The following is a 56,632-nucleotide window of genomic DNA, read 5'->3' as shown; positions in this document are numbered from 1 at the left end:
CCGGGCTTCCCTGTAGTGCCGGCACGCCCGCGCTGAAGGATTACGTGCCGAAGACCGATGCGCCGGTCGCGGCAAGGCTGCGCGCCGCCGGCGCAATCATCATCGGCAAGACCAGCATGCACGAGCTCGCCTTCGGCATCTCCGGCTACAACACAGCGTTCAAGACCGGCGCCGAGTTCGGCGTACGCAACGCCTATGATCGGGCGCTCATCGCGGGCGGCTCCTCGTCAGGCACGGGTGCCGCGCTCGGGGCGCGGATCGTCGCGGGCGGGCTTGGTACGGACACGGGCGGATCGGTCCGGGTGCCGGCCGCGCTGAACGGATGCGCCTCGCTGCGCCCGACCGTCGGCCGCTATCCGCAAGAGGGCATTGCTCCGATCTCGCACACCCGCGACACCGCAGGGCCGATGGCCGCGACCATCGCCGATGTCGCGCTGCTCGACCGCGTCATCGCGGGTGGCGACGACGTCGTGCCGGCTGACCTGAAGCGGGTGCGGATCGGCATCGTGAGCTCAATGCTGACCAATCTCGATGCCGACACCGAGGCCGCATTCCAGGCGGCCGTCGCGGCAATGAAGGCACAGGGTGTCACGGTGGTCGAGATCGAGGTGCCGCAGCTTGCCGGGCTCAACGGTCAGGTCGGCTTTCCCGTCGCGCTGTACGAAGCCTATGACGACATGGTCGCCTATCTCGCGCACACCGGCACCGGCCTCACCGTTGAGGCGCTGGCTAAGGAGATCGCCAGCCCCGACGTGAAGGGCACCTATGATGGCCTCGTCATCCCGCGCAAACTGCCCGGCCCCGACAACACGCTGCTCGACGCGAGACCGATCTATGACGCGGCGATCAGGACCGCGCGGCCTGCGCTGCAGGCGCTCTACAGCGACACGTTTTCCGGGAACAAGCTCGACGCTATCGCCTTCCCGACCACGCCGCGCGTCGCCATTCCCTCCAATCCCGATTCCAGCAGTCTCGAAAATTTCGGCCTGTTCATCCAGAACACCGATCCCGGCAGCAATGCCGGCATTCCCGGCATCCAACTTCCGATAGCGCTCGGCGCCACGAGCAAATTGCCTGTAGGTCTTGAGCTGGACGGCCCGGCAGGCAGCGATCGCCGGTTGCTTGCGATCGGCATGGCACTGGACAAGGTATTCGGGCGGCTGCCACCTCCGTCCCGCTAGAGGCAAGCACACATCTATCTCCTCACCCTGAGGAGCTTGCGAAGCAAGCGTCTCGAAGGGCGAGGCCACGACCCGGGCCTTTCATCCTTCGAGACGCGCGCTCCGCGCTCCTCAGGATGAGGAATTGGCAGCGTCTCACGAATACGGATTGATCAGCTTCTGCTGCTCGGCGCTGTGGTGCACGAGCATGTCGATGAAGGTTCTGACCTTCGCCGACAGATGATGTTTGTGCGGATAGACAGCATTCATGGACAGCTCGACCGTCCGATATTCCGGCAACAGGCGCACGAGGCGGCCGGCCTCGAGGTCGTCCTGAATGAGAAACCCCGCCATCAGGCAGACGGCAGCGCCCCCCAGCGCGACCTTCCGCAGCGCTTCTCCGCTGTTGGTGATGAAGCTGCCGGAGATACGCACCGAAGCCGACGCTCCCTTGCGATCGAGGAAGCGCCATTCATCGCCAAACGGATAGTTCAGGTGACGACCGCAATTATGCGCAGTGAGCTCGTCGAGCTTCTGCACCCGGCCGTGCTTTTCGATGTATTCGTGGGAACAGCACAGCACGTGACGCCAGGTGGCGAGGCTCCGCACGATCAGGCTCGAATCCGGCGGTGGGGTCATGCGCACGGCAACGTCATACCCTTCCTCGATGAGGTCGACGTCGGCTTCGCCCATGCGCAGATCGATCTTGAGCTCTGGATAGGTCGACAGGAGTTTCGCCACGACGGGCGCGACAAACGGCACCATGTGCGTGGCGACGTGGACGCGCAACGTGCCGCGGGGCACCGACTGCAATTCGCTCGCGATATCGTCGGCCTGTTCGATATCGGCGAGGATCTGGACGCAGCGGTCGTAATAGGCCTTGCCGATCTCGGTGAGGTTGACCCTGCGCGTCGTGCGCTGAAGCAGCCTCACCCCGAGCCGGTCTTCCAGCGCCTGAACGTGATTGCTCACCATGGTGGTGGACATATTGAGCCTGCGGGCTGCTGCGGAGAAGCCGCCGGTCTCGACCACCCGGCTGAAGACTTCGAGGCTCGTCAATCGGTCCATGCCGCCTGATTATCCGCTCTTGATCGATAATCTCAAGGTATTCGCCCCGATTATCTATCAGATCATCTCGCGCGCGCCATTGGTGCGTGCGTTAGCAGCAATCGCTCGACAGGTGCGGCAATCGCTCTGGGGCAGTCGCGCGTCCGGTTGGGTAGATCATACGCACCTCAGGCGAGGTCCCGGACTATCCACCCGTAGTGGATAATCCTTCCAGCATTTCGCCGATTATCGCTCGAACTGGAAAGACCGATAGTCCCTGCCAGCCGATAGGAGACCGTCATGTCCGAGATGCCCCGCACCGAAACCTTTCAGCAAGCAACTGAAATCACTCAGGATTATTCCAAGGCGCCGCCGCGTGTGCCGGTCCGCAACAAGCTCCGGCGGGCGGCCTTGGCGCTCGCGCTCCTCGCGGGCACGGCAGCGATCGCCTATTACGGACACGACTATTGGACCAACGGCCGTTATCTCGAGACGACCGACGACGCCTATGTAAAGGCGGACTCCACGATCGTCGCGCCGAAGGTTTCCGGCTACATCGCGAAGGTCCTGGTCGGCGACAACGAAAAGGTCAAAGCCGGCCAGGTGCTGGCCAGGATCGACGATCGCGACTTCAAGGCGGCGCTCGATCAGGCCCGCGCCGATGTCGCCGCCGCGGAGGCTTCCGTGCGCAACCTCGATGCCCAGCTCGAACTGCAACAGCCGATCATCGAGCAGAGCACGGCTGATGTCGCGGCTGCGGACGCCAATCTGAAATTCGCCCAGGAGGAGCGCGCCCGCTACGACGATCTCATGAAGTCGGGTTCCGGCACGATCCAGCGCGCACAGCAGACCGATGCGGCGCTGCGTGCCAGCAACGCGCAATTGCAGCACGCGAAATCGGGCCTTCTGGCCGCACAGCGCAAGGTCGACGTGCTCACCACCCAGCGCGCCCAGGCCACGGCCCAGCTCGAACACGCCCGCGCCGTCGCGGACCAGGCGCGGCTGAACCTGTCCTATACCGAGATCACCGCGCCGGTCGACGGCACGGTCGGTGCCCGCAGCTTGCGCGTCGGCCAGTTCGTGCAGGCCGGCACGCAATTGATGGCGGTGGTGCCCCTCGATGCGGTCTATGTGGTCGCGAACTTCAAGGAGACGCAGCTCACCCACGTGCGCGCCGGCCAGCCGGTCGAGTTGCGCGTCGACAGCTTCCGCAGCCAGACCCTGCGCGGTCATGTCGACAGCCTGTCGCCGGCCAGCGGACTCGAATTCGCACTGCTGCCGCCCGACAACGCCACCGGAAATTTCACCAAGATCGTGCAGCGCGTGCCGGTGAAGATCGTGCTCGACGACCACAGCCTGACCGGCCTGCTCAGGCCCGGCATGTCGGCGGTGCCGACCGTTGACACCAAGCAGGCGGTGCTGGCCGAGCGCGAGACGGCCAGGCGCCTCGCCGACAACACCTCTCGTCCGAACGGCGGCTGACGTCGAGGGGCATGCGGCAGGATTGTCAAACCCTGCCGGATGATCCTTCCAGAACTCCGCCGATTATCGAAACCATCCGCCTAAAGCATCCTGTCTCCGTACCCGATGAGCACGCTCCAACCGACAGTCGACACCGCCTCCGCTGCAAGCGTTCCCGCCCCTGCTGCGCCCGTCACGCCGGCAATTTCCGCCAAAACCTGGATCGCAGTGATCGGCGCGACGCTCGGCGCCTTCATGGCCGTGCTGAACATCCAGATCGTCAACGCCTCGCTCGCCGACATCCAAGGCGCGATCGGCGCCGGCATCGACGACGGTGGCTGGATCTCGACGTCCTATCTGATCGCGGAGATCGTGGTGATCCCGCTGTCGGGATGGCTCGCCCAGGTGTTCTCGATCCGCATCTATCTCCTCACCAACGCGATCCTGTTCCTGCTGCTCTCCGCGGCGTGCGCGCTGGCGCAGGACCTGCCGCAGATGATCGTGCTGCGCGCCGTGCAGGGTTTCACCGGCGGCGTGCTGATCCCGATGGCCTTCACCCTGATCATCACGCTGCTACCGCGCGGCAAGCAGCCGGTCGGCCTTGCCCTGTTCGCGCTGTCGGCGACGTTCGCGCCCGCGATCGGCCCGACCATCGGCGGCTATCTCACCGAGAATTTCGGCTGGCAGTACATCTTCTACGTCAACCTCGTGCCCGGCGCGATCATGGTCGGCATGCTGTGGTACGCGCTCGAGGCCAAGCCGATGAAGCTATCACTGCTGCGCGAGGGCGATTGGGCTGGCATCATCACCATGGCGATCGGCCTGTCGGCGCTTCAGACCGTGCTGGAAGAGGGCAACAAGGACGATTGGTTCGGCTCGCCCTTCATCGTGAAATTGTCCATCATCGCGGCCGTCGCGCTGGCTGCCTTCCTGATCATCGAGCTCACCGTGAAGAAGCCGCTTCTGAACCTGCGCCTGCTGGTACGCCGCAATTTCGGCTTCGGCATGCTCGCGAACTTCCTGCTCGGTGTCGCGCTCTACGGCTCGGTCTTCATCCTGCCGCAATATCTGGCGCGCATCCAGGGCTACAATGCCGAGCAGATCGGCATGGTGCTGGCCTGGACCGGATTGCCACAACTCCTGCTGATCCCGCTGGTGCCGCGCCTGATGCAGAAGTTCGACGCGCGGATCATCATCGGCATCGGCTTCGTGTTGTTCGCAGGCTCCAACTTCATGAACATCTATATGACCAACGATTACGCTGCCGACCAGCTGTTGTGGCCCAATGTCGTCCGTGCGATCGGCCAGGCGCTCGTGATGGCCCCGTTGTCGGCTGTGGCGACCGCCGGCATCGAAGCGGAGAATGCGGGCTCGGCCTCAGGCCTGTTCAACATGATGCGTAATCTCGGCGGCGCCGTCGGCATCGCGCTGCTTCAGACCTTGCTGACCAAGCGCGAGCAATATCACTCCAATGTGCTGATGCAGTCGGTTTCGGTGTTCGAGCAGGCGACGCGGACGCGGCTGGAGCAGCTCACGCAGTATTTCATCAATCACGGCGTGCTCGACCGCGCCGACGCCGCGCATCGCGCCTATGTCGCGATCGGCCATACCGTGCAGAAGCAGGCTTACATCTTCGCCTTCAGCGACACCTTCTATCTGCTCGGCATGGCACTGATCGTGGCCCTGATCGCCGTATTCTTCCTGAAGAAGCCCGGCCAGACCTCGGCCGGTGGAGCCCACTGACGTCAACCCAGCAAAAGGAGAACGACCATGAAGCCCCGCATGAATTTCTACCAGGCCGCCCCCGACACGATGAAAGCGCTGATGGCGCTGGAAGAGCAGATCCAGTCGACCGGACTCGAAAAATCGCTGATCGAGCTCGTCAAGATCCGGGCGTCGCAAATCAACGGCTGCGCCTTTTGCATCAACATGCACACCGAGGACGCCCGCAAGCGCGGCGAGACCGAACAGCGGATCTATCTGCTCAACGCCTGGCGCGAATCCCCACTCTACACCGACCGCGAGCGTGCCGCGCTGGCCTGGACCGAGTCGGTCACGCTGATCTCAGAGACGCATGCGCCCGACGACGTCTACGAGCAGGTCCGCGCGCAATTCTCCGACGCGGAGACAGTGAATCTGACGATGCTGATCGGGGCCATCAATGCCTGGAACAGAATCGCGATCGCGTTCCGCGCGGTGCATCCGGTGAAGGTGAAGGCGTCAGTGGCGTGAGGAATGGTGTCAGTGGCGGCGTGCTGGACGCAACGCCGCAGCCACACTCTCAACTGTCATGCCCCGCGAAGGCGGGGCATGACAGTATTCCAGAGACAGCGAATTTCGTAACAACCGCCGCGGCGTACTGGATCGCCCGCCTTCGCGGGCGATGACACCTGAGGTGCGCCCTAAACCGCCGTCGCCTTGGCGAATTCCACGTAGATCTCGCGCAGACGCGTCGCCATCGGACCGGGCTTGCCCTCGCCGATTGTCTTGCCGTCGACTGCCACCACCGGCTGCACGAACGACGAGGCCGAGGTGATGAAAGCTTCCTTGGCGGCGAGCGCCTCGGCGACCGTGAAGGACCGCTCCTCGACGCGGAGCTGACGTTCTTCCGCGAGCGCAATGACGGCCTTGCGGGTACAGCCCGGCAAGATCGCGTTGGAGTTCTTGCGGGTGACGATAACGTCGTCCTTGGTGAGGATGAACGCTGACGATGAACCGCCCTCGGTGACGTATCCATCCTGCAGCATCCAGGCTTCGCCTGCGCCGGCTTCCGCCGCGGCCTGCTTCGCCAGCACCTGCGCCAGCAGCGCCACGCTCTTGATGTCACGCCGTTCCCAGCGGATGTCGGGCACCGTGATCACGTTGATGCCGGTCTTTGCCACCGCGGCGTTGATGATGTCCTTTTCCGAGGTGAACATCACGAGGCTCGACTTGACGTCGCCCTTGGGGAACGGGAAGTCGCGGCCCTTGTCGGCGCCGCGCGTGACCTGGAGATAGACGAGGCCGCTCTCGAGCTTGTTGCGCGCGATCAGCTCCTTCTGGAGCTCGGTGATGCGCTCGACCGTCTCCGGCAGCCTCAAGCTGATCTCGCCGACAGAACGCTCCAGCCGCGCCAGATGCGAGGCGTTGTCGACCAACTTGCCATCCAGCACAGCCGAGACCTCGTAGATGCCGTCGGCGAAAAGGAAGCCGCGGTCGAGAACCGAGATCTTGGCTTCCGAGAGCGGGACGAATGAGCCGTTGACGTAGGCGATCGAGTCCAAGGCAGGTCTCCTGGCGGGAAAAGGGGATTTGGCTGTCCGTATACGGGATTTGGTGAGCCCGATAAACCCTCGATCCGTCACTCCGGGGCATTCGCAAAGCGAATGAGCCCGGAATCCATTTCCCCTCGTGTATTGCCGCCCGATGGATTCCGGGCCCGCGCCAAGTGGCGCGTCCCGGAATGACGACTGGTTAGTGGGAGAGAATCTTCGACAGGAACTTCTGCGCGCGGTCGCTGCGCGGCTTGCCGAAGAAATCCTCCTTCGCCGCATCCTCGACGATCTCGCCGCGATCCATGAAGATCACGCGATTGGCGACCTTTCGGGCAAAGCCCATCTCGTGGGTGACGACCATCATGGTCATGCCCTCATGGGCGAGGTCGACCATGACGTCGAGCACCTCGCTCACCATCTCGGGGTCGAGCGCCGAGGTCGGTTCGTCGAACAGCATGACAATGGGGTCCATGGCGAGCGCGCGCGCAATCGCAACGCGCTGCTGCTGGCCACCGGAGAGCTGCGCCGGAAACTTCTGCGCCTGCTCCTTGAGGCCGACGCGATCCAGCAACTGCATGCCCTTCGCCACCGCCTTGTCAGACGACCGGCCCAGCACCTTCTGCTGGGCGAGGCAGAGATTGTCGATGATCTTGAGATGCGGAAACAGCTCGAAATGCTGGAACACCATGCCGACGCGCGAGCGCAGCTTCGGTAAATCGGTCTTGGGGTCGTTGACCTTGGTGCCGTCGACGCTGATGTCGCCCTCCTGGAACGGCTCCAGCGCATTGACGCATTTGATCAGCGTCGACTTGCCCGAACCCGAGGGACCGCAGACCACGACGACCTCACCCTTGGTGACGCTGGTGGTGCAGTCGGTCAGCACCTGGAAGGTCGGGCTGTACCATTTGTTGACGTGGCTGATTTCGATCATGACCGACACGCTCTATCGAATGATGGCGATGCGTGCCTGGAGGCGACGAACGCCGAAGGACGCAACACAGGAAATGGTGAAGTAGACGACGGCGGCGAACAGGTACATCTCGACCAGGCGGCCGTCGCGCTGCGCGACCTTGCTCGCCGCGCCCAGGAAGTCCGGGATCGAGAGCACGTAGACCAGCGAGGTGTCCTGGAACAACACAATGGTCTGCGTCAGCAGCACCGGCAGCATGTTGCGGAACGCCTGCGGCAGTACGACGTAACGCATGGTCTGGGCGTAGGTCAGGCCGAGCGCGTTGGCGGCGGCCGGCTGGCCGCGCGAGATCGACTGGATGCCGGCGCGCATGATCTCGGAGAAGTACGCCGCCTCGAACATGATGAAGGTGATGAGCGAGGAGGCGAACGCACCGACACTGATCGGCCGCGACGCGCCGGTCACCCACTGCCCGATATAGGGCACCAGGAAGTAGAACCAGAAGATGACCAGCACCAGCGGCAGCGAGCGCATGAAGTCGACATAGATGCCGGCGATGCGGCCGAGCACCTTGAAGCCGGACAGTCGCATCAGTGCGATCGCGGTGCCGAAGATCAGGCCGCCGAGGCCGGCCAGCGTCGTCAGGGTCACCGTGAACGTCATGCCCTCGAAGAACAGATAGGGCAGCGCGCGGCGGATGACGTCGAAATCGAGATTACCGAACATGGCGCTATTTCCCCGTGATGTAGCCGGGGATCGCGACGTAGCGCTCGAGGAAGCGCATCGCGGTCACGACGACGGCGTTGACAAGGAGATAGAGCAGAGTCGCTGCGGTGAAGGCCTCGAACACCTGGAACGAGAATTCCTGCATCGAGCGCGCCTGTCCGGTCAGCTCGAGCAGGCCGATGGTGATGGCGACCGCCGTGTTCTTGATGGTGTTGAGGAACTCGGAGGTCAGCGGCGGCAGGATGATGCGGAACGCCATCGGCAGCAGCACATAGCGATAGCCCTGCACGGTGGTCAGGCCGAGCGCAGTTGCGGCCATCTTCTGCCCGCGCGGCAACGAGCCGATGCCGGCCTGCAATTGCACGGCGACACGCGCCGACATGAAGAGGCCGACGCCGATCGCAGCGGTCCAGAACGGTGCGTTCGGCAGTTGCTTCAGCCAGGTGCCGGCCGCCTTCGGCAACAATTCCGGCAGCACGAAGTACCACAGGAACAGCTGCACCAGCAGTGGCATGTTGCGGAAGAACTCGACCCAGCAGAAGCCGAACCAGTAGGCCGCCCTGGAGGGCAGCGTGCGCATGACGCCGATCAGCGAGCCGAAGACCAGCGCGATGATCCATGCAAGAACCGCCGTCTTCAGGGTCAGCGCCAGCCCCGACAGCAGCATGTCGAGATAGGTGCCGGTCCCCATCGGGTTCGGCTCGAAGAAGATTCCCCAGTTCCAGTGGTAGTTCACGTGTCCCCCGCGCGAACGCGCCAATCATAGATGTCGTAAACGTCTATGCAAATGTCCGGCCACTCCCTCCAGAATGGCCGGAATTTGCTTCCTCTCCCCGCAAGCGGGGAGAGGCGTCAACTCAGCTTACTTGTAGTCGTCCGGGTTCGGCGAGTCCGTGGGCTTCGCGAACTCGTTCTTCAGCTCGGCCGAGATCGGCGAATTGAGGTTGAGGCCCTTCGGCGGAATCTTCTGGGTGAACCACTTCTCATAGATCTTCTGGCCTTCGCCGGAGGTGTAGAGCGCAGCGGTCGCCGCATCGACCACCTTCTTGAACGGCGCGTCGTCCTTGCGCAGCATGATGCCGTAGGGCTCGGGCTTTGAGAACGCGTCCTTGGAGATGACGTAGTCGTCCGGCGACTTGGAGCCGGCAACAAGGCTCGCGAGCAGGATGTCGTCCATCACGAAGGCGACCGCGCGATCAGTCTCGACCATCAGGAAGGACTCAGCATGGTCCTTGGCCGGGATGATGTTGGCGCCGAGGCCCTTTGCAACGTTGGCCTCGGTGAGCTGCTTGATATTGGTGGTGCCGGCGGTCGAGACCACCGTCTTGCCCTTGAGGTCGTCGATCGACTTCAGGCCGCTCGACTTCTTGAACACGTAGCGGCTGGCGGTCAGGAAGTGGGTGTTGGTGAAGGCGACCTGCTTCTGGCGCTCGGCATTGTTGGTGGTCGAGCCGCATTCGAGGTCGATGGTGCCGTTGGCCATCAGCGGAATACGCGTCGCCGAAGTGACCGGGTTGAGCTTGACCTCGAGCTTGTCGAGCTTGAGCTCCTTCTTCACGGCGTCGACGATCTTGTAGCAGATGTCCATCGCGAACCCGATGGGCTTCTGGTTGTCGTCCAGATAGGAGAACGGGATCGAGGAGTCGCGGAAGCCCAGCGTGATGGCGCCGGTGTCCTTGATGTTCTTCAGCGTGCCGGTCAGCTCCTGGGCCCCGGCCTGGCTAACGGCAAAGGTCGCGGCAAGCGCGAGACCGATGTGACGGAAATGCTTCACTTTTTTGTTCCCCTTTCAGGATCATGCGGCCGGATGCAAGCACAAATCGGCCCGGATTAGAATGTGACTTTCGGCTGGCTTGCGGCTCAGGTTAATGGCTAAGGGTCAGTGGCTCAGGTCAGTGGCTTGGGCAATTCCCCGAGATCCCAGAACAGCCCGGCCATCACCGTCAAGGCCTCTTCGGTCAATGGCAGCAGGATGTGCTCATTGGGCGCATGCTGGGAGCAACCAGGATAGGAGTGCGGGACCCAGATCGTCGGCAGGCCCAGGATCTCGGAAAATACGTCGTTCGGCAGGGAGCCGCCGAAGTTCGGCAGCACCGCCGGCGCCTTGCCGGTCGTTTCTCGCACCGAATCCGCCGCCCATTTGATCCAAGGGCTGTCGAAATCGGTACGCGAGGCCGCAAAGCTCTGGGCGGCCCGCACCTCGACCATCGGGAAACCCTTCTCGACCAGATGCGAGCGGACGGCCTCGATCAGGCCGTCGATCTTGGTGCCGACGACAAAGCGCAGTTGCAGCACGGCATTGGCGTGACCGGGAATGGCGTTGGCCGGCTTCTCGATATTGCCCGAGGACATCGCCAGCACTTCGAGCGTGTTCCAGGCATAGAGCCGCTCGGCCGCTGACAATCCCTCCTCGCCCCAGTTCTCCGCCAGCGCCGGCTCGTCCTCGGTCGGGACGACCTGCACATCGGCAAGATAGCTGCGGATCTGGTTGGTGAGCCGCGGCGGCTTCAGGGCATCGAGCTGGAGACGGCCATGGCCATCGACCAGCGTCGAGATCGCGTTGACCAGAATGGTCGCGGGATTGGCGAGCACGCCGCCCCAATTGCCGGAATGATGGCCACCGTCGCGCAAATTCACGTCGAGATGGATGCGGATGCCGCCACGGCAGCCGAGGAAGAGTGTCGGGCGATCTGCCGACAGGCGCGGTCCGTCGGAGGCCATGAACAGATCGGCCTTGAGCGCATCGCGATTGAGATCGCAGACCTTGCCGAGATCGGGCGAGCCGATTTCCTCACCCATCTCGACGATGAATTTAGCGTTGAAGCCGAGCTTGCCGCCGCGGGCCTCGCGCACCGCACGGAGCGCCGCCATGTTGATGCTGTGCTGGCCCTTGTTGTCGGCAGTGCCGCGGCCGTAGAGGCGCGTGCCCGCAACCGTCGTGCGCCAGGGATCGCGGCCGTCGCGCCATTCGCCTTCCATGCCGTCGACGACGTCGCCATGGCCGTAAATCAGCACGGTCGGGGCGGATGCGCTCTCGTGATGCTCGGCGAACAGGAACGGCGCCTTGCCGCTGGGGGATTCGACCATACGGCTTTGAAAATCGAGCGCAGCGAAGGCCGGCTGCATCTCCTGTTCCAGATAGGCACGCAACTCGGCGCCGCGCGACGGATTCTGGCTTTCGGTCTTGAAGGCGACGCGGCGGTCGAGTTCGGCGAGGAACGCGCCCGATTTGAAATCCTCACGGGCGCGGGCGATGGCGTCGGCTCTGGTCATGATTTGCTTTTCGGACTTCGAGGAAGGACCCTACCCGAGACAGGACGGCCTTCGAAAGTGGCGGGGACTTGGATTGTTCTTGTAGTTCTCTTGTAGTTCTCTTGGGATTTCGTTCTTGCTCGCTTGAGATTGGCTTGCCAAGGGCAGCAGTGCTGCTGATTTTGGCCTTGCCAAGCGCAAGTTATATGCAAGAACTTCGCCAAGTTGGGGCGCACGTCTATCATTCGAAGAGCGCTCAGTACAGAGCGCCGGGGGACCATCATGGCCAAGCAGATCAGGCTCAACGCCTTTGCGATGAATTGCGTCGCACACCAGTCGCCGGGCCTGTGGACCCATCCGCGCGACCGCACCGCCGAATATAACCGCCTGCCCTACTGGCTCGACCTTGCCAGGACGCTGGAGCGCGGCCGCTTCGACGGCTTGTTCCTGGCCGACGTGCTGGGCGTCTACGACGTCTATGGCAACAGCCCTGACGCAGCCTTGCGCAATGCAGCACAGACGCCGTCGAACGAGCCGCTGCTCCTGCTCTCGGCGATGGCGGCGGTGACGCAAAATCTCGGTTTCGGCGTCACCAGCAATCTGTCCTTCGAGCCGCCCTACCCGTTCGCGCGGCGGATGTCGACGCTCGATCATCTCACCGAGGGGCGGATCGGCTGGAACGTCGTCACCGGCTATCTCGACAGCGCCGCCCGCGGCGCCGGCAAGGACAAGCAGACCGGGCATGACGACCGCTACGACATCGCCGACGAATATATGGATGTCGTCTACAAGCTCTGGGAAGGGAGCTGGGAGGACGATGCCGTGCTGCGCGATCGCAAGCGCGGTATCTTTACCGATCCCGCAAAGGTTCATCGCGTCAATCATGAGGGCGCGAACTACCGCATCAACAATACCATTCACCTCAGCGAACCGTCGCCGCAGCGCACGCCCGTGCTGTACCAGGCCGGCACCTCGCCGCGCGGCCGCCAGTTCGCCGCGCGTCACGCCGAATGCGTGTTCATGTCGGGGCCGTCAGCCAAGGTGATCGCACCGCGCGTCTCCGCGATCCGGCAGGAGGCCGCCGCGCTCGGCCGCAATCCGGCCGAGATCCTGATGTTCTCGATGATGACGATCATCCTCGGCCGGACCGAAGCCGAGGCGAAGGAGAAATACGCCGACTACCGCCGCCATATCAGTCCCGAAGGCGCGCTGGCGTTGATGTCGGGATGGACCGGTGTCGACTTCTCCGGCTACGACCTCGACCAGCAGGTCCGCCACGTCCAGAACGACGCCGGCCGCAGCGCGATGGACAACGTCACCCGCGCCGACCCTGATCGGGTCTGGACCGTCCGCGACGTCATCGAGCATGTCGGCATCGGCGGCGCCGGCCCCGTCGTGGTCGGAACGCCCGAGATGGTCGCGGACAAGATCGAGCAATGGTTCGAGGCAACCGACGTCGACGGCCTCAACGTCGCCTTCGCAATCTCGCCCGGCGATTTCGAGGACATCGCCGACATGCTGGTGCCGGAGCTGACGAAGCGCGGACGGTACAAGCCGGAATACGCAAAAGGCACATTGCGGGAGAAGCTGTTCGGCGATGGCCGCGCGCGGCTCGGCGCGCCGCATCCGGCGGCAGGGTATCGAGTGGGGAAGACTGGGTAGAAACCGCTAGGTACGCTGTCATGCCCCGGCTTGACCGGGGCATCCAGTACGCCGCAGCCTCTCGATTTATCTCTATCTTCTCTGGAATACTGGATCACCCGCCTTCGCGGGTGATGACGACTGAGCGTGCGGCGAGCACCAGTGCGATAGCGACCCCCTACACTTTCCCGTCCACCATCACCTCGATCAGCTTCGTCCCGGGCCGGCCAAACGCCGACGACAGCGTCGCCTTCAGCTCGCGGGGGTCGCTGATCTTGATCGCCTCGCAGCCCAGCGCCCTGGCGATCCCGGCGAAATCGACCGGCGGATCGACGAAATCCATGCCGACATAATTGTCGTCGCCATGGAAGGCGAGCAGGCGCTGCTTGATGATGCGATAGCCGCCATTGTTGGCGATGACGACGTTGAGCGGCAGCTTGTGATGCGCCGCCGTCCATAGCGACTGGATCGAATACATCGCGCTGCCGTCGCCGGAGAAGCACACCACGGGACGATCCGGATTGGCGATGCTGACGCCAACCGATGCCGGCAGGCCCCAGCCGATGCCGCCCGAGGCAAGGCCGTGATAGCCGAAGCGATCGCGGTGCGGACGCAGGTTCGTGATCTGGCGGCTGGAAGTGAGGCCTTCATCGACGAGAATGGCGTTCTCGGGCATGGCCTCCACCATGTGCAGCACCAGATAGTCGGGATCGATCGGCGTGCGCCCCGCGCTCTTGCCGATCTGCTCGACCAACGCGGCGCGGCGCGCGCTCCAGTTCTTCGGCGCGAGTTCGGCGAGACGCTGCCTTGAGCGTTGCGCCAGTGCCGCGCCGCCCATCTCCTTCAGCACGGGAAGCAGTGCGCGCAGCGTTTCCTTGACGTCCGCCTTCAGCGCAATCTCCGCGCCGAAATTCTTGGCGATCTCCCAGTCGACGAGGCCGACCTGCAGAATCGGCAATCCGTCCGGCAGCGGGTCGACTTCGCTATAGACCGACATGCGCACGGGATCGCCACCGAGCGCGACCAGGAGATCGTAGGGCGCGAGCGTATCGCGTGCGACCTTCTGGACGCGCGCCAGCGTGCCGACGAAGCTCGGGCTTTCCGAGAGGAAGTGCGAGCCATAGGCGGTCGAGGATTGATAGGCGGCAGCGCCGAGCAGCTCGGCGAGCTCGGCCGCCTCCTTCAGCGCGTCGCTCTTGACCACCTCGTCCATGGTGACGATGACAGGACGTTCGGCCTTGAGCAGCCGCGCGGCAAAGGCCTTCAGCGCTTCGTCCGACGGTCTGGTGCGCGCGTCGATCCGGGTGGAGCGGCCAAGATCGATACCGGCTTCGCTGTTGAGGATGTCGCCGGGCAGCGAGATGAACACCGGCCCGGTCGGCGGCGTCATCGCGACCTTGGCGGCGCGGCGCACGATGCGCGGCAGATCCTCCAGCCGCGTCACCTCGACCGCCCATTTCATCCAGCGGCTCGGCCATGCGCACCAGTGGACCGTAGAGCACCGGCTCCATCAGGCCGTGGCCCTGCTCCTGCTGGCCCGCGGTCAAAATCATCGGGGTGCCCGTGAACTGGGCGTTGTAGAGCGAGCCCATGGCGTTGCCGAGGCCGGGCGCGACATGGACGTTGCAGGCGACGAGCTTGCCGGAGGCGCGGCTGTAGCCATCGGCGATCGTCACCACCAGGCTCTCCTGCATCGCCATCACATAGGTGAGATCGGGATGATCCTTCAGCGCATGCATGATCGGCAGCTCGGTGGTCCCGGGGTTGCCGAACAGATGCGTGATGCCCTCGTCCTTGAGCAGCGCGAGAAAGGCGGAGCGGCCGGTGATCTTGTTCTTCATGTTTCCTCCAGGAGCGGACATTGCCGCAAGGACGGACGCATGATGGCCGAACTTGGCCGAGGCACGCAAGGAAACGCCGTCATGGCAGACTTGCGTCGGCGCGCGCAAGCTGGGAACATGCTCGGGCGTAAACCTGCACGGGGAGACGCGATGGCCTATGACGAGAACACCGCGGCGCGGGTGCGCAAATTACTGGCCGGTCAGCGATACGTCGCGGAAAAGAAGATGATGGGCGGCCTCTGCTTCATGGTGAACAACACCATGTGCTGTACGGTCAGCGGGCGCGGCGGCATGCTGATCCGCGTCGGCCCGGAAGCGCATGCACGCATGCTGCAAGAGCCGCACACCAGCCCGATGGAAATGCGCGGGCGCATCATGACCGGCTTCGTGCGCGTCGCGCCGGACGGCTATCAGAGCGACGCCGATCTGAAAAAATGGGTCAAGCGCGGGCTCGACTTCGTGGCGGCGAATACTGCGGGACGCAAGGCAGCACCGCGGAAGGCTGTTTCAGCGAAAACCAAGGTCGCCGCCAAGGCTAAAGCACCTCCTCGCGGCCAAGCTCGAAAGGGTCTTCGCCGCTAGCGCGTTTCTTCTTTTTCGAGCGCTGCCACACCACACCGGGAAAGCCCTTCAGCGGCACCAGCGGCTCGCCGGTATAGGCCCATTCCTGGAGCTCCTCGATGGCGATGTGATAGAGCGGCTGGCGGCCGGTGCGTTCGTTGAACAGGGCGCGCGGGATGTTGACCATGTGCGGGCCCCGCGGCCGCTCGTAGGCGATCGGCGTGCCGCAATGCGAGCAGAAGCTGCGCGCAGTCTTCGTTGCCTTGTCCTCGTAGCGCGTGAGCGCAGTCTTGCCGGAGGTGATGCGAAAGCGCTTCTTCCAGCTGCCGACATAGGTCGCATAGGCCGCACCGTGGGCGCGGCGGCTACCGGCGGAATGATCGTGCCAGGCCCAGCGCGCGGGAACGTCGATCTCGAAGGTGACCTTGCCGCAGAGGCATTGGCCAGTGGCGATACCTGCGGCGGCTGCGGCTTTGGCCATGGTAGGTCCCTCCGTCGTCATTGCGAGCCAACGGGGCCGCGCTTCGCGCGGACCCGTTGGCTCGCAATGACGGAAATTGTGTTGACGGTCGCGCGACAAATCAAGCCCCGTAGCCCGGATGAGCGAAGCGACATCCGGGAAGATTCGCGCTCAGGCGAAAGTCCCGGATATCGCTTCGCTCATCCGGGCTACGAAGAGATCCCTACGCCGGCGTCAGTTCGTCATACGCGGGGTAATCCGTATACCCCTTCTCCTCGCCGCCGTAGAACGTCGCACGGTTATACGGCGTGATCGGATAATCGTGCGCGAGGCGTCGCGGCAGATCGGGGTTGGAGATGAAGATGCGGCCAAAGGCGATGATGTCGGCATGGCCGTCGGCGATTGCCGCATTCGCGGTCTCGCCGGTAAAGCCGCCGGCCGTCATCAGCACGCCGCTGTAGAACGGACGGAACAGCACCATCGCCGAGGGCACGTTCTCCCAATGGACGTCGGCGCGGCCGGCGCCGCTGGAGCGCGGCTCGATGAGGTGCAGATAAGCGAGACCGAGCTTGTCGAGCGCCTTCACAACATGGGTGTAGAGCGGCATCGGATCGGGCTCGCCGGAATCGTTGGCGATGCCGTGCGGCGACAGCCGCACGGCGACGCGGTTCGCGCCCCAGACATCGATCGCGGCCTGCGTGACTTCGAGCAGAAGCCGCGCGCGGTTCTCGATCGACCCGCCATATTGATCGGTGCGCTGGTTGCTGCGCGATTGCAGGAACTGCTCGAGCAGATAGCCGTTGGCGCCGTGAATCTCGACGCCGTCGAAGCCGGCGGCGAGCGCGTTCTTCGCGCCCTGCCTGAAGGCCTCGACGATGCCCTTGACCTCGTCCGTCTCCAGCGCGCGCGGAGTCTCGTAGTCGGAAATCTTCCCGTCGGCGGTCATCGCCTTCATGCCTTCGGCCTTGATCGCGATGGCCGAAGCCGAGACCGGAAGCTCACCGCCATGGAAGGACGAATGCGAGACGCGGCCGACATGCCAGAGCTGGAGGAAGATGATGCCGCCCTTGGCATGCACGGCATCCGTCACCTTGCGCCAGCCGGCGATCTGTGCCTCCGAATAGATGCCCGGCGTCGCCGGGTTGCCGCGGCCGTGCGAGAGCACGGGCGAAGCTTCGGCGATCAGTAGGCCGCCTTCCGTTGCGCGCTGGCCGTAATATTCGGCGTTGAGCGGCCGCGGTGAAAAGCTCTCGCGCTCGGCGCGCATGCGCGTCAGCGGTGCCATCGCGACGCGATGCGCGAGCTTATACGGACCGACCTGCAACGGTTTGAACAACGCCGGAAATTTCATGCTGGCCCCAAAGTGGCTATGGAAGGATGCGGATCATATAGCGAGGGGCGGTCACCGTAAAAGGTACCGCCCCCGCAAAAGCAGATATTCCCTCCCGCGGAACGCGCGGGGGAACAGACCTTACGCCGTCTTGATCCAGACGGCCTTCACGTTGAGATACTCCTCGACATGCTGCTTGCCGGACTCGCGGCCGTAACCGCTCATCTTGTAGCCGCCGAAGGGCACGGCCGGGTCCATCGCCTGGTAGCAGTTCACCCACACCGAGCCGGCACGCAGGCTCTTCGCAACCGCATGCGCCTTGCTGACGTCGCGCGTCCAAAGGCCCGAGCCGAGGCCGAACGTGGTGTTGTTGGCGCGCTTGACCAGCTCGTCCATGTCCTTGAACGCGATGGCGGAGATGACGGGGCCAAAAATCTCCTCCTGCGCGATGCGCATATTGTCCTGCACACCCGCGAACACGGTCGGAGAGACGAAGAAGCCCTTCGACAGTGCGCCTTCGGTCACGCGGCCGCCGCCGGCGAGCGCGCGTGCGCCTTCCTTCTGGCCGATGTCGAGATAGCCGGTGACGCGCTCGAGCTGCTGCTCGGAGACGAGCGGGCCGATCTGCACATTGGGATCGAGACCGTTACCGACTTGCAGCTTCTTGCCGAACTCGGCGACGCGGCCGACGAATTCTTCATAGATCGACTGCTCGACGAACAGGCGCGTGCCGGCGCTGCAAATCTGGCCGGAGTTGGCAAACACCGCCATCGCGGCGCCGGGCACGGCGGCATCGAGATCGGCATCCGCGAACACGATGTCCGGCGACTTGCCGCCGAGCTCGAGCGAGACGCGCTTGAGGTTGCCGGCCGAGGCGCGGATGATCGACTGTCCGGTGACATGCGAGCCGGTGAAGGCGACCTTGTCGACGTCATGGTGCGAGGCGAGCGCAGCGCCCGCGGTCTCGCCATAGCCGGGCACGACGTTGACGACCCCGGGCGGAATGCCCGCCTCCATCGCAAGCTCTGCGATGCGCAGCGAGGTCAGCGGCGCCTCTTCGGCGGGCTTGAGCACCACGGTGCAGCCGGTCGCGATCGCGGGGCCGATCTTCCAGATCGTCGCAGTCAGCGGGCCGTTCCAGGGGATGATGGCGCCGACGACGCCGATCGGCTCCTTCAGCGTGTAGGAGAAGATTTCGCCCGGCAGCGAGTTCTCAATGGTCTCGCCGTGGATCGCGGTGGTCTGCCCTGCGTAATAGCGCAGCATGCCGACGGCGCGCAGCCGATAGGCGCGGGTACGGCTGAGCGGCGCGCCCATGTCGAGCGTGTCGAGCTGCGACAATTCGTCGAAATTCCTCTCGACGAGGTCGGCAAGCTTCAGGAGCAGGTTCTGCCGCTCGAACGGCTTGACCTTGCTCCAGGGGCCTTCGAAGGCGCGGCGAGCGGCGGCGACCGCACGGTCGATGTCTTCCTTGTCGCCCTCGGCGACGGTTGCGAGCAGTTCGCCGGTCGCGGGATTGTGGGTCTCGAAGCGCTTGCCGGAGGCGGCATCGACCCACTTCCCGTCGATCAGCATCTGCTTGTAGGACCCATTGGCGAACGGGTGGCGCGTGATCGGAATAGCCTGCGACACAGCCATGGCTGCACTCCCTGTCAGGTGATTGATTGGGTTCGATCTGGGCGGGATCGTTAGGTCAGGGAGAATACAGCGGTGCCGGAAAGGCGTAAAGGCGGCGTGGAACGAAGACCTCCCATGCCGACTTGTGCAGGGTCGCACAAACGCCATGTTATAGCTCGACCGAACTCGACGCCCCTCCCCGGAGAATGAGCCATGTCGCATCCTGTCATCGCCAAGGGCAACGTCGCCGTGATCACCGGGGGCGCATCCGGCATCGGCCTCGCCGCCGCCATCGCCTTCGCACGCGCGGGAATGAAGATGTGCATCGCCGACGTCGACCCGACACGACTGACCGAGGCCGCAACAAAACTGTCATCCGTCACGGCTGCCACAGATGTGATGACCTTCGTCGTCGATGTCAGCCGCGCCGAGAGCGTGAAGGAACTGGAACGCGCCGTGGGCGCGCATTTCGGCGGGACCGATATCCTCATGAACAATGCGGGCATCCAGCCCGGCAGCACGCTGTTTGGCGAGCCCGACAACTGGCAGCGCATCATCGCCGTCAACATGTGGGGCATCGTCAACGGCTCGCGCATCTTCGCGCCCAGCATGATCGCGCGCGGCAAGGCCGGTCTGATCATCAATACCGGCTCGAAGCAGGGCATCACCACGCCGCCCGGCGATCCCGCCTACAATGTCTCGAAGGCCGGCGTGAAGGCTTTCACCGAAGCGCTCCAGCATGAGCTGCGCAACACGGAAGGCTGCCACGTCACGGCGCATCTGCTCATTCCGGGCTTCGTCTTCACGGGACTCACCGCCAAGGGCCGCACCGAGAAGCCGGCGGGAGCCTGGACCCCCGAGCAGACCGTCGACTTCATGATTGCCCGGCTCGAGGCCGGCGATTTCTACATCCTGTGCCCGGACAACGATGTGCCCCGCGCCCTCGACGAAAAGCGCATGCTCTGGGCCGCCGGCGATATCGTGGAGAACCGCCCGCCGCTATCGCGCTGGCACCCGGATTACGCAGATGCGTTCGCGAAGTTCGTGAAGGGCGACTGACTATCAGACCCTCATGGTGAGGAGCGCGGAACGCGCGTCTCGAACCAAGAAGGCCCGGCTGGGCCTCAATCCTTCGAGACGCCCGCTTATAGCGGGCTCCTCAGGATGAGGGGTTAGAGCGCCGATGGCGCGAGGAGAGGTTGGGCCGCGGCTTACAGCGTTTCCTGCTGGTGCCCGCAGTTCTTGCAGGCGAACTTGACGCGGCTCTGGCCTTTTGGCGCCTGCACCCGGTTAGGGGCGCCGCACTTGCCGCAGACCGCCTCGATCCGGGTATCGCCCTGCTTGACGACGATGGTCTTCTTTTCCATCGATTCGCGGATCAGGCGCTCGGCCTCCTCTCGCAGGGATTGTTTGGACAAAGCTCATCTCCGCCATGAATGCGGGCGAGGCTTATCGCACCTGCGTCGAAATCACAATCCGAAACGGCCGCTCAGACCTCGACAATCACATAGCTGTCCTCGACATGCACCGGAAAGGTCTCGGCGACATACGGACCTTTCTGCAGCTCCTCGCCCCGTTCCACCGCGACCGGATATGACCGGATCTTGACCCGTTTCGGGTCGAACCAGGACTGGCCGTTGCGCATGTCGAACTCCCAGCCGTGCCAGGGACAGCGCAGCATCTCGCCGACGCGCGAGCGCTGATAGATGCCCGGCTCGGGCGAGGTCAGCCGCGCCACGCAGGCCGCCTTGTCGAGCGGAGCGCCCTCGTGCGGGCAGCGGTTCAGAAGCGCAAAGAACTCGCCGTTGACGTGGAACACGACGATGTCGCGGCCAGCGACGTCGACGACCTTGTTGCCGCCGGGCGGGATGTCGGAGGTGCGGGCGACGATGTGACGGGCCATGCTGGTTTCAGAACTTGTAGACCGCGCGGGCATTGGTGCTGAAGATCTTCTTCCGCTCGGCCTCGGTCAGTGGCGTCTTGAAGGCGAAGCGCGGATCGTCAAAATCCCAGTGCGGATAGTCCGACGAGAACAGCAGCCGCTCGATGCCGACCCATTCGATCAGCGCGCGCAGATGCCGGGCCTCGTCCGGCTCGTCGATCGGCTGGGTCGTGAACCAGAACTGCTCGCGAACATATTCCGACGGCTTGCGCTTGAGATGCGGCACCTCGCTGCGGAAACGCTCGAAATGCTGGTCCATGCGCCACACCGCCGAGGGGATCCAGCCGAAGCCGCCCTCGATGAAGACGATCTTCAGTTTTGGAAAGCGCTCCGGCACGCCCTCGATGACGAGGCTCGCAAGCTGCGCGGCAATGGTGTGCGCGTTGGATTGGTGCTCCTCGACATAATAGGACGGCCAGCCGCCGCCGGTCGGCGCGTGACCGCCATAGCCGCCGACATGGATGCCGAGCGGCAGATCCAGCGCCTGCGCGCGCTCGTAGATCGGCCAGTAGCGGCGGCGGCCGAGCGGCTCGTTGGCCCGCGGCGAGACGTTGATCTGGATGTATTCACCGATCTTGGCGCAACGCTCGATCTCGGCAATCGCAAAATCGGTCCCGTCCTGCCCGACCAGGATCGAAGCCTTCAGGCGAGGATCGCGGTGCGTCCAGAACGCCAGCTGCCAGTCATTGATTGCACGCTGGATCGCGGCCCCGAATTCGAGATTCTGCTGCGAGAAGATGAAGAGATCGAGCACCTGGAGAATGCCGAACTCGACGTCGAGCGGATCGAGATGCTGCTTGCGCATGAAATCAAGATCGGAGCCGGGCGGCCCGCCGGTCGGCGGCCAGGCATCGCGCCGCGCGATCAGCGGCGAGGACCGCGGATAGGGCGTGGTGAACAGATAGGGCGTGCGCAGATGGCTGCCGTATTCCTTAAGATGCTGCTGCCAGCGTTTTGGCAGGAACTCGTTGAGATCGTCGGTCGAGCGCAGGCTCGGATGGACGTCACAATCGACGATACGCAGCCGCGTCGCGGCAGGCTTTTCGTCGTCACGCAACGGACGGTCGATGACCTCACTCATGCGATCCTCCAGAAACTAGTTTAGAGACAACCGCGGAAACGTCTCCAGCGGATTGTCGACGCACATCTTCGCGATGATGCTCTTCGGCAGGTTCGGCGGGATCGGATCGTCGCCGTCGAACTGCCAGTGCGGGTAGTCGGACGCGAACAGGAACATTTTTTCGGAGCCGATCTGGTCGATGATCTCCTCTACGCTTTTCGCATCGCCAGGTGCATCGAACGGCTGCATGGTGACACGGAAATTGCCGCGGATGATCGATGCAGGCTCGCGCTCGACCCAGGGCACCTCGACGCGCACGCCGCGCCAGGTCTTGTTGGCCCGCCACATGAAGGCCGGCAGCCAGCTCACGCCCGACTCCATCAGCACGACCTTGAGATCGGGATATTTGCCGAACACGCCCTCATAGATCAGGCTGAGGATCTGTGCCTGAAACGCCTGCGCCTCGACGAAGTAGTATTCGTAACGATGCGACGGCCAGCCGGCGGAGCTCGGCGCCTGACGATACTGCGTACCGGCGTGGATCGCGAGCGGCAGCTTGTATTTCTCCGCAAGCTGATAGACGGGCCAGAAATGCCGCCGGCCCAGCAGCGTCTCGCCCTGCGCCAGCACCAGGATGGAGACGAAGCGATTGTCGCCAGCGCGTCGCTCGATCTCCTCGATCGCGAGATCCGGCGCCTGCATCGGCACGACGATGGAGGCGCGCAGGCGCGAATCGCGCGCGAGCCATTCGGCGGCGATCCAGTCGTTGATGGCCTTGCAGAAGTCGGCCGCCATATAGGCGTCGAACACGGCCTGCGCACCATAGAGCACGTTGAGGATGGCGTGGCTCGCGCCCAACTGGTCGAACGCACCCTTCTGCACCATGGCGAGATCGGAGCCCGGCCTGGCGCCATTGGCCGGCCGCCAGTCGGCGCGGCCCGAAAGCGGCATGCTCGGCGGATAGGAGGTGAGGTCGAGCCCGTCGATCGCCCGGCTCACCACCTGCTCTTTCCAGTGATCGCTGAGATAGGGCAGCAGCGTCGTGCGCGTGCCACCAACCGCCGGGTGGATGTCGCAGTCGATCCGCGTCACCGCCATGGATGCTTCCTCGCCGAGATCTTGTTAGCAAGTCTTTATTGGCGGCGTTCTTGGTGCGCCGCCTGGGCAGAGTGCTCCGGCCGCCACCGCTTCGCAAGGGCGCACGCCCGCGCGATCCGTCATGGCTCGGTTGCATTTCGCAGGCGCGATATGTGGATCAGCCGCGCGGTGGATGCTCCGGCACCCACCGCGTCAGAGTGGAAACTGTTGCGCAATTCTCTCCTCAAGCCGCCTTGGAAACCTCCATCAGCAGACGCTCGGCCTTGGCATCCTCGATGCGGTTCATCAGCCGGCCGCTCTCGTGATTGTCGCGCACCGTCTTGGTCAGCGTGATGCAGGTCTGGATCAGCATCACGATGCCCATGGTGAGGTAGCCCTTCATCCAGAGGTCGATCGGCAGGAAGAAGATCCCGATTGCGACGAGGAAGGCGGAGGCCGCGAAGGACACGTAAGTGAAGGTCACCCAGGCGTTGCTGTGGGGCTGGCCGTTCTGGTTCATGGTCGTCTCCTGTTGGTTCGAATGATGATGGGATCTGAGTTCAGGCGGTCGGCGTGCGCTTGGACTTCAACCGCGCCAGCACATCGTCCGCGGTCGTCTTGAGCCGGGGGCCGAAGCCTTGTTCGGCGAGTCGTTCGGCGGTCGCTAGCGGTCCGCTCGCCGCATCGAGCTCAAACAGCGCGTCATCGGCGGCCTGGGCTTCCATCTGGCGTTCGCGCAAGCGCCTCAAGGTGCTCTCCGCTTCCGGCAGCGTGGATTCGTAGGGACGTGCGGCCTCGATGCCGCTGCGGCGAAGCGAGCGCACCGCTTCCGAGGCACGGGCGAGGCGACGGCCGCGATCGAGCTCGGTGATGCGGGCCTGTGCGCTCGCGACGTGGCGCCTCAGCCGGATGATCTCGGTCGCGAACAAGGCGCGTGCCGTCATCGCCGCGTCGCGATCGGCTTCGAGCCCCGCGATGGCTTCGGCTGCCTCCTTGGCGAGGTCCTCGCGGCCGCCATCGAGCGCCGCCACCGCGCGGGTCTCGAGATCGGCGATGCGAGCGACGGTTGCCTCGAGCTTGCGGCCCTCCTGCTGGTCCTGTGCGATCGCCAGCGCCAGCGTCCGCTTGCTGCGCTCGACGGCGGCGGCCGCATCGCGCATCTGCTGATCGAGGATCAGAAGGGCCGTCCGGTCCTCCAGTTCCTCGCCTGCGGCGGCCACGCTGCCGCGGAAAAGTGTCACGACGGTCTTGAACATCTGCAGCTCCCTGTTTATGAGCGTTGCTCACACATGCTTTGTAGCAGGAATCTTGAACATCGTTCAATAAAAAAATGAGCGACGCTCAAGAATTTGACGCCGGATGACTAAGGCCTTGGAACGTCGAGCGAAACTTCGGACCGACCTGATCCAGGCGGCCGAGCGGATGATCGCTGAGCGGGGGTTGGCGGGTCTGAAAACCCGCGATTTGGCCCGCGAGATCGGCTGCGCCAATGGTGCGGTCTACAATCTCGTCGCCGACGTGGACGAGCTCGTCCTGCGGGTCGGCTCGCGCACGCTGCATCGCCTCGATGAGGCGCTCAGCGCAGCGGAAAGCGCGGGTGATCCTTCGCCACATAAGACGCTGGTCCGCATCGCCATTGCCTATTGCGACTTCGCCGCCGAAAACCTCGAACTCTGGCGCGCGCTGTTCGAGCACCGCATGGCCGCCGACAAGATCCTCCCCGACTGGTCTATCAACGACCAGATGCAGCTGTTCCGCCACATCTATCATCCGCTGGCGCTGCTGCTTCCCGAGCGCAGCCCCGAGGAACTCGGCATCACCGCGCGCAGCCTGTTCTCGGCGGTGCATGGCATGGTGGCGCTGGGGCTGGAGCAGAAGCTGGTCGCCGTTCCGCTTCCGGCGCTGCGGAACGAGATCGCGGGCCTCGTGCGCGCGATGCTGGACGGGCTGGTCGCGCGGGCGGTGTAGAGCCCGAAGGACCGCAGCGAAATTGTCGGCGGCGTCTGACTAAAATTTCGCCTGTCGCATCGTGGGCAGCGCGCTTAGCCTTCGCGACGTCCCGTCCCTTCACCTCTGTCCGGAGTCCCCCATGCCCCTCCTCATCCGCGGCGGCACCGTCGTCAATCACGATCATTCGCGACGCGCGGACGTGCTGATCGACGGCGAGACCATCGTCGCGGTCGGGACATCGCTCAACGCGCCGACGGGTACCGAGATCATCGACGCCGGCGGCGCCTACATCATCCCGGGCGGCATCGATCCGCACACCCATCTCGAAATGCCGTTCATGGGCACCGTCACCGCCGACGATTTCGAATCGGGAACGAAGGCGGCGCTGACCGGCGGCACCACCATGGTGGTGGATTTCTGCCTGCCCGATCCCGGCCAGTCGATGCTCGCGGCCTATCAGGAGTGGCGGCACAAATCCGAGAAGGCGGCGACCGACTACGGCTTCCACATGGCGGTGACGTCGTGGTCGAAGCAGATCTATGACGAGATGGAGACCGTGGTCAAAACCTACGGCATCAACACCTTCAAGCACTTCATGGCCTACAAGGGCGCGCTGATGGTGAACGACGACGAGCTCTACAACTCGTTCGCACGCTGCGCCCATCTCGGCGCCATGCCCGTTGTCCATGCGGAAAACGGCGACGTCGTCGCCCTGATGCAGGAGGCGCTGATCGCGCGCGGCGTCACCGGCCCCGAGGGCCACGCTTATTCGCGGCCGCCGGAAGTCGAGGGCGAAGCCACCAACCGCGCCATCATGATCGCGGACATGACGGGAACGCCGGTCTATATCGTGCACACGAGCTGCCGCGAGGCGCATGAGGCGATCGCGCGGGCGCGCGCGGCGGGAAAACGCGTCTACGGCGAACCGCTGATCCAGCATCTGTTGCTCGATGCCGGCGAATACCAGAACAAGGACTGGGATCATTCCGCGCAGCGCGTGATGTCGCCGCCGTTCCGCGACAAGTCGCACCAGGATAGTCTTTGGGCCGGCCTGCAAGCCGGCTCGCTCCAGGTGGTCGCGACCGACCATTGCGCCTTCACCACGGAGCAGAAGCGGTTCGGGCTCGGCGATTTCAGGAAGATCCCGAACGGCACCGGCGGCCTCGAAGACCGCCTCGCGCTATTGTGGACCGCGGGCGTCGCCACGGGGCGGCTGACCAAGGAAGAGTTCGTCGCGGTGACCTCGGCAAACATCGCCCGGATCCTCAACATCTATCCGCGCAAGGGCGCCGTCGCCGTGGGCTCGGATGCCGATATCGTGGTGTGGGACCCCAAGGCGAGCAAGACCATCAGCGCCAAGCGGCAGATGAGCCGGATCGATTACAACGTGTTCGAAGGCTTTGCCTGCATCGGCGGACCGGCCGCCACACTCTCGCGCGGCCGTCTCGTGTGGAAGGCTGGCGATCTGCGCGCCGACGCAGGCGATGGCCGGTACATCGAACGCCCCGCCTTCTCGCCCGTCCATGTGGCGAATTCCACATGGAAGGAGCTCAGCGCCCCGCGCGCGGTCGCACGCGGAGCGGTGACACCGTAAGAACGCGATTCACGCGGGATGCGACGCCATGAAGCGCGGTTGATGGCACGCGCTTTGCCTCTTTATGTCGCAACTTTCTCTCAAGGAGGCCGCGATGAGCGCATCATCTTCCGACATGAACCGTCGCAGCGTCGTGCTCGGCGGCCTCGGCATCGCCGGATTGACAGCCGTTGCGCCTCCCCTCGCCTGGGCGCAGGGGCGCAGCGAGACGCTGCTGGTGGTACAGGAGCTGGGGCCGAATTCGCTCGACATGCAGGGCGTCGGCTCCAACCAGACCGTGAACGGCCTGTCCTGGAATTGTTACGATCGCCTGCTAACCTACGCCTCCAAGACGCTGCCCGATGGGACCGTGTCCTATGATCGCGAGAAGCTCGCGCCTGAGCTCGCCGAGAGTTGGGAGGTCGCGGCCGACGGCATGTCCTGCACCTTCCGCTTGCGGAAGGACGCGAAATTCCACGACGGCACGCCGGTCACGGCCAGGGACGTCAAATGGTCGTTCGACCGTGCGGTGAAGGTCGGCGGCTTTCCGACCTTTCAGATGTCGGCGGGATCGCTGGAAAAGCCCGAGCAGTTCATGGTGGTCGACGACCACACCTTCCGCATCGATTATGTCCGCAAGGACAAGATGCTGCTGTTCAACGTCGCGGTCGTCGTCCCCTTCATCATTAACTCCGAGCTCGCGAAGAAGAACGCAACGCCTGAGGATCCGTGGGCGCTGGCCTGGCTGAAGACCAACGAGGCCGGCGGCGGCGCCTACAGGATCGAGAGCTGGAAGCCCGGCAGCGAGACCGTGCTGGCGCGCTTCGACGACTGGAAGAGCGGGCCGCTGCCGAAGGTCAAGCGCGTGATCGCACGCGACGTCCCCTCCGCCGGCACCCGGCGCGCGATGCTGGAGCGAGGCGATGCGGATATCTCCAGCGGCTTTGCGCCGCGCGATTTCGAGCAGATCATTCGGGAGGGCAAGGTCAAGGTATCAGGGGTGCCGATCCCGAACGCGCTCTGGTACGTCGCGCTGAACACGGCAAAGCCGCCGTTCGACAATGCCAAGCTGCGCCAGGCCATCGCCTGGGCGATGCCTTACGAGCAGATCCAGAGCAGCGCCTTCTTCGGACGCGCCGTCCCCATGTATGGCGGCGCGGCCGATGTCTCAAAGCCGGTCTGGCCGCAGCCGTTTCCCTATGTCACCGATCTCGACAAGGCCAAGGCCCTGATGAAGGAGGCCGGCTTCGAGTCCGGGCTGGAAACGACGCTGTCGCTCGACACCGGTACGGCGACCGTCGGCGAGCCGACCGCGATCCTGATCCAGGAGAGCCTCGCCAAGATCGGCATCAAGGCGTCGATCGAAAAAATCCCCGGCGCGAACTGGCGCACGACGCTGAACAAGAAGGAGCTGCCGCTCGCGCTCAACCGCTTCAGCGGCTGGCTCGATTATCCCGAATATTACTTCTACTGGAATTTCCACGGCAACAATTCGATCTTCAACATCTCCTCCTACCAGAACAAGGAGATGGACGCGCTGATCGACAAGGCACGCTTCACCGCGGATGCAGCCGAGTACGACAAGGCCGTCAAGGATTTCATCGCGCTCTGCATGCGTGACGTTCCCGTCATCCCGCTCAACCAGCCGATCCACGACGTCGCCATGCAGAAAGGCGTCACCGGCTACGAGTTCTGGTTTCACCGCGAGCCGGACTACCGTCAGTTCGCGAAGGGCTAGTGCCGATCGACGACGCGGACGAGGCCTGAAGGGCCTCGCGCCTGCTCGGTCGGAAAGCCCTTTTCCAGCCGCGCCTCGCTCGCACGGAGCATCGTCGCATCGAGCTTCCCTTGCCGCGATCCGTCCAGCGCGCAGACAAAGATCCGGTAGAATTGCGCGCCGTCATAGGCGACCAGCAGCAGGTCGACGCCGGCGTTGATCGCCTCGACCACGGCCTTGCAGACGTCGTGCTGGTAGATCGCGCCCATCACGAGGTCGTCGGTCATCACCACGCCCTGGTAATTCCACTTGTCGCGGATGATACCTTGAACGACGCGCTTCGAATGCGAGGCGGCGCGATCGGGATCGACGGCGGTGAGCGTGACATGGCCGACCATGAGCGCGCTGTGCGAATGCGACAGCACCTCGCGGAACGGGAGCCAGTCGGTTGCTTCCAGCTCCCTAACCGGCGTGTCGAGATTGGCGCTGAAATGATGCGTATCGGTGCGCACGCGCCCGATGCCGGGAAAATGCTTGAGCGTGGCGCCGACGCCGGACTCTTCCAGCCCGCGCACATAGGCGTTCGCGATCGTGCTGACCACGACGGGATCGGTCGCAATCGCCCGTTGACCGATCAGCGTGTGGAAGTCGAGACGATTGCGGCGGACCGGCGGCTTGAGGTCGAGCACCGGCGCGAGATTGAGGTTGACGCCGAGGCCGGCGAGCTCGCGGCCGTGGATGCGGCCAAACTCTTCGGCTTTGGCCTGCTGGTCGTCGGGGGCGAGCCCGGTGAGGGTCGCAAGCGCCGGCACCTTCGTCAGTGGCGGCGCGAGATGCCCGACGATGCCACCCTCCTGGTCGGCGGCGACGACCAGCTGCGGCAGGCTAGCTGCCCGCCGCTTGTCCTGGAGCGCCGCGATCTCGGCACGCAGCGTCTCGACCGTCCGGCCTCGGATGTTGTGCCGGGTCACGTAGACGCCGCCGATCAAGCCTTGTTCGGCAAGACGCGCGACCTCGGGAAAAGAGGAATAGCCGACCATGAAGTGAGGCCCGAGCTGACGCGCCTCGGCGGTGCTCGTCGCCAGAACATCGTGCTTGCGCAGCTCGAACTTCAGATGCGCTGCCGACATCAACAGCGGCGGCAGGCACCAGAGCATGACGAGCAGTTTGCCGGCCATGGTGCGCCACCGCCCTCTGCGAAGCAGAAAAATGACGATCGCGATGCTTGCAACGACAAGCACGATGTTTCCCGCGCCGCGCAGCGGGACCAGATAAGGATCGTTCTTGTTCGCGGCCGCGAATGCGACGAGGGGCGCGGACAGCCAGAGCAGGATGAGACCAATACGGCGGAGGAATTGCATGATGCGCCACATGCGAGAGGTGATGAATGTTTCGCACCTAACAAAGCGATTTGCGCTGCGCGAGAGGCAAAAGCGCACCTGCACGAAAACTGCAAAAGACTCCTGAAACCGTGCAGACGATGATCCCGCCTTCTGCACAAGCACCGTTCAGACTTCGTGATGTCACCCATCACGAGAGGTCCTCCGGACATGACGAGCCTGGCTTCGACGATCGCAGCGGACATCCAGCCGATCAGGCATTCCTCGATTCCGGCCAAGGTCGGCCTCGCACTGGCGCTGGCCGCGCTCGCCGACTGGCTGTTCTATGGCGAGCGGGTCGGACTTTCGCTCGCGCTCTTTGCCGTCGCGATGGCTTGCGTGTCCGTGCTCTTCAACCATGCGGTGCTGGATTTTCGGCGCGCGGCGATCGGCGGCGCGATCTTCATGCTCGGCCTCATGCCCGCCGTCGAGGAGCTCAACACGCTGTCGTTCCTGATTCTCGTCACGTCGCTGACGGTTGCGCTGCTGCTCGCGACCAACCCGGAGACGACTGAACTCGCCGACCGCGCCCGCGCGCTGCGCAACTTTGTCCTGCTCGGTCCCTTCAGGCTCTTCCCCGAGGCGCTCCAGATCTTCAACATGTCGGCCTTTACCCGCGGCATCGCGCTCTGGCTACTGCCGGCGGCGCTCGGCACGGTGTTCGTCGCGCTGTTCGCCGCGGCCAATCCGGTGATCGAGCAGTGGGTGTCGCTCCTCAATCCAAAACTCATCTTCGAATATGTCAGCGTCTGGCGCGTGCTGTTCTGGACTTTGATACTGGCGCTGGTCTGGCCATTCATCCATGTGCGCTGGCGGCGCAGGAAGGTTCTCACAACGACCGTCGACGATGGCCCGGTGCCGCCGCCGCTCCCGCCGCTGGTCCCGGCCGAGTTCCTGGGACCCTCGGCGATTCTGCGCTCGCTGATCCTGTTCAACCTGCTGTTCGCGGCACAGTCCATCCTCGACGGCATCTATCTCTGGGGCCATGTGGCGCTGCCGGCCAACCTGACCTACGCGGCCTATGCCCATCGCGGCGCCTATCCGCTGATCGCGACCGCCCTGCTCGCCGCAGCCTTCGTGCTGGTGGCGATGCGTCCGGGCGGACCGGCGGAGAAATCAAAGGTGATTCGCCCGCTGGTCTATCTCTGGGTGGGGCAGAACGTGCTGCTGGTCGCCTCCTCCATCCTCCGCCTCGATCTCTACGTCGACATCTACATGCTGACCTACTGGCGCATCGCGGCCTTCATCTGGATGGGGCTGGTGGCGCTCGGGCTGATCCTGATCGTCGCCCGGATCGCGCTCGACAGGTCCAACCTGTGGCTGATCAGTGCCAACCTGATCGTGTTAACGATCGTGCTCTATATTACCTCGCTGGTGAACTTCGATGCGTTCATCGCCGACTATAATGTCGCCCACAGCCGGGAAGTGTCAGGCAAAGGCGTGCAGATCGATATCAACTACCTCCTCACGCTCGGACCGCAGGCGTTGCCCGCAATCGACAAGGCGATGTTGCTGCGGCCCGGCGCCAACGAGAGCTGCCTTGTGTCGCGCCGCGACCTGCTTGTAGAACTTCAGCACCGGGATCTGGCCTGGCGAAGCTGGGGCTTTCGGAGCTGGCGGCTGCAACGCAGGCTCGATGCCGAGGTCAAGAACCCGCCCGGAAATCAGCCGGCCGGTTAAGCGGAGATATCCTTGGCGCATCGCATTCTCATCGTCGACGACGAAGGCCACATCCGCGAGGTCATCCGCGTCGCGCTGAAGAAGGCCGGCATGGACGTGATCGAGGCGCGCGACGGCAAGGAGGCGCTCGCCCGCTTTGCCGCCGACAAGCCCGACCTGATCGTGCTCGATATCGGCATGCCCGAGTTCGACGGCCTCGACGTCTGCCGCGAGATACGCAAGAGCTCCGACGTGCCGATCCTGTTACTGTCGGCGCGCGACGAGGAGATCGACCGCATCCTGGGTCTCGAGATCGGTGGCGACGATTACGTGACAAAACCCTTCAGCCCGCGCGAGCTGGTGGCGCGGGTCAACGTCATTCTGCGCCGCCTCAGCCCGCGCAATGGCGAGGCCAAGGCTGGGCCGAGCGCGCTGGCGCAAGGCGGCCTGCTGATCGATCCCGAGCAGCATGTCGCGTCCTTCGCCGGCACGCCGCTGAAGCTGACCGCGATCGAGTTCGGCATCCTGCGCGCGTTCCTGACCCGGCCGACCTCGGTGTTCAACCGCGAACAGCTGATGCGGGCGGCCTATCAGCTCAACATCCAGGTCTCCGACCGCACCATCGACAGCCACATCCGCAACATCCGCGCCAAGCTTGCCGCGCTGAATTGCGAGAACGTGATCGAGACCATCCACGGCGTCGGCTTCAAGCTCGGCCGCTGCGAGAAAGAAGCATGAGCACGGCGCCCGACAAATGGCGGCCGTCGCTCGGGCTCGTCATCTTCGCGGTGCTGGCAACCGTCGCGGTGCTGCCGCTGGTCGGCCTGTTCTTCTTCCGCCTCTACGACAACCAGCTGATCCGCCAGACCCAGGCCGAGCTGATCGCGCAAAGCCGCGTGCTGGCGACGATCTATGCACAGGAGGTCACCGCGCGGCTTGATAGCGGCCTCACGCTCGGCGCAGAGGTCCCGCCCGGCGTGCTGCCCGACCCCGGCGACCAGGTCACGCCGATCCGGCCCGCGCTTGACCTGACCGCCAACGATTTGTTGCGGCGGCGGCCCGATGCGCAGGCAGCAATCCGCCCGGCACAGCCGGCCTATGTCGAGATCGGCGCAAGGCTGACGCCGATCATCCGCGAGACCCAGAAGGTGACGCTGGCGGGCTTTCGCATCCTCGATCCGCAGGGCGTGGTGATCGCCGGGCGCCAGGAGGTCGGCCAGTCGCTCGCCCATATCGAGGAGGTCGCGGACGCGCTGCACGGGCAGTACCGCGCCACCTTGCGCAACCGCGTGCCGGACAAGCCGCCGCCGCCGATCTATTCCTTCAGCCGCGGCCTCGGCGTGCACGTGTTCTCGGCGATGCCCGTCATCGTCAACAACCGCGTTGCGGGGGTGATCTACACCACGCGGACGCCGAGCAACATCTTCGATCATCTCTACCAGGAGCGGGCCAAGTTCGTGCTGGCCGGGCTCGCCGTGATCCTCGGCACGATTGCGATCGGCCTGGTATTCTCGCGCACCATCACGCTGCCGATGCGCGAATTGATCGACCGCGCCGCGCGGATCGGCCGCGGCGACCGCGAGGCGTTCAGGCCGCTCCGGCACTACGGCACGCGCGAGTTCGCCCAGCTCTCGCACAGCTTCCTCGGCATGGCCGAGCAGCTCGCAAGGCGCTCCGACTACATCGCGACCTTCTCGGCCCATCTCACCCACGAGCTGAAGTCGCCGCTGACCTCGATCAAGGGTGCGGCCGAGCTGCTGCAGGATTCGGTTCAAGGCAAGTCGGGCGGCCTGACGGCGGCCGAGCAGACGACGTTCATCGCCAACATCCTGTCCGACACCCAGCGGCTGGAGGCGATGGCGCAGCGGCTGCGCGAGCTCGCCCGGGCCGAGAGCCTGCCGCAAAACGAGCGCACCGAGCTGGCGCCCGTGATCGCCGACCTCAGGAGCCGGTTTCCGGCAAGCTCAATCTCGGCCAGCGGCAGCCTCGACCGGGCGATCGGCATGTCCGGCGAGAAGGCACTGATCGTACTGTCGCATCTCGCCGACAACGCGATGCGGCACAAGGCGAGGTCAATCAGGCTGGAGGCGGTAGACGAGCGGACGACCCTGCTTCTGACGGTGAGCAATGACGGCGAGCCGATCTCGGCGCCGAACCGCGACAGGATCTTTGACGCGTTCTTCACCACCCGCCGCGACCAGGGCGGCACCGGGATGGGGCTGGCAATCGCGCGCGCGGTGATGGCGAGCCATGGCGGCTCGATCAGGCTCAAGCCGACCGACGAGGGCGCGGCCTTCGAGCTGCAGTTTCCAGTCGCCTAGATCGCGAACACCCAGGCGGCGACGATGGTGCCGATGGTGACGAGACCAGCGATGGTCCAGCCGGCGGCATATTCCAGTTCAGGGTGACCGGTCGCCCGCATGATCTCTGCCGGATCGGCGGTATGCTTCTCTGCCATGACAGCCTCGCACGTTTCTCCCCGTGTCTATGGATTAAGTCGCACCAGCCGCCATAAGGTTCCATCACGGACATGCGAGGAATAAAAAAACGCGAAAACAACCCCATGCACAGTAGAAAGCCTGCTCCGGCACGAGGCCAGGTCGCGCCGCACAACCGCCTGACGCGTCGAGCCAAAACGGCTCCGCCGCGCAATTCCCGCGTGCCCCGCGCCTTGCCTCCCAAATCCGGTTGCATGCTAGACTGGACGCCATCCACGGCAGGAGGGAAGCATGGCCGACAACAAGGCAAAGCGGGGCGGCGCCGATCGCGCCCTGATTGCGCTCAGCGAGAAATACGAAGTCGCCTATTGGTCGAAGAAGTTCAAGGTGACGCCGGCCAAGCTGAAATACGCCGTCAAGAAGGTCGGCCACTCCGCCAAGAAGGTCGAGGCCTACATCAAGCTCCAGAAGCACCGCGCCTCCGACAAGAGCCGGATCGCGCTCGGCGAGGCCTATGAGGTCCGCTACTGGTCGAAGAAATTCAAGATCACCCCGGCCAGGCTGAAGGCCGCCGTGGCCGCAGCCGGCCATTCCTCCAGGAAGGTGGAAGCGTACCTCGCAGCCCAGAAGGCGGCGAAAAAGGCCAAGAAGGCGAAGAAAACGGTCAAACGGAAGAAGGCCGCCTGAGATTTCGGGCCGATTTTCGGACCCATTTTCGGACTCTTGGAGGCAGGGATGAAATCCGGTCGATCGATCCTATCCTGCGCCCTCGTTCTTGCCGCCACGTCCCACCTCGCCGGCGCCTCCGCGGCCACGCCCGCAAAGGTCTCGGGCGCGACGGCGCTGGCGCTCGCGGGCGTGATCGCGCCGCTGTCGCCGAATCTCACCGGCGCCGAGAAGAAGGCGGTGGCGATGCTGTTCGCCGCCAATGCCGATATTCCCTACAAGAAGGCGATCGTGGTGACGGCCGACCGGATCGTCTGCCGCACCGGCAACGTCGACATCACCGTTCGCAATTGCGAGGTGACCTTCGGCAAGAAGGTGAAGACCGTGAACGGCTCCACCGCCAACGAGATCTTCGCCACCGAAGCGCTGGCCGGCGTTCCGCCTGACGGCGCGGCGGGATCGAATTTCGAGAGCCTCGCCAAGCTGAGCTGCACGATCGACCCCAACGCGATCAGGCGGAAGGACGGCAGCGGCGCGGATTGCACATTCGAGCCGGGGAATTGAGCGCCCGGAGGTGCCGTCAAATCGCCTCAAGACCAGCCAACTAATATGGCGAATTGAAAAGACAGGCCCCGACAGCGAGCCAATAGGAGCGCGCAAGGCCCGGCACCATCATGAAGAATTATCTCGCTTTTTTGCTTGTTCTGACCGTCTCGACAGCCTCCGCACATGGTCCGGTCCCGACGCGGCTGGCTGCGCCGTCCGAGCTCGTCCGCGCCGGGCTCACCGACAACGACACCACCGCCGGCGGCACCGCGCGGCTCTGCGAGCAGGTCACCTTCGCGCGCGGCCTGCGTTACGGCGAGAGCGAAGCCAATGTGCTCGATGTCGCCACCAGCGCGACCAAGGCGGATACGCCGCGGCCGGTGCTGCTGTTCGTGGCGAGCGACACCTTTACCGGCGACCATGCGGCGCCCGAGCTGTCGCGCCAGATCCAGGACCAGGCCATGTGCTTTGCCGCGCGCAACGACATGATCGGGGTGCGCGTCAGCTATCGCCTCGCGCCGGCGGCGAGCTGGCCCGTCGGGGCGACCGACGTGGCGGCGGCGCTGTCCTGGGTCCACGGCAATATCGACCTGTTCAATGGCGACGCCCGCGAGATCGTCGCGGTCGGCTATGGCGCCGGCGCCTTTCACGTCGCCACCCTGCTGGCGCATCCCGAGCTCCAGACCGACCGCGCCGACGTCGCGGGCGTCGTGCTGGTGTCCGGAATCTACCGTGCGGGCAAGGACGCCAGCGACAGCGTGAAGGCCTATCTCGGCGGCGACGCCAGCCAGTACGACAAGCGCTCGGTCTTTCCCGGCATCCTCAATGTCGACGTGCCGATCGTGCTGGCCTGGGCCGCGGACGATTCCGCCGGGGTGGTGGCACAGGGCGAGACCCTGAAGAAGACGCTCTGCGGCGCCGGCCATTGTCCGCGCGGCACCATCCTGCGCAGCCGCGACGGCATCGCCGCCGCCTTCGGCCTCGACGGCTCCGGCGACAGCCTCGCCGAGCCGACGCTGCTGCTGGTGCATCAGCTCGAGGCGCGGGGACTGCCGTAGCGGGCGTGGCCTCCCAGACAATTGTCTCGCCGGCGTTAGCACGCCTCAAACCACGATTCGCGATTTGGTCGCGGCCCGAACCGCCGCATGCTATCTAGGAGAGTTATATGGAACATTTCTATCTATGGGGGGTTCGCTAGAGACCAAGGAAATCGGCGTTTCGCACAACTGTGTGACGCGCCGCCGCCACGATCGGAAAACCGATGCTCAAGTTGCTGGCGCGATGCGCGGTGATCTCTGTTGTGTTGATTTCGGCGTCGGCCGCCGAACCGGTCAAGCTCAAATTGGCCTTCCCCAGCTCCGACCGCTCGACGAGTTATCTCGCCGCGGTCAGACCATTTGTCGACGCGGTCAACGCCGAGGCAAGAGGCCTGATCGAAATCGAGACCTATTTCAGCGGCGTGCTCGGCAAGGATCCGGCTGAGCAGCCCCAACTCGTGCTCGATGGTACGGCCGACATCGCCTACGTCGTGACAGGCCTGACGCGCAACCGGTTCGCAGATAATGCAATCATCGAGATGCCCGGTCTGTTTACGAGCATGCGGGAGTCCGTTGCCGTGTTCACCCGGCTCGTGGCCGCCAACGCCTTGCAAGGGTACGATGACTACACCGTGATCGGCGCCTACGTCACCGAACCGGAGACGATCCACAGCAAGATCCCGATCACGTCGCTGAATGATTTGAAGGGCAAGAGAATTCGCGTCAACAATCCCGGCGAAGCCGCCGCGCTGGAAAAACTCGGAGCGCAGCCCGTGTTTCTGGCGGTCACCAAGATCTCAGAAGCCATCGGCAGCGGCAGCATCGATGGCGCGCTCGTGCCACCATCTCCATTGGTCGACTATGGCATCAAACGCGTTGCAACTTATCATTACCTTCTTGGAATCAGCGGCGCGCCATTGATGGTCTTGATGAACCGAAAATCGTTCGATCGGCTGCCCGAATTGGCCCAGGCGATCATCCTCAAATACAGTGGTGAGTGGGCTGCCGCGCGCTTCATGGATACCTACGAAGCGGTGGAAAACAGCATAATGCGGGAACTGAAATCCGATCCGAAGCGCCAAGTGATCATGCCCTCGTCGTCGGACCTAGATGCGGCAAATGCCGTGTTCGCAGCCATTGCCAATGATTGGGCTTCAAAAAGCGAGCGCAATGCCGAACTGCTGAAAACGGTCCGGACCGAGCTCACGAAAATGCGATCGACCCGGTAGCCGCGGATGCCGTCGCTCGCCAACATCTGGCCTCAGCGAAACATCGTCACCATCGTCGCTGCGCTCGCCATTCTGTTGACGGGTACCGGGATGACCCTGAAGATCACGACCGATCACCTTCTCCGCCAAGATGCGATGTCGACCGCACGCAGCTGGGCGAGTTTCCTGGCGGCCAGCGTCACCGATCTTGAGCAGATCGCCGGCGGCGAGCAGCCTTCAGCCGCGAGTCTGAGGTTCTTCCTGTCGGCGCGAAATTCCGGCGAGGTATTTCACTACGAAATATTCAACCGCAATGGCTACTCCCAGCTCGTTTCGACCCGCGAAAAGATCGCGCTCGTCGACTTGTCCGAATACAGCCCCGATGCGGCGCGATCAGTGATTGACGGTCGTCCGATCGTCGACGTCAGGGAGGGAAGTTCGCCCGACCGACCGGCATTCTTCGCCCGCGCCTATGTCCCGGTCCAGACCGATGGTCGCCTGACCGCGGTCGTTGCGGCCTACGTGGATGAAACCGAGCAACGCAAGAATGTCCACAATACGTTCCTGACCGCGGCCGTATTCCTTTGCCTGCTGTCGGGCCTCGCTTTCTCCATTCCCGCGATTGCGTGGTATCGTGAAACAAAGGTGAAGCAGGCTGACCGACGCATCCGATTCCTCGCCCACCATGACGCGTTGACCGGACTGACCAATCGTCCCCATCTGATCGAAAAACTGGAGAGAGCTCTCGCCCACTTGCCGAAGCGGGGCGGCAGCCTTGCCGTGCACTTCATCGACGTCGACCGCTTCAAGGAGGTCAACGATACGCTTGGTCATGACGGCGGCGATTTTCTGCTCAAGACCATCGCGGAGCGTCTGCGCGCAACGGTCCGGATCGACGACGTGGTGGCCCGGCTCGGCGGCGACGAGTTCGTCGTCGTACAGTATGACGTCGCCGGCAGGACGCAGGCCGAGTCGTTTGCGCGCCATCTTGCCACCGCTGTAAATGCTCCGGTGAAGTTCAAGCAGCACGAGATCCTCACCACCGCCAGCATCGGCGTGGCCCTGGCGCCGGAGCAAGCCACCACCGCGGAGCAGTTGCTCAAGAGCGCCGATCTGGCGCTGTACGCGGCCAAGGCAGCCGGACGCAATTGCATCCGGTTTTTCCTGCCCGAGATGGATACTGCGTTGCAAGCGCGAATCGAGCTCGAGAGGACAATCCGCGAGGCGGTGCTGAATGATCGCTTCGAACTGCATTACCAGCCGCTCTTCGAAATGTCTCAGCGCCGCCTTGCCGGCTTCGAAGCGCTGATCCGTATGCCCGCGGCGGACGGAACGCTCATTCCGCCATTGACCTTCATTCCCGTCGCCGAGGAGTTGCGGCTTATCGACCAGATCGGGGCGTGGGTATTGCGGGAGGCATGCCGCACCGCCGCGACCTGGCCGGAGCACCTGACCGTTGCAGTGAACCTGTCGCCCGCGCAGTTCGTGGCGGGTAGCATCAGCGGCATCGTCGCCGCCGCCCTGAAAGAGGCGGGCCTCGCGGCGCACCGGCTCGAATTGGAGATCACCGAAAGCCTGCTGCTCGGCAACACCGAAACGATCATGGCGCAGCTCCTGACGCTCAAGGCGATGGGCGTAGCGATCGTGATGGACGATTTCGGGGCCGGCTATTCGAGCTTCAGCTACCTGTGGCGCTTTCCGTTCGACAAGATCAAGATCGATCGAAGCTTCATACAGGGCCTCGACGGCTCCCATTGTCAGGTCGGGACGGTGGTGAAGGCGATCATCGCGCTCGGACGCGAGTTGCACATGCGAGTGACGGTCGAAGGCGTCGAAACCGCCAACCAGGCGGCTTTCCTCGAATCGGCCGACGGTGATCAGGCCCAGGGGTTCTTCTTCGGCCGGCCGGTCCCTGCCTCGGAGCTCAGCGCCAGCATTCTCGCGGACTTTGAGAAGACAACGCCGACACCTTCGTCCGCGACTGCGCAAGCGGCCAAGCTGCGCCTCGTCAACTTATCGGCTGAACGGTAGCACGGACCCCTTGCCTGTATCGGCCAACGCGGCTCTTGGCAGATCTCTATTGCAGACAATTCGCGTGGGGCTTTAAAGAATTGGTCGTGCGTCTTTCGCAAGCCGAGCGCTGCAATCGGCTCTTCTCGACCAACGCCCGCCTCTCGGCTTCCGGCGCTCGATCGTTCCGGGTCGCGCGCCCCTACGTGGGCGCCCGCAATTCGCTCTGAAACCAAGCCAGGGTTTTGGCCGATCTCATCGGGTCGACCAGTTCGACCTCGATCTGATCGACGAAATTGCAAGCGGGACATTCGAAGGTACGAATGTCAAAACCGGCGGGGCCGGGCGTGATGCGCGCCAGCATCGTTGTTGTCTGGCATTTAGGACAAGGTGGTCGCTGAATGGTCATGAGACTCGCCTGGATCCGGCGGGAGCGCGATACTCTCAGTCACCGATGGATGCGGATGGGGGCGGTGATGGACCATCATGGAACCATGAGCTCTGCTGGCACTGGTCAATATTGACCACCATCCAAATTAAGGCCCGCTATCCCGAACGTGATCTTACACAGATCGATTCATTTTTCATCGGACGATTCCAAACCCGCCGAGTGCAACCCCGAGTCGGCCAAGACATCGGCGCGTCAGCACGCCTGCCATTTCGTGGACGACAAGTGCGCCGCTTCGAAAACGAACCGTCAAGCCACACGATTGACAAACGCTTGACCTAGATCAAGCGGGCTTGACCGGTTGAGCCGACCTCCATGTGGGGCCAACATCAAGGTGTCGGACATGCGCATCGTCGGCAGGATGCTGCTCGTTTTCGTGGTCGCGTTCGCCTCGCTCGGCGCGATGTCGCAGCAACACGCAGATCAATCCGCAAGCGACAACGAAATCCGCATCGGCAATGTCATGCCGTATTCGGGGCCGCTCTCGGAATTCGGCGCGATCGGCACGGCGGAGGCCGCCTATTTCGACATGATCAACGCGCGCGGCGGCATCAACGGACGCAAGATCCGTTTCATCACCCGCGACGACAATTCCGATCCGGCGGCCGCACTGGAGCTGACCCGCAATCTGGTGGAGAAGGACGACGTCCATCTCATGTTCGGCTCGTTCGGCACGCCCGGGAATCTCGCCACGCGCTGGTATCTGAACGAGAAGAAGATCCCGCAGCTTTTCCTCGCCTCTGGCGACGAGGAGCTGAGCCAGGCCAAGGCGTTTCCCTGGACCATGGGCTGGCAGCCGTCGTTCCGGTCGGAGGGGCGCATCTACGCCAACTACATCCAGGCCTATTATCCCAGGAAGAAGATCGTCGTGCTCTGGCAGAACGACCAGTTCGGGCGCATGCTCTACAAGGGCATCCAGGAAGGTCTCGGCGACCTCAACCGTCTCGTCCTCGTCGACATCGCCTTCGACATCAACGACGAGCATCTCGAAGGGCACGTCTCGATCCTGAAGCGCGCGGGCGCCGATATCTTCGTCTTTCTCGGCGTGCCGTCGACGGCGTCCAAGGTGATCAAGCTGGCGGCGTCGCTCAAATGGCGTCCGGTCTTCATCGTGAACGATGCCTCCGCCTCGATCGCCAATGCGATGGCGCCGGCGGGCCTGGAAAATTCGGCCGGCGTGATCTCGGCCGCCTTCCTGAAGGATCCGAGCGATCCCGCATGGAAAGACGATCCCGCCATGAAGGACTGGTTCGCCTTCATGGACCGGTACCATCAGATCGAAAGCACGAACAACAGCGCGGCAGTCTATGGCTACGCCGCGGCCGAGGCGCTGACCAAGGTACTGCAGCAATGTGGCGACGACCTCTCGCGCGAGAACATCATGCGCCAGGCGGCTTCGCTAAAGAGTTATCAGCCCTCCGTTGCGCTGCCCAACATCAGGATGAGCACCTCGCCCACCAGCTATCTGCCGATCAAGCAGATGCGGCTGGTCCAGTTTGACGGCCGCTCCTGGCAGCTCTTCGGCGAGGTGATCGAGACGGCGTTCACGGAAGGCGCGGCGCGGTGACATTCAATCTAGATGCAACCGATGCGACCATCATCGGCCGGGCTTATCCCGACCATCCACGTTCTTTGTGCTGCGTGGCAAGACGTGGATGGCCGGGACAAGCCCGGCCATGACGGTGCGGAAACTTCGGTGCCCCAGGCGTCGGGCTGCGATCAGCTCCGAACCTCACGCCGGCTTCAGCGAGGCCAGCGCGCTTTCCAGCAGCGAGCGCACGCGCGCGGCGTCGCCTGACTTCACCACCGCGGGATCGAGATAGAGCTCGAGGCCGGGCGCGCGCTCGGTGATGATGCCGCTGTTCTCCGCCGCGGCATCGTTCAGCGCATCGACCGAATAGGGAATCACCTCGCGGCTGATGCCCTTCATCGTGATCGCCGGCAGCGCATGGGCGCGGACGATGTCGCTGACCAGCGCAAAGGTCTCGTAGCTCAGCACGATGCCGCCTGGCTCGGCGATCGATTGCAGGCGCGCGGCGAGATTCGCCTCGGCACCGATGATGGTGTAGTCCATGCGGTCGCTGCTGCCGAAATTGCCGACATTGCAATAGCCGGAATTGATGCCCATGCGCGAGCGGAACGGCTGCTCGATGCCGGAGGCGCGCCACTTCGCATTGAGCTCGGCAAGCCGCTGCTGCATGCGCCAAGCCATCTGGAGGCAGGCCTCGGCGTCGGCGCGATCGCCCCTGGTCTCGGGGTCGCCGAAGAAGATCAGCATGGCGTCGCCGATGAACTTGTCGATGGTGCCGCCATATTCATGGGCGATCGCCGACATCTCGGTGAAGTATTCGTTGAGGAGCTGGGTCAGCAATTCTGGCTGAAGGCGCTCCGCGGTCGCCGTGAAGTTCTGGATGTCGGAGAAGAAGATCGTGAGCTTCTTGCGCTCGGTGTGGATGGTGACGTCCTTCTGACCGGAGAAGATGCTCTTGTAGACCTGCGGCGGGATGTAGCGCGAGATCTTCATCGAGAGCGAGGCGAGGAAGTCGTTGGCGGATTCGAGCTCCTTGTTCATGCCCTTGATGCGGCTCGCCTGGCGGCGCTGGAGCGAGAGGAACGACAGGCCGCTGCCCGCGGCGATCAGGAAATAGGCCAGCAGGAACTTGAACGAGAAGATGTTGGCGGCGATCGGCTGGGCGATGATCACCTCCTGGATGCCCCTGATATCGCCGACCTTCCAGTCCTTCTTCGGGCTTTCGGGATGGCTGTTGTGGCAGCTCACGCAGGCCGGCCCCATCGTGACGGGGGCGACGAGGCGGACTTTGTCGTTGAACAGCGAGGTCTCGGTCTCCAATATCTTCTGCTCGGGATCCCTGCGCAGCGCGTCGAGCGCGTCCTTCTCGAACTTGTCGAGCTGGTGCGGAGCACGGTTCTGGAACGGGAAGTCCGAGACGAAGCGGTAGGTGATGTTCTCCTGCTGCGCGCCGATCACCCGTCCGAGCTCCAGCGACAGCGTCGCCGGGATCGGGATCGCCGGGGACGGCTTCGTAGTTGTGGACCACCCTGGTGGTGCCGTTCGGATTGGCAATGATGCGCCCGACCACGTTGGTCGCGTAATAGCTGCGCACGCTCGTGATCACCGAATTGAGATCGGCGGCCTGCCGGCGCAGCGCCGTCTTGGATAGCTCGGTCAGGTCCAGCCACACCGCGAGCGGCAGCGCGAGCAGCAGGAAGGCGATCGCGGCACCGGTCAGGATGCCGCTCTTGCGCTGTTCTTCGGCGATCTCTTGTTTCACTTTGTGGCTCCGTTGCGTGCGTTTTTGTCGCAAACCCCTCGCGATTTGCGGCAAAGCCTGCGGCGGCACAGAGCCAACAAACGCGCCCCCGCGCAACCCCATTTTATGGTGGTCGCACCAAGCGTCTTTCCGTTTCATCACGAAGGTTTAAGATCAGGATCAACCTGCGTTGATCAATCCGGAACCAGTGCCCATGACCGAGACCGTCCGCATCAAGCGCTTCATTGCGCGGCCTGTGATCGTGCCGATGAACCTGCCGCTCCAGACCTCGACCGGGGCAGTCGCGAAGGCGCCGCTGGTGCTGATCGACTGCGAGACCGACCAGGGCGCCCGCGGGCACGCCTATCTGTTCTCGATCACGCCGTCGGCCTTGAAGCCGCTGACGGCGATGGTCACGGAGATGTCGGAGTTGCTCGCCGGCGACGAGCTGCTGCCGTTCGAGATCGAGCGCAAGCTGACCCAGCGCTTTACGCTGCTGGGCCTCGCCGGCCTGCAGCGGCTGGCGCAGTCCGGCATTGACATGGCGGCCTGGGACGCGCTGGCCCGCACACGCGGCCTGCCGCTGGCGAGGCTGCTCGGCGGAGCGCCGAAACCGGTCAAGGCCTACAATTCGAAGGGGCTCGGCATCATGCCGGCGGGCGCCGCGGTGGAAGAGGCGCACAAGCTGCTGGCCGAGGGTTTTCACGCCGCCAAGATCCGCGTCGGCCGGCCCGATGCGCGCGAGGATCTCGCCGTGGTGCGCGCGGTGCGAAAGGCCGTCGGCGACCGGATCACGCTGATGTGCGACTACAACCAGGCGCTCACGGTGACCGAGGCGATCCGCCGCGGCGAGATGCTCGACGACGAGGGGCTGACCTGGATCGAGGAGCCGATCCGCCACGACGATTACGCCGGCTGCGCCCGCATCGCGGACGCGCTGGGCACGCCGGTCCAGATCGGCGAGAATTTTGACAGCGCCTTCGCGATGCAGTCGGCACTGTCGGCGGAAGCCTGCGATTACGTGATGCCCGACGTGCAGCGCATCGGCGGTGTCACCGGCTGGCTCCGCGCCGCATCGCTCGCGCATGCCGCCGGCATCGAGATGTCCACCCATCTGTTCTCGGAGGTCAGCGCACACCTGCTGTGCGTGACGCCGACCGCGCATTGGCTGGAATATGTCGACTGGGCCGACGCGGTGCTTTCGACGCGATTGACGATCAAGGACGGCTTTGCGCTGCCGGGCGAGGAGCCCGGCAACGGAATTGCGTGGGACGAGGCGGCGGTCGCCAAGTATCTCGTCAAATGATGACGCCAACACCGAAATCGTCCTGGCGAAAGCCAGGACCTCCGCGCGAGCGCCCTGCGCTCGTCGCGATTACCCCAAGAGGTCGTTTGGCGGAGACTGGCTGTTCGGTACTGCGCGCATTCACAATCGAGGGATCACGCGGTATCGGTCCTGGCTTTCGCCAGGACGACATCGGGAAGCAGACGAACGGTGCCGCATGACCACATGGCGTCCCCACCCCCATATCAGAGTTGTCGCGATCGGCCTGCACTGGCGGGCCGGGCGCCTGCTGGCGGCCGAGGTTCGCGACAATGCAGGCCGGATCAGGGGCGTCCGTCCGCTCGGCGGCGAAATCGAATTCGGCGAGAGCTGGCGGACTGCGCTGATACGGGAATTCAGGGAAGAGCTCGGCATCGACATCACCATCAAAGGCGAGCCGTTGATGATGGAGAACATTTTCGTGCACGAGGACGCCATCGGGCACGAGGTGATGTTCATCGCCGAGGTGGATTTTCCGGAGGGCGCGTTCGGCGGCCAGGACCGCATCGATTTCCGCGAGGACAATGGCGAGCAGATCGTGGCGCGCTGGTTCGACCTCGCCGATCTCGACTTGGAGGGCGGACCTAGCCTCTATCCGGGCGGACTGAAGGATTTGCTGCGGGGGGCAAGAGACGGGACTGCGTGAGAGGCGCCCCCTCTCATCGCGCCCCGCCGTCATCGCGCCGGTAGCGGAAGTCGCAATGATCGGCGCCTTGCATGATCGTCTGCGTGCGCGTGAGCCTGACGTCGGGGCCGAATCCTTCAGAGGTTGCAAAGTCCGCGGTGCAGATCAGGAGAAAGCCGAGTTCCGGCTCGCCCAGCGCCTTGTAGAACTCGGCATAGGCGCATCGCTTGACGTCGAACGCGAAGGCGTCGTGGCTCTGCTCGATCACGTCATAGGCGAGCGCATCGTCGCGGGCATAGGTCCTGAACGCCGACGAGACGGCCTTGCCGAGATCGCTCTCGTGCTTGGCCTTCCAGAATTCCTCACCGAAGCCGCGATAGAGATCGCCCAGCGCCTTGCGCACCAGCGTGTTGGCGCGCGCCTCGCCGAGCTCCGCCTGGAGCGCCTTGACCAGCGGCACCAGCACCTGCGCCTGGATCTTTGCCTGTTCGATGACGGATGTGCTCATGGTCAAGCTCACCACTGGGATGAAATCGTAGCCCGGATGGAGCCAACCGGGCTACTTCAACCGCGACACGATAACTCAACTTGACGCTGGCGACGAGAGTTTGCCCGTTACGTCCCGCGGCAACCGACATGGCCTGAACCAACGCATCCGTGATGCAGCGGCGATCGGTGATCGCGCGATCCTGAAAAGCCGGCGAGGCGGCGGGTGGTATGATTATCGTCATCCAAAAGAGAGGTGAGCATGCCCCCGTCCGAGATGTCTCCAGTCCACGTCAGGCCACGACCATTTGCACGGCGCCGTCATCTTGCCGCGACTGCCGCGGCGCTGTTGCTCGCCGCGATCTGGTCAGTTGGACCTGCGCTGGCCGCGGCAAATGATGCCGAGGCCCGAACCATCTTCGAGAAGTTCATTGCCGCGCAGAATGCGCACAACGCGGACGATGTGAAGGCCATGCTGTGGAATTCGCCCGGCACGCTGCTGTTTGCAAGAGGCATCGAAACCAGAGGCCGTGATGCGGTCGCGGACCGCTTCAAGGGCTACTACGAGGGCACCTGGCACCTCGAGCCCGACATGTCGAAATTCCACGTCGCCGTGATCTCGAACGAGGTCATGCAGGTCCTCGTTCCCATCGTCGTCACGCGCGGCCTTCCCGGCAAGCCACCGCAACAGAATACGTTTCTGATCAGCCAGACCTACGTGCGGGATGCGAACGGCTGGTCCGTCGCGTCCGTCCTGCCGGTCGCGAACACGGAACTGAAATAGCTGCGATCCAGAATCGAAGCCCGAATGGAGCGTGCCGTGATCCGGGTCTCGCGGTGTTCCAGAGAATCGGAGCAAGACGCTCCAGTCCGTCTACGCTCTTCGAGCTACGCCGGACACGCTTCGCCGCAATCTTCCAGGCTGTGCCACGCGAAGCCGGAGGCGAAGCGTGGTGGGCACGACAGGGATCGAACCTGTGACCCCTACCATGTCAAGGAAGGGCTCGCCGGCGTATCTCGTTGATTTCAAATCATTTTCGTTCAACCCTATCAAGCTTCGTTCAGCGTCGTTTTCCGGCGTTTTGGGCCCAACGTGGAAAGTTCGTGGAAGGCATCCGGCCACCCGGGAGGTGCTCGCATGAGCCGGGTGCCTTCCCATCCGACTGGACGTCTGCTCGACCGGCTGCCTCCCGAACCGCGCCAGCGCCTGCTGCAGATCGGCAGCGAGGGCCGGGGTGTCTTCGGGGTGACCCGCTTCCAGAGCATTTTCGAAGCCAATTTCAGCCTTTTCGAGTATCTGGCCGCGGCCGGAGCCACCGCAGTGATGATCGGGAGCCTCCTCGCTGAGGTGGGCATCGTCCGCGAGGACGGCACCCCGCTGCCTCCCGGGACGGTGACCAGCGCGCTCAGCCGGGCGCGCGAACGCGCCGCCCGTGCGCCCGCCAAGCGGCAGGTCCCTGCCGCGCCCGGCAGGGACCTGCAGGCCGCTGCAGAGCCCTGCAGGACGCCGCAGGCCAATGCAGCGCTCGGCGAAGCGACGGTCCAGAGCCCGCTCAACCGCCCTCCACTTCAGAACGCGCGAACGCTCACGCGCGCCAACAGCTCCTTTCGGCACCCGCTGAACGGATCGTCGGCCGGTTTCGACCTGCCGGCAAACACCCGCCGCTCAGCGGCGCTACTCGATCAACTCAGGAGTGAAGACGATGAAGACATCTAAGAAGGATACCCAGGCCCCTCTACTGGATTTGGTGGAGGTTTGCGCCGACGGCACGTCGCTCGGAAAGTCGACGCTCGCCAACCGGATCTGCCATCTCTATCGCGAGACCGGTCGCCCGGTGACGCGAGTCCGGATTGAGAGCAGTCGCCGGCGCGAGCACGACAGCGAGGTCGCCGATCGCGAAATCTTCGTTCCCCTCGAAGATTTCACGACCGCAGCTACCCGCACCGGCGGATTGGTCGGGGTTCTCTCCCCGATGTTCGAGGCCATCCTGCAGATCCCCAGGTCCGGCAGTGCGGTGGTCGTCGATTGGCCCGGCGGTACGGCCGGTCATCGCCTCGAGGTGCTGGCGGCAACTGCGTTCGATCAGACGATCAATTCGCTGAACGTGCGCGCCCTGTCGATGGTCCTGACCACCTGTTCGAGCGAACACATGGGCCAGGCCGAACGCCACCTGAAGAGCCTCGAGCAGATCGCGCCCCGCCTGCCGCGCGCACTCGCCCTTTCCGGTCGGGCGGGACCGTTTGACTGGCCGGCCGGTTCGGAACAGGCCGAAGCGCTCACCCGACTGAAGACCGCGGCGGGGGACATCCCCACCCTCCGCATCCCGCTGGTCACGGGGCGCGCCCTGCAAGTCTGCGCGGACGCGGGACTGGATGTGGCCTCGGCGCTCTTGATGAACTTCGACGAACTTGCTGTCCGGCTGGGAGTCCACGTCTTCCAGGCGTCGGCCTGCGTTTCAGAGATCGCCCTCTGGTGGCAGCGCACGGGATCAGAGCTGCGCAAGGTATTGGAAGTGAAGCATGCAGGTGTCCCCGCATAGGCTCCAGGAGCGGGTCGCCTACCTTGTCCGGCGGCGACGGTGGATCAAAGTCGAAGCAGCGACCTTCGCGCTCGATTTCTACCGCTGTCACCGCCGGCTTCCGCCGGGATACGTGACGGTCCTCCTGCCCATCGCGACCGTTCGACGTATCCGGGTCCAGGGCGAACTCGAACACCTCCTCGGACTTCCGGCTCTCAACAGGTTTTCCCGGGTCTTGTGGACCCGGGTCATTGACCGTTGCCGGGGTACGAAAGACGTTGGATCGCATGGCGTTGGTTCTCAAGGCAACCAATCGAGCCAGTGATATGGTAAATGGAGTAGAGTACCAATGATCGATCTTGAAAGCTGCAGCGACTACGCGCTGCTCTCGACGGCCGAGGTCGCCGAGGCGCTCGGCATCAGCGCCGGCGCGGTACGCAAGGCGGCAAAGGAGGGACGCCTCCGCGCGATCGGTGGCTTCCGCGTGTTATATTTTCCGGCCATCGCGGTGCGGGCCTTCGCGCGCGGCGAGACTGGCACCGCCTCGGTGAGCAAAGACGCCCAGCGGACCAACGCTAATGCGGACGCCACCGACGAGACCGAGATCGACGGGCAGCTCCGCTAATGGCTTACATCACCCTCACCAAAATCGGCGAATTCGGCGTGTGTCAAGATAAGGGCACGCCGAACTTCTACGTGTCCAGTTATCTCCCCGAACAGGGGAGCATGATTTATAGGTCGCTCCGGACGACTAACCTCGAGGACGCCTGCGTTCAGGTACGCAGCCTCGTCGACCGCGGCGTGACTGGCGACCCCGCAGAGGCGCTGGTGCAGAAGCCCCTCCGCACGGTCGCCGAGGTGCTCGACTTCTATCGCCCCACTGTTGAAAAGCAGGTTTCCGTGGAATTCGGTAGGGGCGCCATCGATCGCATGACACGCTTGATGGGCGCTCAAGCGCTGCAGAGTATGGTGAAGTCGAACTTCGACGAATTTTGCAATGCAGCTTTGGCAGAAGATGTTTCTCTTTCGACTGTGCATCGTACGCTCACGGTTCTGCGCAGCGCCTGCAAGCTGGCAGCCAACGAGCGGCGGCTGCCGCGTCATCACGTGCCCGCAATTCCCTACTACTACACCAAGAATCACGCCCGCAGCGCCGAGCCCAAGGGCCGGGTGATGACGCCACGTGAGATCGCTTCAGCTATAGATGCCATCGACTATCTCCATCTCCTGATCGCGGTCGTGTACCTCATCAACACGGCCAGCCGGATCGGCGCCATCCTCGAGGCAACGGCCGCGCAGATCGACCGGATTTACGGTCTGATCCATCTCAATGCGCGCGACCGCGTTCAGACGGTCAAGTGGCGTCCCACGCTTCCCATCACCGCCACGCTCGAGCCCTGGACGCGCGACCTGCCGCCCGGCTTCATCGTCAATTGGCGCGGCGAACCGGTGGGTGAAATCGACACCGGGTTCGCGGCAGCTTGCCGCCGCGCAAAGCTGCCGGGCGGCGAAAATACGTACTCCATTCGCCATGCTCTCGGTCGCTACATGCTGAAGAAAGGCACTGAGCCGCTCGAGATCTCACTGTTTCTTGGTCACGTTCGCCCGCCGGATTCGATCGAGACGACGCTCGTCTACAGCCCATTCGCCCCCGACTACCTGCTCAACGCGAAGGCAGCGGTCGAAGCGTTCGTGCGGGAAATCGCCTCGCACACGAAGCGCCACAACATCCTTTCCCCTCCCTGGCTTTGAGACACTGACGATGACCACCCACAAGATGCCCACCCGAAACGAAAAAACCGAGGATGCGTACCGCAAGCGTGCGGCGCAACTCGCCAATGCGGCCAAGAAGAAGGCAGGCCGCCGCGTATCGCCGACTGAACTCGCCCAAAATCTGATTGCAAGGCGCCCGGAGCTCGCACCATCAACCTTTCGGCAGAACCGCGCGGCCATCACCTTCATGATGAACGAGGTCGCGAAGGACCAGCCCACCTTGGGGCCCGAAACGCGGGCGGTGATCGCGATGCTCAAAGATGTGGAATCGGTCGATAGGCCCGACGACGGGGTGCCGCGCACCTCGGCGCGGAAGCAGAAGCGCTTGGACGACGATTTGGACCGCATCTGCCACGGCGCGCTGGCGACTACGAGCCCCAATGCCAGCACGTTGGTGGATTGCCTGACGGTAGGATCGCTCACCGGTGCGCGGCTCGTCGAGTGGCCGACCGCGAAATTCGGGGGCTCCGACGACCCCGACTACGCATGGCAGTTGACGTTGGTAAACGGCAAGCAGGGAAACGGACGGGCGCATGGCGAAACACGCGTATTGAGGTGGGAATGGCTGCCCGAGGAGCTTGTCGCGCAAACGAAAGCCTGGATCTTCGCTGCGCGCGAAGCGGCCGCCAACGGATGCTATGATACCCTCGTTTCGACCCTCGAGTCGCTGATGCGGCGAGTGACGAGGCAGCTATTCCCGAGGCGGCAGCGCCACCCCACCCTTTCGTCGGCTCGACATGCCGCGGTCGCGCGGTGGAAAATGAATTACGTGGTTTCCGCCCGCTCCCCGGAAAACAAAGAGCTCGGGCTTGCGATCGTGGCGGCGTTGTTGGGGCACGCTTCCGATGAGACCGCAACCCGGCACTACGCTCGCGCAGGCGAGGCGGAAGGCAGGTTTCCGACGCCGACGCCCGACCCGGCCGAAGTCGCGCGCGTCCGCAAGCGCTACTCGACGGCGCTAGACGCCAGGCGCACTGTCCCGAAGCCCTAGTTTTCACTGGTCAGCGCACGGTCGAATACCGACACCGCATTAACCATACAATCGTGGTGAGACTGGCGTCTCGACGCGCATATAAGCATATTCGAAGCGGCTGCCGCCCGGTGCTCGAACACCAGACGACAGCCTGACCACAACCGATTGTAAGGAATCGATCATGGCTAACCTCGACTATATCGCCGATTCGGCGCCGCTACCTCTATCCTCTCTGGTACTTCAGATTCGGTCCGATTTGACCGACGTCGCCCAGCTGCCCACCACCGCCAATGCGGAGGCCAGGGCGACCGACACGACCTGCCCCATCGCCCAGTTGTTCATCGGCTAGATCTGATCGCGAGGACCGACGTCGTGTGGCGCGCACGCCACACGGTCCAATCCGCGTGGCTGGAGTCTCACCGCCGTTGGAGCAGATGTAGGGCATCTGCCAGCTCGACCGGACGACACTAGCCGATGATGCCGAACACCCTCCCTGCACGGGAGGCGACCGCGGCAAAGAAGATTGGTCTGTCGACGTTGGACTCGTGATCTCTCAACCCCAGAGAGATATAATGTCCCTGTTCTTCAACAATAACTCCGTGCACCCCGCCTGCACCAGCAACGTTCACCGCCCAATGGGCGGCATCGCGGGCCTTCGGGAGGTCCACGACGACGTCGGCCGCCTCACCGTCTCGGCCTTCCCGTTCGCGATGGCGAAAGACATCCCGTCCCCCCTCGGCGCTGTCCCCGCCTGCTACATCCTCGCCGATCATGCGACCGCCTACATCGGCGAGACCCGTAATGTTGGCCGCAGGCTCTCCGAGCATTCCGCCCATCCCTCGAAAGCCTTCGCCCGTGAAGTCTACGTCATCTCGGGGTACCTGAGCGCCTGGTTCGACAAGACCGCCGCCATCTATCTCCAGTACCGCCTGACGCAAATCGCGGAGGAAGCCGGCCTGGTCGACGTCATGAAGGGGACGAACCCGCAGGTGCTGGAACTCCCCAGTCATAAGCGTGCCTCGCTCGATCACTTCGTCGAGCACGGTGAGCGTCTCCTATTCGACGCCGGCTGCCGCGTGCTCCGCAGCAACTTCGCGAGCCAGCGCCGCAAACGCGAAACGACCGAAACCGACATGGCGATCGGGCCGGATGACGGACCGATGCAGATCGACGTGACGGATTTGCCCCCGCTGGGCAATGAGCTCGAACTCGACTATTGCGACCTCTGGGCCAGAGGTTATCCGGTGCGCGACGGCTTCGTGGTGACGGCCGGCTCGGAGGTACGCAGCCTCGTCAACCAGAGCGTCAACCCGATCCTGCACACCCGCCGCGCCGAGCTCGCTGCGGCTGAGGCGCTCGCACCCATCACCGGCATCCAGGACCGGCTGCGCCTCCGTGCAGCCGTCTGCTTCCCTTCGGCTGCAATCGCAGCGAAGGTCGTGACCGGCGCCCACGTCAACAGCGGCAAGTGGGTCAACCGCCGCTATCCGAAGCCGATTTTGATCGCGGGCTAGGAGAGACCAATCATGTCCAAGAAGATCAGGATGCCGAAGCACGAGCTCCGGCATGAAGGACCTGCCGTCCAAATGAGCGGCGTCGGCGGTTCGGCCCAGAAGATTTCCAGGCTCGCCTCCGACTGGCCTTTCACCTCTCGGGACGTTTCCTCGTTGGCGTGGTGGCGGACGCTGCCATCCGATTTCTTCCGTGATGCCGAGCTCCTGCTGGTGATCGATACGCTCGCCACGGTCAGCGTGATGGAACGTCGCGAGGAATTTACCGCGGCGCAGCGCGGCGATGCTGCCGCTGCAATCGGAGTGGCCCTCTCACTGCTGCCCATCCTGGAGGTGACAGTCGCGGTCGACATCGCCATGACGGCGCTGTTGCGATGCGCCCTCGGCGGCAACGCCACGGCCGCTCTCGTCTTGGCCAACCTCCTCCATCGCGTCGAGCTTGGCCATGATCTCGCGACCGAGCTGTCGGCATCATGGTACGCGCATCACCTGCATTGCACGACGGATCAGCGCCGCTTCACCACCGAAGAGCAGGCGGCGCTCTCGGCGATCCACCAGCAAGACGCCGTCTCAGGTACCGACAGATACACGCTCGGTGGCGACGATTCGGAGGGCGATGCATGAGTGCCAGGAGCGACGATACAGATGATCTCGATTTGCCGCCCCCCGAGGATGCCGTCTCGACCGGCGCGGCGGCCGACTCGGCCGATCCGAACGAACGCCTCAAGGGTCTGCCCCGCCTTCTGCGCTACGCGATGCTTCTCGTCGGTAGGGCTAGTTTCATTCAGGAAAGGCTCGTCGCGGAAATCGACGAGCTTTGTCCGCAGTTGCCCCATACTGTCGCGTGGGCAGCTGGCGGACCGCTGGCGACCGCATTGGTACTCGCAGATGAACTCGACCGCCGCGCCGCCGCTCAGAACGAGCCGGCTCTCAGGAGCCTGGCCGATAGCGTCCGCCTCATAAGCTTGCCGACACCGCGCAACGACGAATTCTTCGAAGCGTACCGCAGGGTCGCCAAGGCATTGGTGCAGGCTTTTCACGCAAGCTCCCGGCACGTCGAGGAACAGCTCTGCTGTGATCTCGAACGGTTCACCTACGGTTGGGCCGCACTGCCGGCATGCGCCTACATGCTGCCGAGGGACGCCTCGGCGGCCAAGAACGCCGAGCTGCTCGGACACCGCATGGCGGGACATCGGATCTCCGCCGCCAAAGCTGCCGCACAACGCAAGTTCAAGGACGAGGAGGAAAAGCGCAGGGAAACGCGGGAGGCCGAGGACAGGACCACGGCCGCCGAGCAACAGACCGAGGCGGCCGCAGACGCTATTCCCGAGCACCATCTCGTGGTCGCGCGCCTCTCCCCGGAGGAGATGAAGAACGTCAAGCTCAAGGACATTTTGGGACCACTAAAGAGCGCCATCAACACACCTTTGCCGCTGGTTGAAATCCCTCCCCTCCAGGAGGCGCGCAATGCTCTTCTGTTCGAGTTCCCGTATGCAGCCGACGTCATAGACTTTGCGCTGGCCGATCTCGTCGGGCGCCCAACGGTCCATTTGCGCCCCCTCCTGATTGTCGGCGAGCCCGGCGGGGGCAAGACCCGGTTTGCGCGCCGCCTCGGCGAGGTGTTGGGGGTCAACGTCTGGCGGACGGACGGCAGCCGTTCCGACGGTGCGGTTTTCGGCGGCACTGATCGGCGCTGGTACTCGGCCGAGCCCTGTCACGCTTTCCTCGCCGTGGCGCAGGGCCGCATCGCCAATCCGCTTGTACTGATTGACGAACTGGAGAAGGCGGCGACTCGGTCCGACTACGGCCGGCTGTGGGACACGCTGCTCGGCTTTCTCGAGGTCGAAACCAGCTGCCGCTACCCCGACCCGGCATTGCAAACCAATCTTGACCTGTCGCAGGTGACGTATGTCGCCACGGCCAACAGTCTCGATCCGCTGCCAAGCCCTATCAGGGACCGTTTTCGCATCGTGACTTTCCCGAAGCCGACCGCGAAAGACCTGGACGCACTGCTGCCGGCAGTGATCGCGGATCTAGCCAATGAGCGCGGCGTCAACCAGAGCTGGGTGCCGCCGCTCGACGGCATTGAGCGCGAGGCCGTCGTACGGCACTGGCCGGGAGGCTCGGTGCGCCGTCTGCGCCGCATCGTCGAAGCGGTCCTGCGTGAGCGCGATATTCGTGCATCGAGAAACTGATCCTGGTGGAACAGCGCGAAGGAGGACAAGGCCGCCAATGCTGTGGCCACCGCAATTGCGCGGGATAACCCAAGCGCAGGGCTTAAGTGGTAGGCCCTCAGCGAATAGGCGCCTTCCGCTATGGCTAGGCGCCCACGCCGTCGGCGATCACCGCCGCGAAGAATCCGGAACCGCGGTCGAAGATCACGACCGTTCCGCCTTGATCGGCCGAAAAGTGCCGCGGAACGAAACTAGCCCCGGATATGTATCAGCGGATCAGCCTCGGCGTGCTCTTCGCTGCCGGGACCGATCGCTTCCGTCGGGCTTCGTGGCGGGGTCGAGGCAAAGCGCTCACGGAGCGGATTTCTTGAAAATCCCTCTCGACGGGCCGTGGCTCAGCCCTCCCATCATGAGATCGTCGCACGCGTTGCGTGGGCGCAGCCCCGCCTTGGGTTTCTTGAGGGCGGAGCCGCGCAGGCCGCGAATTGCGCGCGGACCCGAAGGATCAACCTGATCCTACCGGGCTCGTTCCTCCGAGTCGTCCCGACCCACCGTTGGGCTACTGCAATGCTGCCGCCCGCCGAGCACCGGACGGCCAGGAGCACGGCTCCGTTACGAGGCCTTGGCCCTTGCCCGCGCTGCGACCAGATCGCGTCGACGCCGCTTCCGGTCCCGCTTGCGTCGGCCCATCTCGACCGGAGATGCCGCCGGTGTCGCCGCAGGCGTCGAGTCACTGGTCGCCCGGATGGGAGGCGGCTCGGTAGCCGGCACGGCAGCCGACCGCTCCTCCATGATCTCGAGAACCGAGCGCCCCTTGTCGGTGATGCGCCAGCCGCCGTTGAGCCTCTCGACGAGACCTTGCAAAAAGATGTCGAGGTCGGGCACGCGCGCCGCCAGCCGCTTGGTGCGTTCGGCCCAGTCACGTCCGCTCGTCGCCAGGATCGCCATGTCGCGCTTGAGGTCGGCCATCACGGCAAATCCGTCCGGGTAGCTCACCAGGATTTTCAGCACTGTGACCTGGAAATTCACCCGTGCCTCCGCGGCCGGTCAGCGCCACATGGTCGGCGCCTGGGAGAGGGCTTGGCGGCCGACCTGCTTGAGGTGGTCCGCAGACGTCTCGCCTCTGGACGCGGCTTCCAGGATTTTCGAAGCCACGTGGGTACGGGCGCCGGTCTCGGTCTGGGAAACAGTTTCGCAGACCTCATCCAGGACCGCGCGCAATAGCGCGGTGGTAGCAGGATCGAGCATGGGAGACCCCAGAAGAAAAAACTATCGTAACGCAGTCGCTGCGGCGTCGAATTCAAGAGTGTTATAAAATCTCACGGATTCTACATCCTCGCTTGGACTTGGCAATAGCGAGAAAATGCGACTGGCCGAAAAACGGCCTCAGGATGGTCCTCAACCTTTCGTGCCTTGGCACAGATCGCTTTGGCGCTCTAGCCGAGACACCGGATGGAGATTCGAGCGGTCGAGAGCGTGCACCAGCTCGTCACTGTCTACGGCCTGCAGGCGGCGCAAAGTCTGCACAGGATCCAAAGAGCCGAGCTGATCCTCGCTGAGAATTCGTCGATACAAGATCAGACAAGCGCTGTGGTCTTGAGCGGTATAGAGAAAACTCGGCAGGCAGCGAAGTACCTGTGCAACGTCCGCAGCACGCGCTTCCGGGCAGCATCTCAGCTCAGGGAACCGGTGCGACCGGCCCCGATCCGCCATCTTTTCCCAACCGCGTCGCCGCAAGTTCGCTCTTGGACAGACTGCCTCCACGGGTCCGTCTCAACCTAACGAAGTTTCATAGCTGGCGGTTGCCACGCGGCGCGACCCGGCAGTCCTTTAGGGTTGAAGACCACCAGGTCTTTTCGCATTTAGGTTGCGATATTTTCCCGGTCCAATGCGACAGGATTCCTTGCGTTGTTGGGACTCACAAAGCCAGCTAGTCATCTGGAACGCAAGTTCGTCACATTAGTTGATAGCTCGAATCTCTACACAGGAGAGAGCTCGTGGCGAA

Annotated in this window: 53 protein-coding genes and 2 pseudogenes (1 of these 55 cut by a window edge); 31 read left to right on the top strand and 24 right to left on the bottom strand. The window is 63.9% G+C overall.

The features are described 5' to 3' along the window. Positions 1-1,181: the 3' portion of an indoleacetamide hydrolase gene (iaaH, locus tag XI08_RS19640; RefSeq protein ID WP_271575620.1), read on the top strand. The gene continues 241 nt to the left of window position 1, outside the view; the window shows 1,181 of its 1,422 coding nt (coding positions 242-1,422); the start codon falls outside the window, past its left edge; its stop codon occupies positions 1,179-1,181. A 135-nt stretch (positions 1,182-1,316) separates the two neighbouring features. On the opposite strand, the gene XI08_RS19635 is transcribed toward iaaH, so the two are convergent. Further along, positions 1,317-2,228, bottom strand: coding sequence for a LysR family transcriptional regulator (locus tag XI08_RS19635; protein ID WP_271575619.1), 912 nt, complete (start codon positions 2,226-2,228; stop codon positions 1,317-1,319). Positions 2,229-2,507: 279 nt separating this feature from the next. Between XI08_RS19635 and XI08_RS19630 the strand changes: the two genes are divergently transcribed. The 3 genes from XI08_RS19630 (at position 2,508) to XI08_RS19620 (ending at position 5,900) form a co-directional block, all read left to right on the top strand. Continuing rightward, a complete protein-coding gene (locus tag XI08_RS19630) occupies positions 2,508-3,689 on the top strand; it encodes an HlyD family secretion protein (RefSeq protein ID WP_271575618.1) in 1,182 nt (393 codons plus the stop codon). 105 nt (positions 3,690-3,794) lie between these two features. Next, the gene (locus XI08_RS19625; RefSeq protein WP_271575617.1) at positions 3,795-5,411 is read left to right on the top strand and encodes an MDR family MFS transporter; all 1,617 of its coding nucleotides are present in this window, start codon (positions 3,795-3,797) and stop codon (positions 5,409-5,411) included. Positions 5,412-5,438: 27 nt separating this feature from the next. Next, positions 5,439-5,900 carry a carboxymuconolactone decarboxylase family protein gene (locus XI08_RS19620; protein ID WP_007615070.1) on the top strand — a complete coding sequence of 154 codons (462 nt, stop codon included), beginning with the start codon at positions 5,439-5,441 and terminating at the stop codon, positions 5,898-5,900. Positions 5,901-6,070: 170 nt separating this feature from the next. Here XI08_RS19620 and XI08_RS19615 read toward each other — a convergent pair whose 3' ends face one another. The 6 genes from XI08_RS19615 to XI08_RS19590 form a co-directional block, all read right to left on the bottom strand. Next, entirely contained in the window at positions 6,071-6,931 is an 861-nt protein-coding gene (locus XI08_RS19615; protein WP_027547454.1) for a D-amino-acid transaminase, read from the bottom strand. A gap of 190 nt (positions 6,932-7,121) precedes the next feature. After that, entirely contained in the window at positions 7,122-7,853 is a 732-nt protein-coding gene (locus XI08_RS19610) for an amino acid ABC transporter ATP-binding protein (protein ID WP_027547453.1), read from the bottom strand. A 12-nt stretch (positions 7,854-7,865) separates the two neighbouring features. Next, entirely contained in the window at positions 7,866-8,558 is a 693-nt protein-coding gene (locus tag XI08_RS19605) for an amino acid ABC transporter permease (RefSeq protein WP_027547452.1), read from the bottom strand. Between the two features lie 4 nt (positions 8,559-8,562). Next, complete coding sequence (locus tag XI08_RS19600) at positions 8,563-9,294, bottom strand: amino acid ABC transporter permease (RefSeq protein ID WP_027547451.1); 732 nt, start codon at positions 9,292-9,294, stop codon at positions 8,563-8,565. Positions 9,295-9,420: 126 nt separating this feature from the next. Further along, the gene (locus XI08_RS19595) at positions 9,421-10,332 is read right to left on the bottom strand and encodes an amino acid ABC transporter substrate-binding protein (protein WP_027547450.1); all 912 of its coding nucleotides are present in this window, start codon (positions 10,330-10,332) and stop codon (positions 9,421-9,423) included. A 113-nt stretch (positions 10,333-10,445) separates the two neighbouring features. Then, complete coding sequence (locus XI08_RS19590) at positions 10,446-11,831, bottom strand: M20 family metallopeptidase (protein WP_271575616.1); 1,386 nt, start codon at positions 11,829-11,831, stop codon at positions 10,446-10,448. A 261-nt stretch (positions 11,832-12,092) separates the two neighbouring features. Here XI08_RS19590 and XI08_RS19585 point away from each other — a divergent pair, with 261 nt between their 5' ends. Beyond that, positions 12,093-13,472 carry an LLM class flavin-dependent oxidoreductase gene (locus XI08_RS19585; RefSeq protein ID WP_271575615.1) on the top strand — a complete coding sequence of 460 codons (1,380 nt, stop codon included), beginning with the start codon at positions 12,093-12,095 and terminating at the stop codon, positions 13,470-13,472. A gap of 157 nt (positions 13,473-13,629) precedes the next feature. Here XI08_RS19585 and XI08_RS19580 read toward each other — a convergent pair. Then, a pseudogene (locus XI08_RS19580) lies at positions 13,630-15,292 on the bottom strand (thiamine pyrophosphate-binding protein). On the opposite strand from XI08_RS19580, the gene XI08_RS46040 reads away from it, so the two are divergent. Next, positions 15,185-15,874, top strand: coding sequence for a TfoX/Sxy family protein (locus tag XI08_RS46040; protein WP_333927749.1), 690 nt, complete (start codon positions 15,185-15,187; stop codon positions 15,872-15,874). The pseudogene XI08_RS19580 and the gene XI08_RS46040 overlap by 108 nt on opposite strands. Here XI08_RS46040 and XI08_RS19570 read toward each other — a convergent pair. The 3 genes from XI08_RS19570 to XI08_RS19560 all read right to left on the bottom strand — a co-directional run bounded on the left by XI08_RS19570 (position 15,828) and on the right by XI08_RS19560 (position 19,281). After that, positions 15,828-16,334: a GFA family protein gene (locus XI08_RS19570; RefSeq protein ID WP_271575614.1), complete on the bottom strand. Its 507-nt coding sequence runs from the start codon at positions 16,332-16,334 to the stop codon at positions 15,828-15,830. The genes XI08_RS46040 and XI08_RS19570 overlap by 47 nt on opposite strands. 202 nt (positions 16,335-16,536) lie before the next feature. Then, positions 16,537-17,664 (bottom strand): alkene reductase, encoded by a 1,128-nt coding sequence (locus XI08_RS19565; RefSeq protein WP_271575613.1) that lies wholly within the window; start codon positions 17,662-17,664, stop codon positions 16,537-16,539. 120 nt (positions 17,665-17,784) lie between these two features. After that, positions 17,785-19,281: an aldehyde dehydrogenase family protein gene (locus XI08_RS19560; protein ID WP_271575612.1), complete on the bottom strand. Its 1,497-nt coding sequence runs from the start codon at positions 19,279-19,281 to the stop codon at positions 17,785-17,787. A 192-nt stretch (positions 19,282-19,473) separates the two neighbouring features. On the opposite strand from XI08_RS19560, the gene XI08_RS19555 reads away from it, so the two are divergent. After that, positions 19,474-20,319 carry an SDR family NAD(P)-dependent oxidoreductase gene (locus XI08_RS19555; protein WP_271575611.1) on the top strand — a complete coding sequence of 282 codons (846 nt, stop codon included), beginning with the start codon at positions 19,474-19,476 and terminating at the stop codon, positions 20,317-20,319. Positions 20,320-20,471: 152 nt separating this feature from the next. Here the strand turns inward: XI08_RS19555 and XI08_RS19550 are convergent, their stop codons facing one another. The 6 genes from XI08_RS19550 to XI08_RS19525 form a co-directional block, all read right to left on the bottom strand. Further along, positions 20,472-20,678, bottom strand: a complete 207-nt coding sequence (locus XI08_RS19550; RefSeq protein ID WP_027547442.1) for a hypothetical protein — start codon at positions 20,676-20,678, stop codon at positions 20,472-20,474. 71 nt (positions 20,679-20,749) lie between these two features. After that, a complete protein-coding gene (locus XI08_RS19545) occupies positions 20,750-21,163 on the bottom strand; it encodes a Rieske (2Fe-2S) protein (RefSeq protein ID WP_027547441.1) in 414 nt (137 codons plus the stop codon). 7 nt (positions 21,164-21,170) lie between these two features. Next, positions 21,171-22,283: an amidohydrolase family protein gene (locus XI08_RS19540; protein ID WP_271575610.1), complete on the bottom strand. Its 1,113-nt coding sequence runs from the start codon at positions 22,281-22,283 to the stop codon at positions 21,171-21,173. Between the two features lie 15 nt (positions 22,284-22,298). Beyond that, on the bottom strand, positions 22,299-23,360 hold the full coding sequence (locus XI08_RS19535) for an amidohydrolase family protein (protein ID WP_271575609.1): 1,062 nt from the start codon (positions 23,358-23,360) through the stop codon (positions 22,299-22,301). A 223-nt stretch (positions 23,361-23,583) separates the two neighbouring features. Further along, entirely contained in the window at positions 23,584-23,859 is a 276-nt protein-coding gene (locus XI08_RS19530; RefSeq protein ID WP_135175428.1) for a YiaA/YiaB family inner membrane protein, read from the bottom strand. Positions 23,860-23,899: 40 nt separating this feature from the next. Beyond that, positions 23,900-24,595, bottom strand: a complete 696-nt coding sequence (locus XI08_RS19525; RefSeq protein ID WP_271575608.1) for a PspA/IM30 family protein — start codon at positions 24,593-24,595, stop codon at positions 23,900-23,902. 103 nt (positions 24,596-24,698) lie between these two features. Here XI08_RS19525 and XI08_RS19520 point away from each other — a divergent pair, with 103 nt between their 5' ends. The 3 genes from XI08_RS19520 (at position 24,699) to XI08_RS19510 (ending at position 28,600) form a co-directional block, all read left to right on the top strand. Continuing rightward, positions 24,699-25,307 carry a TetR/AcrR family transcriptional regulator gene (locus XI08_RS19520; protein WP_271575607.1) on the top strand — a complete coding sequence of 203 codons (609 nt, stop codon included), beginning with the start codon at positions 24,699-24,701 and terminating at the stop codon, positions 25,305-25,307. 121 nt (positions 25,308-25,428) lie between these two features. Next, a complete protein-coding gene (gene hydA, locus XI08_RS19515; RefSeq protein ID WP_271575606.1) occupies positions 25,429-26,883 on the top strand; it encodes a dihydropyrimidinase in 1,455 nt (484 codons plus the stop codon). A gap of 94 nt (positions 26,884-26,977) precedes the next feature. Further along, positions 26,978-28,600: an ABC transporter substrate-binding protein gene (locus XI08_RS19510; RefSeq protein ID WP_271575605.1), complete on the top strand. Its 1,623-nt coding sequence runs from the start codon at positions 26,978-26,980 to the stop codon at positions 28,598-28,600. Here XI08_RS19510 and XI08_RS19505 read toward each other — a convergent pair. Next, on the bottom strand, positions 28,597-29,940 hold the full coding sequence (locus XI08_RS19505) for a glycoside hydrolase family 3 N-terminal domain-containing protein (protein ID WP_271575604.1): 1,344 nt from the start codon (positions 29,938-29,940) through the stop codon (positions 28,597-28,599). The genes XI08_RS19510 and XI08_RS19505 overlap by 4 nt on opposite strands. 189 nt (positions 29,941-30,129) lie before the next feature. Between XI08_RS19505 and XI08_RS19500 the strand changes: the two genes are divergently transcribed. The 3 genes from XI08_RS19500 to XI08_RS19490 are packed head-to-tail and all read left to right on the top strand — an operon-like array spanning position 30,130 to position 33,938. Further along, entirely contained in the window at positions 30,130-31,638 is a 1,509-nt protein-coding gene (locus tag XI08_RS19500; RefSeq protein ID WP_271575603.1) for a DUF4153 domain-containing protein, read from the top strand. Positions 31,639-31,650: 12 nt separating this feature from the next. Further along, positions 31,651-32,355, top strand: coding sequence for a response regulator (locus tag XI08_RS19495; RefSeq protein WP_271575602.1), 705 nt, complete (start codon positions 31,651-31,653; stop codon positions 32,353-32,355). Beyond that, positions 32,352-33,938 (top strand): ATP-binding protein, encoded by a 1,587-nt coding sequence (locus tag XI08_RS19490; protein WP_271575601.1) that lies wholly within the window; start codon positions 32,352-32,354, stop codon positions 33,936-33,938. The genes XI08_RS19495 and XI08_RS19490 overlap by 4 nt, the downstream gene beginning before the upstream one ends. Here the strand turns inward: XI08_RS19490 and XI08_RS19485 are convergent. After that, entirely contained in the window at positions 33,935-34,075 is a 141-nt protein-coding gene (locus XI08_RS19485; protein WP_007597071.1) for a hypothetical protein, read from the bottom strand. The two genes, XI08_RS19490 and XI08_RS19485, sit on opposite strands and share 4 nt — an antisense overlap. Positions 34,076-34,346: 271 nt before the next feature. Here XI08_RS19485 and XI08_RS19480 point away from each other — a divergent pair, with 271 nt between their 5' ends. The 5 genes from XI08_RS19480 to XI08_RS19460 all read left to right on the top strand — a co-directional run bounded on the left by XI08_RS19480 (position 34,347) and on the right by XI08_RS19460 (position 39,543). Next, entirely contained in the window at positions 34,347-34,742 is a 396-nt protein-coding gene (locus tag XI08_RS19480) for a DUF3606 domain-containing protein (RefSeq protein WP_271575600.1), read from the top strand. A gap of 48 nt (positions 34,743-34,790) precedes the next feature. Continuing rightward, positions 34,791-35,285 (top strand): hypothetical protein, encoded by a 495-nt coding sequence (locus tag XI08_RS19475; protein WP_092187455.1) that lies wholly within the window; start codon positions 34,791-34,793, stop codon positions 35,283-35,285. A gap of 110 nt (positions 35,286-35,395) precedes the next feature. Then, positions 35,396-36,325: an alpha/beta hydrolase gene (locus XI08_RS19470; RefSeq protein WP_271575599.1), complete on the top strand. Its 930-nt coding sequence runs from the start codon at positions 35,396-35,398 to the stop codon at positions 36,323-36,325. Positions 36,326-36,528: 203 nt separating this feature from the next. Next, positions 36,529-37,533, top strand: coding sequence for a TRAP transporter substrate-binding protein DctP (gene dctP, locus XI08_RS19465; RefSeq protein WP_271575598.1), 1,005 nt, complete (start codon positions 36,529-36,531; stop codon positions 37,531-37,533). A 6-nt stretch (positions 37,534-37,539) separates the two neighbouring features. Next, positions 37,540-39,543 (top strand): putative bifunctional diguanylate cyclase/phosphodiesterase, encoded by a 2,004-nt coding sequence (locus tag XI08_RS19460; protein WP_271575597.1) that lies wholly within the window; start codon positions 37,540-37,542, stop codon positions 39,541-39,543. Positions 39,544-39,724: 181 nt separating this feature from the next. On the opposite strand, the gene XI08_RS19455 is transcribed toward XI08_RS19460, so the two are convergent. Next, a complete protein-coding gene (locus XI08_RS19455) occupies positions 39,725-39,931 on the bottom strand; it encodes a hypothetical protein (protein WP_063629470.1) in 207 nt (68 codons plus the stop codon). 382 nt (positions 39,932-40,313) lie between these two features. Here XI08_RS19455 and XI08_RS19450 point away from each other — a divergent pair, with 382 nt between their 5' ends. After that, positions 40,314-41,537 carry an ABC transporter substrate-binding protein gene (locus XI08_RS19450; RefSeq protein ID WP_271575596.1) on the top strand — a complete coding sequence of 408 codons (1,224 nt, stop codon included), beginning with the start codon at positions 40,314-40,316 and terminating at the stop codon, positions 41,535-41,537. Positions 41,538-41,702: 165 nt separating this feature from the next. Here the strand turns inward: XI08_RS19450 and XI08_RS19445 are convergent. Continuing rightward, positions 41,703-43,263 (bottom strand): annotated as a pseudogene (locus XI08_RS19445) (adenylate/guanylate cyclase domain-containing protein). A 193-nt stretch (positions 43,264-43,456) separates the two neighbouring features. Here XI08_RS19445 and XI08_RS19440 point away from each other — a divergent pair. Together XI08_RS19440 and XI08_RS19435 are read left to right on the top strand one after the other, a co-directional pair. Then, on the top strand, positions 43,457-44,548 hold the full coding sequence (locus XI08_RS19440; protein ID WP_271575595.1) for an enolase C-terminal domain-like protein: 1,092 nt from the start codon (positions 43,457-43,459) through the stop codon (positions 44,546-44,548). A 196-nt stretch (positions 44,549-44,744) separates the two neighbouring features. After that, a complete protein-coding gene (locus XI08_RS19435; protein ID WP_271575594.1) occupies positions 44,745-45,212 on the top strand; it encodes an NUDIX hydrolase in 468 nt (155 codons plus the stop codon). 13 nt (positions 45,213-45,225) lie between these two features. Here XI08_RS19435 and XI08_RS19430 read toward each other — a convergent pair whose 3' ends face one another. After that, the gene (locus tag XI08_RS19430; protein ID WP_271575593.1) at positions 45,226-45,699 is read right to left on the bottom strand and encodes an L-2-amino-thiazoline-4-carboxylic acid hydrolase; all 474 of its coding nucleotides are present in this window, start codon (positions 45,697-45,699) and stop codon (positions 45,226-45,228) included. 240 nt (positions 45,700-45,939) lie between these two features. Between XI08_RS19430 and XI08_RS19425 the strand changes: the two genes are divergently transcribed. The 10 genes from XI08_RS19425 (at position 45,940) to XI08_RS19380 (ending at position 54,648) form a co-directional block, all read left to right on the top strand. Then, the gene (locus XI08_RS19425; RefSeq protein WP_271575592.1) at positions 45,940-46,461 is read left to right on the top strand and encodes a DUF4440 domain-containing protein; all 522 of its coding nucleotides are present in this window, start codon (positions 45,940-45,942) and stop codon (positions 46,459-46,461) included. Positions 46,462-46,815: 354 nt separating this feature from the next. Further along, positions 46,816-47,394: a hypothetical protein gene (locus XI08_RS19420; protein WP_271575591.1), complete on the top strand. Its 579-nt coding sequence runs from the start codon at positions 46,816-46,818 to the stop codon at positions 47,392-47,394. Continuing rightward, the gene (locus XI08_RS19415) at positions 47,381-48,217 is read left to right on the top strand and encodes a hypothetical protein (protein WP_271575590.1); all 837 of its coding nucleotides are present in this window, start codon (positions 47,381-47,383) and stop codon (positions 48,215-48,217) included. The genes XI08_RS19420 and XI08_RS19415 overlap by 14 nt, the downstream gene beginning before the upstream one ends. Positions 48,218-48,545: 328 nt before the next feature. After that, on the top strand, positions 48,546-48,821 hold the full coding sequence (locus XI08_RS19410; RefSeq protein ID WP_271575589.1) for a helix-turn-helix domain-containing protein: 276 nt from the start codon (positions 48,546-48,548) through the stop codon (positions 48,819-48,821). Beyond that, positions 48,821-49,948 carry a tyrosine-type recombinase/integrase gene (locus tag XI08_RS19405; protein WP_271575588.1) on the top strand — a complete coding sequence of 376 codons (1,128 nt, stop codon included), beginning with the start codon at positions 48,821-48,823 and terminating at the stop codon, positions 49,946-49,948. The genes XI08_RS19410 and XI08_RS19405 overlap by 1 nt, the downstream gene beginning before the upstream one ends. A gap of 10 nt (positions 49,949-49,958) precedes the next feature. Continuing rightward, on the top strand, positions 49,959-50,960 hold the full coding sequence (locus XI08_RS19400; protein ID WP_271575587.1) for a hypothetical protein: 1,002 nt from the start codon (positions 49,959-49,961) through the stop codon (positions 50,958-50,960). Positions 50,961-51,123: 163 nt separating this feature from the next. Further along, the gene (locus XI08_RS19395; protein WP_271575586.1) at positions 51,124-51,291 is read left to right on the top strand and encodes a hypothetical protein; all 168 of its coding nucleotides are present in this window, start codon (positions 51,124-51,126) and stop codon (positions 51,289-51,291) included. Between the two features lie 223 nt (positions 51,292-51,514). Next, entirely contained in the window at positions 51,515-52,456 is a 942-nt protein-coding gene (locus XI08_RS19390; RefSeq protein WP_271575585.1) for a hypothetical protein, read from the top strand. A gap of 72 nt (positions 52,457-52,528) precedes the next feature. Further along, positions 52,529-53,077, top strand: coding sequence for a hypothetical protein (locus XI08_RS19385; RefSeq protein ID WP_271575584.1), 549 nt, complete (start codon positions 52,529-52,531; stop codon positions 53,075-53,077). Continuing rightward, the gene (locus XI08_RS19380) at positions 53,074-54,648 is read left to right on the top strand and encodes an AAA family ATPase (protein ID WP_271575583.1); all 1,575 of its coding nucleotides are present in this window, start codon (positions 53,074-53,076) and stop codon (positions 54,646-54,648) included. Before XI08_RS19385 ends, XI08_RS19380 begins: the two co-directional genes overlap by 4 nt. A gap of 591 nt (positions 54,649-55,239) precedes the next feature. On the opposite strand, the gene XI08_RS19375 is transcribed toward XI08_RS19380, so the two are convergent. Continuing rightward, positions 55,240-55,656 (bottom strand): hypothetical protein, encoded by a 417-nt coding sequence (locus XI08_RS19375; protein ID WP_271575582.1) that lies wholly within the window; start codon positions 55,654-55,656, stop codon positions 55,240-55,242. An 18-nt stretch (positions 55,657-55,674) separates the two neighbouring features. Continuing rightward, a complete protein-coding gene (locus XI08_RS19370) occupies positions 55,675-55,875 on the bottom strand; it encodes a hypothetical protein (RefSeq protein WP_271575581.1) in 201 nt (66 codons plus the stop codon). Positions 55,876-56,632: the final 757 nt, after the last annotated feature.

Source organism: Bradyrhizobium sp. CCBAU 11361 (assembly GCF_028128935.1).
In the GTDB taxonomy this organism is placed as follows: domain Bacteria; phylum Pseudomonadota; class Alphaproteobacteria; order Rhizobiales; family Xanthobacteraceae; genus Bradyrhizobium; species Bradyrhizobium niftali.
This window is presented reverse-complemented; position numbering and strand designations above follow the sequence as displayed.

Excerpts from the sequence above, each read along its gene's own strand:
- dctP (WP_271575598.1), top strand. The coding sequence starts at position 36,529 with ATGCTCAAGTTGCTGGCGCGATGCGCGGTGATCTCTGTTGTGTTGATT.
- XI08_RS19425 (WP_271575592.1), top strand. The coding sequence starts at position 45,940 with ATGCCCCCGTCCGAGATGTCTCCAGTCCACGTCAGGCCACGACCATTT.
- XI08_RS19415 (WP_271575590.1), top strand. The coding sequence starts at position 47,381 with ATGAAGACATCTAAGAAGGATACCCAGGCCCCTCTACTGGATTTGGTG.
- XI08_RS19605 (WP_027547452.1), bottom strand. The coding sequence starts at position 8,558 with ATGTTCGGTAATCTCGATTTCGACGTCATCCGCCGCGCGCTGCCCTAT.
- XI08_RS19560 (WP_271575612.1), bottom strand. The coding sequence starts at position 19,281 with ATGGCTGTGTCGCAGGCTATTCCGATCACGCGCCACCCGTTCGCCAAT.
- XI08_RS19395 (WP_271575586.1), top strand. The coding sequence starts at position 51,124 with ATGGCTAACCTCGACTATATCGCCGATTCGGCGCCGCTACCTCTATCC.
- XI08_RS19520 (WP_271575607.1), top strand. The coding sequence starts at position 24,699 with ATGACTAAGGCCTTGGAACGTCGAGCGAAACTTCGGACCGACCTGATC.
- XI08_RS19570 (WP_271575614.1), bottom strand. The coding sequence starts at position 16,334 with ATGGCCAAAGCCGCAGCCGCCGCAGGTATCGCCACTGGCCAATGCCTC.
- XI08_RS19400 (WP_271575587.1), top strand. The coding sequence starts at position 49,959 with ATGACCACCCACAAGATGCCCACCCGAAACGAAAAAACCGAGGATGCG.
- XI08_RS19555 (WP_271575611.1), top strand. The coding sequence starts at position 19,474 with ATGTCGCATCCTGTCATCGCCAAGGGCAACGTCGCCGTGATCACCGGG.
- XI08_RS19525 (WP_271575608.1), bottom strand. The coding sequence starts at position 24,595 with ATGTTCAAGACCGTCGTGACACTTTTCCGCGGCAGCGTGGCCGCCGCA.
- XI08_RS19455 (WP_063629470.1), bottom strand. The coding sequence starts at position 39,931 with ATGACCATTCAGCGACCACCTTGTCCTAAATGCCAGACAACAACGATG.
- XI08_RS19585 (WP_271575615.1), top strand. The coding sequence starts at position 12,093 with ATGGCCAAGCAGATCAGGCTCAACGCCTTTGCGATGAATTGCGTCGCA.
- XI08_RS19490 (WP_271575601.1), top strand. The coding sequence starts at position 32,352 with ATGAGCACGGCGCCCGACAAATGGCGGCCGTCGCTCGGGCTCGTCATC.
- XI08_RS19535 (WP_271575609.1), bottom strand. The coding sequence starts at position 23,360 with ATGGCGGTGACGCGGATCGACTGCGACATCCACCCGGCGGTTGGTGGC.
- XI08_RS19635 (WP_271575619.1), bottom strand. The coding sequence starts at position 2,228 with ATGGACCGATTGACGAGCCTCGAAGTCTTCAGCCGGGTGGTCGAGACC.
- XI08_RS19625 (WP_271575617.1), top strand. The coding sequence starts at position 3,795 with ATGAGCACGCTCCAACCGACAGTCGACACCGCCTCCGCTGCAAGCGTT.
- XI08_RS19630 (WP_271575618.1), top strand. The coding sequence starts at position 2,508 with ATGTCCGAGATGCCCCGCACCGAAACCTTTCAGCAAGCAACTGAAATC.
- XI08_RS19475 (WP_092187455.1), top strand. The coding sequence starts at position 34,791 with ATGAAATCCGGTCGATCGATCCTATCCTGCGCCCTCGTTCTTGCCGCC.
- XI08_RS19405 (WP_271575588.1), top strand. The coding sequence starts at position 48,821 with ATGGCTTACATCACCCTCACCAAAATCGGCGAATTCGGCGTGTGTCAA.
- hydA (WP_271575606.1), top strand. The coding sequence starts at position 25,429 with ATGCCCCTCCTCATCCGCGGCGGCACCGTCGTCAATCACGATCATTCG.
- XI08_RS19540 (WP_271575610.1), bottom strand. The coding sequence starts at position 22,283 with ATGAGTGAGGTCATCGACCGTCCGTTGCGTGACGACGAAAAGCCTGCC.
- XI08_RS19385 (WP_271575584.1), top strand. The coding sequence starts at position 52,529 with ATGAGCGGCGTCGGCGGTTCGGCCCAGAAGATTTCCAGGCTCGCCTCC.
- XI08_RS19460 (WP_271575597.1), top strand. The coding sequence starts at position 37,540 with ATGCCGTCGCTCGCCAACATCTGGCCTCAGCGAAACATCGTCACCATC.
- XI08_RS19390 (WP_271575585.1), top strand. The coding sequence starts at position 51,515 with ATGTCCCTGTTCTTCAACAATAACTCCGTGCACCCCGCCTGCACCAGC.
- XI08_RS19530 (WP_135175428.1), bottom strand. The coding sequence starts at position 23,859 with ATGAACCAGAACGGCCAGCCCCACAGCAACGCCTGGGTGACCTTCACT.
- XI08_RS19480 (WP_271575600.1), top strand. The coding sequence starts at position 34,347 with ATGGCCGACAACAAGGCAAAGCGGGGCGGCGCCGATCGCGCCCTGATT.
- XI08_RS19440 (WP_271575595.1), top strand. The coding sequence starts at position 43,457 with ATGACCGAGACCGTCCGCATCAAGCGCTTCATTGCGCGGCCTGTGATC.
- XI08_RS19380 (WP_271575583.1), top strand. The coding sequence starts at position 53,074 with ATGAGTGCCAGGAGCGACGATACAGATGATCTCGATTTGCCGCCCCCC.
- XI08_RS19590 (WP_271575616.1), bottom strand. The coding sequence starts at position 11,831 with ATGACCAGAGCCGACGCCATCGCCCGCGCCCGTGAGGATTTCAAATCG.
- XI08_RS19420 (WP_271575591.1), top strand. The coding sequence starts at position 46,816 with ATGAGCCGGGTGCCTTCCCATCCGACTGGACGTCTGCTCGACCGGCTG.
- XI08_RS19565 (WP_271575613.1), bottom strand. The coding sequence starts at position 17,664 with ATGAAATTTCCGGCGTTGTTCAAACCGTTGCAGGTCGGTCCGTATAAG.
- XI08_RS19545 (WP_027547441.1), bottom strand. The coding sequence starts at position 21,163 with ATGGCCCGTCACATCGTCGCCCGCACCTCCGACATCCCGCCCGGCGGC.
- XI08_RS19510 (WP_271575605.1), top strand. The coding sequence starts at position 26,978 with ATGAGCGCATCATCTTCCGACATGAACCGTCGCAGCGTCGTGCTCGGC.
- XI08_RS19470 (WP_271575599.1), top strand. The coding sequence starts at position 35,396 with ATGAAGAATTATCTCGCTTTTTTGCTTGTTCTGACCGTCTCGACAGCC.
- XI08_RS19505 (WP_271575604.1), bottom strand. The coding sequence starts at position 29,940 with ATGCAATTCCTCCGCCGTATTGGTCTCATCCTGCTCTGGCTGTCCGCG.
- XI08_RS19620 (WP_007615070.1), top strand. The coding sequence starts at position 5,439 with ATGAAGCCCCGCATGAATTTCTACCAGGCCGCCCCCGACACGATGAAA.
- XI08_RS46040 (WP_333927749.1), top strand. The coding sequence starts at position 15,185 with ATGCATGATCGGCAGCTCGGTGGTCCCGGGGTTGCCGAACAGATGCGT.
- XI08_RS19500 (WP_271575603.1), top strand. The coding sequence starts at position 30,130 with ATGACGAGCCTGGCTTCGACGATCGCAGCGGACATCCAGCCGATCAGG.
- XI08_RS19610 (WP_027547453.1), bottom strand. The coding sequence starts at position 7,853 with ATGATCGAAATCAGCCACGTCAACAAATGGTACAGCCCGACCTTCCAG.
- XI08_RS19370 (WP_271575581.1), bottom strand. The coding sequence starts at position 55,875 with ATGCTCGATCCTGCTACCACCGCGCTATTGCGCGCGGTCCTGGATGAG.
- XI08_RS19410 (WP_271575589.1), top strand. The coding sequence starts at position 48,546 with ATGATCGATCTTGAAAGCTGCAGCGACTACGCGCTGCTCTCGACGGCC.
- XI08_RS19435 (WP_271575594.1), top strand. The coding sequence starts at position 44,745 with ATGACCACATGGCGTCCCCACCCCCATATCAGAGTTGTCGCGATCGGC.
- XI08_RS19485 (WP_007597071.1), bottom strand. The coding sequence starts at position 34,075 with ATGGCAGAGAAGCATACCGCCGATCCGGCAGAGATCATGCGGGCGACC.
- XI08_RS19450 (WP_271575596.1), top strand. The coding sequence starts at position 40,314 with ATGCGCATCGTCGGCAGGATGCTGCTCGTTTTCGTGGTCGCGTTCGCC.
- XI08_RS19430 (WP_271575593.1), bottom strand. The coding sequence starts at position 45,699 with ATGAGCACATCCGTCATCGAACAGGCAAAGATCCAGGCGCAGGTGCTG.